Annotated in this window: 26 protein-coding genes and 5 pseudogenes (2 of these 31 cut by a window edge); 23 read left to right on the top strand and 8 right to left on the bottom strand. The window is 74.2% G+C overall.

The window, feature by feature from the left end:
- The 6 genes from UK82_RS20260 to UK82_RS20285 form a co-directional block, all read left to right on the top strand.
- Nucleotides 1-85: the end of a polysaccharide deacetylase family protein gene (locus UK82_RS20260; protein WP_236706194.1), read on the top strand. 794 nt of this gene lie to the left of the window's left edge; only the last 85 of its 879 coding nucleotides appear in the window; its start codon lies beyond the left edge, outside the window; it ends in the stop codon at nt 83-85.
- A 141-nt stretch (nt 86-226) separates the two neighbouring features.
- The gene (locus tag UK82_RS20265) at nt 227-1,069 is read left to right on the top strand and encodes a polysaccharide deacetylase family protein (protein WP_044886530.1); all 843 of its coding nucleotides are present in this window, start codon (nt 227-229) and stop codon (nt 1,067-1,069) included.
- A gap of 235 nt (nt 1,070-1,304) precedes the next feature.
- Nucleotides 1,305-2,456 carry an esterase family protein gene (locus UK82_RS20270; protein WP_044886531.1) on the top strand — a complete coding sequence of 384 codons (1,152 nt, stop codon included), beginning with the start codon at nt 1,305-1,307 and terminating at the stop codon, nt 2,454-2,456.
- A gap of 27 nt (nt 2,457-2,483) precedes the next feature.
- Entirely contained in the window at nt 2,484-3,194 is a 711-nt protein-coding gene (locus UK82_RS20275; RefSeq protein ID WP_055408739.1) for a cytochrome c oxidase assembly protein, read from the top strand.
- Nucleotides 3,195-3,573: 379 nt separating this feature from the next.
- A complete protein-coding gene (locus UK82_RS20280; RefSeq protein ID WP_044886533.1) occupies nt 3,574-5,247 on the top strand; it encodes an alkaline phosphatase family protein in 1,674 nt (557 codons plus the stop codon).
- Between the two features lie 203 nt (nt 5,248-5,450).
- Nucleotides 5,451-6,779 (top strand): wax ester/triacylglycerol synthase domain-containing protein, encoded by a 1,329-nt coding sequence (locus tag UK82_RS20285; RefSeq protein ID WP_236706196.1) that lies wholly within the window; start codon nt 5,451-5,453, stop codon nt 6,777-6,779.
- Between the two features lie 139 nt (nt 6,780-6,918).
- Here the strand turns inward: UK82_RS20285 and UK82_RS42995 are convergent.
- Nucleotides 6,919-7,370: pseudogene (locus UK82_RS42995) on the bottom strand (3-beta hydroxysteroid dehydrogenase); the annotation flags it as partial.
- 1 nt (nt 7,371) lies between these two features.
- Nucleotides 7,372-7,830, bottom strand: a pseudogene (locus UK82_RS38970) (NAD-dependent epimerase/dehydratase family protein); the annotation flags it as partial.
- 85 nt (nt 7,831-7,915) lie between these two features.
- Here UK82_RS38970 and UK82_RS20295 point away from each other — a divergent pair.
- Together UK82_RS20295 and rox are read left to right on the top strand one after the other, a co-directional pair.
- Nucleotides 7,916-8,482 carry a TetR family transcriptional regulator gene (locus tag UK82_RS20295; protein WP_044887075.1) on the top strand — a complete coding sequence of 189 codons (567 nt, stop codon included), beginning with the start codon at nt 7,916-7,918 and terminating at the stop codon, nt 8,480-8,482.
- 227 nt (nt 8,483-8,709) lie between these two features.
- Nucleotides 8,710-10,173: a rifampin monooxygenase gene (gene rox, locus UK82_RS20300; protein WP_055408770.1), complete on the top strand. Its 1,464-nt coding sequence runs from the start codon at nt 8,710-8,712 to the stop codon at nt 10,171-10,173.
- A gap of 31 nt (nt 10,174-10,204) precedes the next feature.
- Here rox and UK82_RS20305 read toward each other — a convergent pair whose 3' ends face one another.
- Nucleotides 10,205-10,558 (bottom strand): VOC family protein, encoded by a 354-nt coding sequence (locus tag UK82_RS20305; RefSeq protein ID WP_044887077.1) that lies wholly within the window; start codon nt 10,556-10,558, stop codon nt 10,205-10,207.
- A gap of 148 nt (nt 10,559-10,706) precedes the next feature.
- Between UK82_RS20305 and UK82_RS20310 the strand changes: the two are divergent.
- Together UK82_RS20310 and UK82_RS20315 are read left to right on the top strand one after the other, a co-directional pair.
- Nucleotides 10,707-10,979 (top strand): annotated as a pseudogene (locus UK82_RS20310) (dihydrofolate reductase family protein); the annotation flags it as partial.
- 195 nt (nt 10,980-11,174) lie between these two features.
- A complete protein-coding gene (locus UK82_RS20315; RefSeq protein WP_396230601.1) occupies nt 11,175-12,890 on the top strand; it encodes an amino acid adenylation domain-containing protein in 1,716 nt (571 codons plus the stop codon).
- Here UK82_RS20315 and UK82_RS20320 read toward each other — a convergent pair.
- Both UK82_RS20320 and UK82_RS20325 read right to left on the bottom strand, forming a co-directional pair.
- The gene (locus tag UK82_RS20320) at nt 12,860-14,665 is read right to left on the bottom strand and encodes an ABC transporter ATP-binding protein (protein WP_055408744.1); all 1,806 of its coding nucleotides are present in this window, start codon (nt 14,663-14,665) and stop codon (nt 12,860-12,862) included. The genes UK82_RS20315 and UK82_RS20320 overlap by 31 nt on opposite strands.
- The gene (locus tag UK82_RS20325) at nt 14,662-16,413 is read right to left on the bottom strand and encodes an ABC transporter ATP-binding protein (RefSeq protein WP_236706198.1); all 1,752 of its coding nucleotides are present in this window, start codon (nt 16,411-16,413) and stop codon (nt 14,662-14,664) included. Before UK82_RS20325 ends, UK82_RS20320 begins: the two co-directional genes overlap by 4 nt.
- 325 nt (nt 16,414-16,738) lie before the next feature.
- On the opposite strand from UK82_RS20325, the gene UK82_RS20330 reads away from it, so the two are divergent.
- Complete coding sequence (locus tag UK82_RS20330; protein ID WP_236706199.1) at nt 16,739-17,752, top strand: iron-siderophore ABC transporter substrate-binding protein; 1,014 nt, start codon at nt 16,739-16,741, stop codon at nt 17,750-17,752.
- 88 nt (nt 17,753-17,840) lie between these two features.
- Here UK82_RS20330 and UK82_RS38975 read toward each other — a convergent pair.
- Together UK82_RS38975 and UK82_RS38980 are read right to left on the bottom strand one after the other, a co-directional pair.
- A partial coding sequence (locus tag UK82_RS38975) for a SidA/IucD/PvdA family monooxygenase (protein ID WP_236706200.1) occupies nt 17,841-18,714 on the bottom strand: 874 nt, incomplete at its 5' end.
- Nucleotide 18,715: 1 nt separating this feature from the next.
- A pseudogene (locus UK82_RS38980) lies at nt 18,716-19,214 on the bottom strand (SidA/IucD/PvdA family monooxygenase); the annotation flags it as partial.
- Nucleotides 19,215-19,560: 346 nt separating this feature from the next.
- On the opposite strand from UK82_RS38980, the gene UK82_RS20340 reads away from it, so the two are divergent.
- The 12 genes and pseudogenes from UK82_RS20340 to UK82_RS32955 all read left to right on the top strand — a co-directional run bounded on the left by UK82_RS20340 (nt 19,561) and on the right by UK82_RS32955 (nt 56,992).
- Complete coding sequence (locus UK82_RS20340; RefSeq protein ID WP_083507280.1) at nt 19,561-20,655, top strand: iron ABC transporter permease; 1,095 nt, start codon at nt 19,561-19,563, stop codon at nt 20,653-20,655.
- Nucleotides 20,652-21,734, top strand: coding sequence for an iron chelate uptake ABC transporter family permease subunit (locus tag UK82_RS20345; protein WP_055408750.1), 1,083 nt, complete (start codon nt 20,652-20,654; stop codon nt 21,732-21,734). Before UK82_RS20340 ends, UK82_RS20345 begins: the two co-directional genes overlap by 4 nt.
- Nucleotides 21,735-21,988: 254 nt before the next feature.
- Nucleotides 21,989-23,731: an ABC transporter ATP-binding protein gene (locus UK82_RS20350; protein ID WP_083507283.1), complete on the top strand. Its 1,743-nt coding sequence runs from the start codon at nt 21,989-21,991 to the stop codon at nt 23,729-23,731.
- The gene (locus tag UK82_RS20355) at nt 23,724-25,412 is read left to right on the top strand and encodes an ABC transporter ATP-binding protein (RefSeq protein WP_044887084.1); all 1,689 of its coding nucleotides are present in this window, start codon (nt 23,724-23,726) and stop codon (nt 25,410-25,412) included. The genes UK82_RS20350 and UK82_RS20355 overlap by 8 nt, the downstream gene beginning before the upstream one ends.
- 129 nt (nt 25,413-25,541) lie before the next feature.
- Nucleotides 25,542-25,838 (top strand): MbtH family protein, encoded by a 297-nt coding sequence (locus UK82_RS20360; RefSeq protein ID WP_044887085.1) that lies wholly within the window; start codon nt 25,542-25,544, stop codon nt 25,836-25,838.
- A complete protein-coding gene (locus UK82_RS20365) occupies nt 25,835-30,970 on the top strand; it encodes a salicylate synthase (protein ID WP_083507281.1) in 5,136 nt (1,711 codons plus the stop codon). The genes UK82_RS20360 and UK82_RS20365 overlap by 4 nt, the downstream gene beginning before the upstream one ends.
- On the top strand, nt 30,967-32,640 hold the full coding sequence (locus UK82_RS20370) for a (2,3-dihydroxybenzoyl)adenylate synthase (protein WP_044887086.1): 1,674 nt from the start codon (nt 30,967-30,969) through the stop codon (nt 32,638-32,640). The genes UK82_RS20365 and UK82_RS20370 overlap by 4 nt, the downstream gene beginning before the upstream one ends.
- A gap of 92 nt (nt 32,641-32,732) precedes the next feature.
- Nucleotides 32,733-43,704: amino acid adenylation domain-containing protein (locus tag UK82_RS38985; protein ID WP_396230602.1), on the top strand; the 10,972-nt coding region annotated here is incomplete at its 3' end.
- Nucleotide 43,705: 1 nt separating this feature from the next.
- Nucleotides 43,706-52,451: pseudogene (locus UK82_RS38990) on the top strand (amino acid adenylation domain-containing protein); the annotation flags it as partial.
- 59 nt (nt 52,452-52,510) lie between these two features.
- On the top strand, nt 52,511-53,662 hold the full coding sequence (locus tag UK82_RS20380) for a YqcI/YcgG family protein (protein ID WP_055408754.1): 1,152 nt from the start codon (nt 52,511-52,513) through the stop codon (nt 53,660-53,662).
- A gap of 16 nt (nt 53,663-53,678) precedes the next feature.
- Nucleotides 53,679-55,511, top strand: a complete 1,833-nt coding sequence (locus UK82_RS20385; RefSeq protein WP_055408756.1) for an amino acid adenylation domain-containing protein — start codon at nt 53,679-53,681, stop codon at nt 55,509-55,511.
- Nucleotides 55,508-56,992 (top strand): hypothetical protein, encoded by a 1,485-nt coding sequence (locus UK82_RS32955; RefSeq protein WP_055408758.1) that lies wholly within the window; start codon nt 55,508-55,510, stop codon nt 56,990-56,992. Before UK82_RS20385 ends, UK82_RS32955 begins: the two co-directional genes overlap by 4 nt.
- 42 nt (nt 56,993-57,034) lie before the next feature.
- On the opposite strand, the gene UK82_RS20395 is transcribed toward UK82_RS32955, so the two are convergent.
- The coding region annotated (locus UK82_RS20395) for an MDR family MFS transporter (protein ID WP_236706201.1) crosses the window boundary (this coding region is incomplete at its 5' end): on the bottom strand, nt 57,035-57,671 show 637 of its 1,380 nt. 743 nt of the annotated region lie beyond the right edge of the window.

A 57,671-nucleotide genomic window follows, 5' to 3' on the forward strand; every position in this document is an offset into this window, starting at 1 on the left:
CCAGATCGAGCAGTTGATCGAGCAGCGTCAGCTCGAGCCGGTCACCCTGGACACCATGTTCGGCACGTCCCGGGCCGTCGGCTGACCGCACACCGCACACCGCACACCGCCCCCGGCCGGCGGACTCCCGGCCGGCGAGCTCCGGCCGCCAGCCCCCGGCCCCGTCCTCGTCCTCATGCGGATGGAGCGTTGCCAGCCGTCATGCCGTGCCGGGTAGCCTGCGCTCATGCCCGAGTCGGTCTTCCCTGATTCCTCGCGCCGTCGCTTCCTCGCCGGGGCCGGCGCGGTGGTCGCGGCCACGGGGTTGGCGGCCTGCGCCGCCGACGGATCCACCCCCGCCGGGCCGTCGCCGTCGCCATCCGTCACGGCCGCCGGCGGCACGTCGGCCGCGACCGCGTCGGCCGCGACCGCGGCGGCTGCGGATCCCAGCGGCCCGGGGCTGGTCCCGGGGGGCAGCGCGGTGGCGGTGACGAACGGACCGCGGGATCGACCCCGGGTCGCCCTCACCTTCCACCTCGGCCCGCACCAGACCGGCCAGGACCTCTCCCTGGCCCATCAGCTCCTCGCCGACGCCACCCGACTCGCCGTGCCGATCACGGTGTTCGCCGTCGGACGATGGCTGGACGAGCACCAGGATCTCGTCCCGGCCATCCTGGGGGGCGGCAACGAACTGGCCAATCACACCTACACCCACCCGACACTGACCGCGCTCCCGGCCGACCAGGTCGCCGCCGAGATCACGGGCTGCCGGGACGTACTGGCTCGCCTCGCGCCGACCCAGGGCCGCTACTTCCGACCCTCCGGCACGAGCACCGCCACCCCGTTGATCCTCACCGAGGCCGGCGCCGCCGGGTACCGCACGGTCGTCGACTTCGACGTCGACCCGCTGGACTACACCTCCCCGGGAACCGACGCCGTCGTCGCACGGGTACGGGCCGGCACCCGACCGGGCTCCATCGTGAGCATGCATTTCGGCTACCCGGGCACCGTCGCCGCGTTTCCCCGTATCGTCGCGAACCTCCACACGGCCGGCCTTACCCCGGTGGCAGTCCACGACCTGCTCACCTGACGGGTCTCCCGCCGCCGTCCTCTGTTCCGGCGGGCCATCATGATCGTCTTTTTGGGGTCGTGCGCGTCAGGTCGGGGGTCGGACACCCGATACCGTGATCCGGATCAAACGGCCCCTCCGTGGACGTTTTACAGCAGAATCTGCTCTTGGCGGGACTGTCCGGGGAACGGGCGCAGACACAGCACCTGCCGAGGAGTCCATGCACGAGTGTCTCCTTGCCGGGTAGGGGTGGACGTTGGGATCGCTGGTCGTCATCGGGAAGTGGTTCATCCTGTCGTTGGCCGCGCTTGCGCTGCTGTCCTGGGCGGGCTGCGTGCTGCTGGCCCGGCGGGGCCGGCTGGTGACGGCGGCGATGGCGGGGTTGTCGGTGGTGCTGACGCTGGCGACGGTGGCGGATCTGGTCAACGCCCATTACAGCTACCTGCCCCGGGTCGACGACGTCATCGGCATTCGGTCGTGGCCGACGGCGTCGGTGCGCGAGGCCGCGACGCCGGCACCGCCGCGGCCGCACCCGAACGGGTCGGTCATCGATCTGCCGGTCACCGGGGTCCGTAGCGGTTTCGGTGTCCGGGAGGCGATGGTCTACCTGCCTCCGCAGTACTTCACCGAGCCGCAGGCCCGCTTCCCGGTGGTCTACCTGATGCACGGTTCGCCGGGCGCCCCGGTCGACTGGTACCGGGCGAACCGGGCGGCGGAGATCGGCGCGCTGCTCGCCGGTGAGGGCCGGCCCGCGATCTTCGTCGCCCCCCGGCTGAGCCACGGCTGGCTCGATGACAGCGAGTGCGTCGACCGGCCCAGTGAGCACATCGAGACCTATCTGGTCGACGACGTCATCCCCACGGTCGACGCCCGCCTGCGCGCGATCCCGGACCGGGCCGACCGGATCTTCGCCGGGATGTCCGCGGGCGGCTACTGTGCGCTGAACCTCGGGCTGCGCCACCGTGATCTCGTCGCGACGATCGTGGACATGTCCGGGATGGACAAGCCCACGCACGACGGAGGGATGGCCGGCCTGTTCGGGAACCGGCCCGATCTTGCGCTCGTCGCCGCGTCCAACACCCCGGCGCTCTACGCGCCGACCCTGCCGCCGTACCCGCCGATGCGGGTCTGGATGGACAGCGGGCGCAGTGATCGCGAGGCGCTGTCGGACACTCGGAACATGGCGGCGACGCTGTCGCGGCGCCCGGGTTTCGACGTCGTCCTGCGGCTGCGGCCGGGGAGTCACGACTTCAGCGTGTGGCGACCGGCCCTCCGCGACAGTCTGCAGTGGGCGGTACCACTGAGCGGTACCACCCCCGCCCTCGCGACGTCCACTGCCAGCGGCCCGCGGCCTTTCCCGCACGCGCTCGTTCGCCGGAATCATCCCCGCGCCGGCAGAACCACGTAGCGGGGCGGCCGGGGCAGACGGGCAGCCGTGCCGCGCCCCACCGCTGCCCACGCCTTGTTCTCGGCGTACATCGTCCAGGTGCTCGGCCTTTTCATGATCACACCCGTGCTCCTGGCGTGTGGTCGGCCCGTCGAACTGGTCCGGTCTGTCGCGTCGGATCGATTGCGCCGGATCGGGGGCCGACTCACCCGGGTGCGACTGCTACGCGGCGCGGTCAGCCCGATTGTCGGCGCTCTGCTGGTGCCGGTCGTCACCCCCCTCGTCGTGTTCACCGGGATCTCCGGAGCGAGCTTGCGAAGCGAGCCGATCTATCACGCTCTGCAGGTCGCACTGCTGGCGCTGGGTTTTCTCGTCGCGGTGCCGCTGATCGAAGGATCGGCACAGGTGACCGGGATCGCCGCGGCAGCCGCGCTTTTCATCGGTTTCCTGGCGCTGTTGCTGGACAGCCTTCCGGGCGGAGTGCTGACGTTTCGCACCCACCTCCTGGCGCCTGTCCGCTACCTTGCTCTGCATCGTTCCTGGGGGCCGTCGCCGCTGACCGATCAGCACACGGCTGGTGCGATCCTGTGGAGTGTCGGCGAGGTGGCGGACCTGCCTTTCGTCGCCGTGCTGATGGTGCGCTGGATGCGGGTGGACGAGCGGGAGGCCCGCGAGGCGGACCGGTTGCTGGACGAGGCCGAAGGGGGCGCGACGCGCATGCGGCCATGGTGGGAGACGGATCCCCGCCCGCCCCGGTGAGCGATCGGGCCGCACCTTTCCGTGTCGTCGCGACCCCCGGCCCGCCCCGCCGATCGTGGACGAGAGCTCGGCCCGACCCCTGGCGACCTCATGACCTGGCTGGCGGATGCGCGGGTCTGCTTCGTCCGCCGGGCGCCGACCGCTGTACAGGACGCCTGATGTGAGGACCATGTGAAGAACCCCGGACAGCCAGTTCTTGGGCGACGGATGAGGGTCGGAGGGAAATTCCGCGTATTGCACGGGATTTCTTACCCGGGGATTTTCTCGGGCGTTGACGATCGGCCATCCGGGCGGGCTAGCAATACGGAGCGCGCCGGTATGGTCCGGTGCGTTCGAGGAGGAATTCGTGTTCCGTTCTCCCACCCGACGGGCAGTCGGGATGGCGGCGTCCGGGCCGGCCCTGTCCGCACTGGCCCTGTCCGCACTGGCCCTGTCCGGAGTGGTGGCGGTCTCGGCCGCCACGCCCGCGGTGGCCGGGTCACCCGAGCACACCCGGTCCCCGGCCCGGCACGTCCTGCTGCTGTCCGTGGACGGACTTCACCAGGCGGATCTCAGTGCGTACGTCCGTACGCATCCGGGTTCGGCGCTGGCCGGGCTGGTCGGCGCCGGTGTCTCGTACACCCACGCGTCGACCCCGGTGCCGTCCGACTCGTTCCCCGGGCTGATCGCCCAGGTGACGGGCGGCAGTCCGGCGACCACGGGCATCTACTACGACGACACCTTCAACCACAGCCTGCTGCCCGCCGGCACGACGTCCTGCGCCGGGGTGAAGCCGGGCGCCGAGGTCGCGTTCACCGAGGCCGCCGACCGCGACCAGAGCTCCCTCGACGCGGGGCAGGGTCTCGCCGGGCTGCCCGGCAGCATCCTGTCCCTGACCGGGTCGCCCCAGTCGCTGCTTGACCCGAAGACGCTGCCGGTCGACCCGAAGACCTGCAAGCCGGTCTACCCGCACTCCTACCTCACGGCGAACACCGTCTTCGAGGTGGCACGCGCCCACGGGCTGGGCACCGCCTGGTCGGACAAGCACCCCGCCTACGAGATCCTCAACGGCCCGTCGGGCACCGGCGTCCAGGACCTGTTCACCCCTGAGATCAACAGCACCGCCCTCGGCTACCCCGGCGGCGACTGGACGAAGGACAACGCGGCCACCCAGCAGTACGACGCGTACAAGGTGACCGCGGTCCGCAACGAGATCGACGGATACGACCACGGCCGCACCCACCGGGTCCCGACCCCGGCGATCTTCGGACTGAACTTCCAGTCGGTCTCCACCGCGCAGAAGCTGCCCAGCTCGGACGGGCTGACCGGCGGCTACCTGCCGGGCGGCACCGAGCCGGGGCCGCTGCTGGCCCGCGCACTCGACTTCGTCGACCACCAGGTCGGCGCCCTGGTCGCCGAACTGAGGCAGACCGGTCAGGCGGACAGCACCGCGATCATCCTGTCGGCCAAGCACGGCCAGTCGCCGACGGACCCGAACGCGCTGACCCGCATCGACGACGGCGCCGTCAGCAAGGCGCTGAACGCGGCCTGGGCGACGGCGCACCCCGGCGCGGCCGACCTGGTCGCCTTCTCCACGGACGACGACATCCTGCAGCTGTGGCTGAGCGACCGGTCGCAGGCCGCCGCCGACTTCGCCCGGGCCTTCCTGCTCTCCCACGACGCCACCGGCAACACGATCAGCGGCGCCAGCCGCACGCTGCCCGCCTCCGGGCTCACCACGGCGTACGCCGGCGCCGGCGCCGCCCGCTTCTTCGGTGTCCCGGCGAGTGACGCCCGCCATCCCGATGTCGTCGGCATCGTCGCGCACGGCGTGGTCTACACCGGCGGCACGAGCAAGATCGCCGAGCACGGCGGCGCCGACCCGCAGGACCGCAACGTCCCGCTCGTCGTCTCCGGTGCCGGCGCCCACGCGGGTCGGATCGACCCGGCTCCGGTCGAGACCACCTCGATCGCCCCGACCATTCTCACGCTGCTCGGGCTCAACCCGAACGAGCTGAGCGCCGTCCGCACCGAGCACACCCGAACCCTGAACGTCGCGCCGGCCACCCACTAGCCTCGCGCGGGCACCGCGGACACCAGACAAGCCGCCCTGTCCCCGTCCCCGCGCGGGGACGGGGACAGGGCGGCGGCTTCGGATCCTCGCCGGACCGTCCGATCGATGCTGGCGCAGGGAAGATACGGACGCCGCCACGGCGCGGGAACTCGGGCTGCTGCGATGATTCCCAGGCATACCCGACCGTGGAAGGGGAGGGCACCGTGCACGATCGGTCTCTGACGATGGGCGATCACGCCTTCCTGGCCTTCACCCGCCGTTTCCCCGGCGAGTTCCTCGACATCGGTGTGCTGTTGTACGTCGGCGGGCCGCCGCTGGACCTCGCCGGTCTGCGGGCGCACGTCGCGGACCGGCTTCGTGCGGCGCCACGTCTCACCGAACGACTCCAGTCCGTCGCGTCGCCTGCTCAGGACAGCCACGGCCGCGGGGCGAAGGCCGAGCAGGCCTCGCCCCGGTGGGCCTCGCGTGGCGACGTCAACGTGGACGATCATGTGGTCGTCACCGCTGTCCCGGAGGGGTCGGGCGACGAGGGCCTGCGTCGCACGATCGATCGGCTCGCCACCCGGCCCGTCGACCTCGGTCGACCGCCGTGGATGCTTCACCTCCTGCGCGGGCACTCCGTCCCCGGCACCCTGGTGCTCTATCGGGCGAGTCATGTGCACCAGGACGGCGGGGCCCTCTACCGGGCGTTACACCTGCTGTTCGGTGAGGGGGACGAGACGGCCCTGGCCCTGCCGCCGGCGTTTCCCGTCCCCCGGACGGGGGACTACCTGCGCCTCGCCGGTCGCAACCTGCGGGGGCTGGCACCCACCCGGGCCCTGGCGGCCTGGGGTGGGCCGGCCCGCGGACCGGCCCGCCACACCTGGGTGACGACGGAACTCGACGCGCTGCGGCGGATCGCCCGACGGCATGCGGTCACAATCAACGACGTCTATCTCGCGGCCCTCGCCGGCGCGCTGCGGCAGTGGTCGCTGCCGGAATGGCGCCGGCCGCATCGGCCCATCCACGCGCTGATGCCCATCAGCATCCGGACCAGCGCCGAACAGGAGCTGATGTCCAACTTCACCACCGGGGTCCGCCTCGCCCTGCCCTGCGGCGAACCGGATCCCGGCCGGCGGCTCGTCCGCGTCGCCGCGCTCACGCGCCGGTTGAAGCGGGGCGGTGGCCTGGGCGTGGTCGAGCGCCGGCATCTCGCCCTCGCCGAGCTGTCGCCCGGTGCCTCGCAGCGTTTCCTCGCCCACGTCGCAAGCTCGGGCGCGCGCACCCGCGAGGTCGCTCTCGTCGCCTCCAACCCGGGGAGCCTGCGCTGCCGGTTGGCCGTCGCGGGGCGGCCGGTGACCGGACTGGTTGGGCTGCCTCCGCTCTTCGTCGGCCGCCAGCACCTCTCCGTGGGCCTGTTCGGCTACGGCGAGCATGCCCGTGTCACGTTCACGGCGAGCGCGAGCGTGCCCCGCCAGGAGACGCTGGCGGACCTGTGGCTGGCCGAACTGGGGGAGCTCGCGGAGCTGGCGGCCCGCGGCTCGCGCCGGTGACGCTGATCCTCCGGCCGGCGCCCCGGGCGCTACGTCGGTTCGGCCTTCCCGGTCAAGATCGATCCCGCTCGGCTGTGGCGAGCGCCGCACAGCGAAGAGCGAGCGCCGCACAGCGAACCTGCACCCGCGACGGATCCGCTCAGCCCTGCCCGAAGTAGTGGCCCTGCTCCAGGTCCTCGATGAGTCCCGGATGCGCCGGCTCCCACCCGAGCACCTTTCGTGTCACCTCGCTGGAGGTCGGGTTGTCCACCCCCACGAACGCGCCGAGGAAGGAGAAGCGCTCGCCGGCGTCCGAGGCGGAGACGCTGGTCACGGGCAGGCCGGTCCCGCGGCCGATGGCGGCCGCGATGTCACGGAAGGGGATGCCCTCGTCGGCGACCGCGTGGAGCCGGCTCCCGGCCGGGGCGCCCTCCAGCGCCAGCAGGTACACCCGCGCCGCGTCGAGCGTGTGCACCGAAGGCCACCGGTTGGCCCCGTCCCCCACGTACGCCGACACGCCGGCCTGCCGGGCGACGCCGATCAGGATGTGCGCGAAGCCGTGGTGATCGAGCGAGCTGTGCACGATCGGAGGTAGCCGGACGATCGACGACCNCACGCCGCGTTCGGCCAGCCCGATCACGAAGTTCTCGGCGTCGACCCGCGGACCGCCGGGAGCGAAATCGGCCTCGGTGCCCGGCCGTCCGGTGATGCCCGCGAGGGTGAGCATGAGCGTGCCGGAGGAGGTGACGAGCGGCTTGCCCGTCCCTTCGAGGGCCGAGGCGAGCGCCTTGATGGCGGCGAAGTCGGCGGCGATCGCGGCGGGGAAGTCGCCGGACCCCATCAGGTCGTGCTTGAAGGCGAGGTGGATGACGCCGTCGGCCGCCCCGGCGGCCTCGCGCAGCCCGTCGAGATCGTCCAGGTCGCCGCGCCGGACCTCGGCGCCTGCGGCCGCGAGCGCCTCGGCCGAGCTGTCCGAACGCGCCAGCCCCACGACCTGATGGCCTGCCTGCAGCAGCTCGGGCACGACCGCCGAGCCGATGTGTCCGGACGCGCCAGTCACGAAAACACGCATGGGAACCCTCCCGGAACGCTGATGTCACCTGGTGCCATCACCCTAACATGGCCATGACACCAGGTGTCATCGCTAGTCTGGTCGCATGGGCAGATGGCAGCCGGATGCGCAGGTGCGGCTGCAGGAGGCGGCCCTGGCCCTCTACGGCGAGCGCGGGTACGAGGAGACGACCGTCGCGGAGATCGCGGAACGCGCGGGGCTGACGAAGCGAACGTTCTTCCGGTACTTCACGGACAAGCGTGAGGTGCTGTTTCGGGGCTCGGAGCTACTGGAGCAGCAGATGGTGGCCGCCATCGAGGCCGCCCCCGCGTCCGCCTCGGCTCTCGGCCTGATCGGCGCGGCGCTGGACGCCGCCGCCATCCGGTTCGAAGAGGTCCGTGAGTTCGCCGGCCCGCGGCACCGGATCATCGCCTCCAGTCACGAGCTGCAGGAACGCGAGCTGATCAAGGCCGCGTCACTGGCCGCCGCCATGGCGGGGGCGCTGCGCGCCCGGGGGCTCGGCGACACCACCGCCGCCCTCGCCGCCCGCACGGGGACGACCATCATGCACGTCGCCTTCGAGCAATGGGTCGAGGACCCGGACCAGACGCCGTTCCAGCGGATCGCCAGGGATGTTCTGGCGCAGCTCCGGGAGATCGCCTCGACCGGATAGTGCAAAGCCTCGCCTCCACAGGAAGAATGGCGACTTCCTGTCACTCTCAATGTATAGCACACTGGGGGGCTTGCGGCAAGACCCGGGTCGTGCCGCAGAATCGCCGGCGAAGCCAGAACCTGTGGAATTCAGGGATTCGCGACGTGCGTGTGTTCGCGTGTGTGCGCGACCGGACCGGACCGTGCGGAGCCGCTGGCCGAAATGCAATCTCAATGAATGGGCGGTTCATGATTGACGTGATCATTGTCGGCGGCGGACCGACCGGTTTGATGCTGGCCGGCGAGTTGCGGCTGCACGGCGTGCACGCGCTCGTGGTGGACAGCGAGGCGGCGCCGACCGGGCACGCCCGCGCGCTGGGTCTGCACGTGCGCAGCATCGAGGTGCTGGACCAGCGCGGTCTGCTGGAGCGGTTCCTCGCGCTCGGCAAGCAGTACGCGGTCGGCGGTTTCTTCGCCGGCATCACCAGGCCGTGGCCGGACCGGCTGGACACCGCACATTCGTACATCCTCGGCATCCCGCAGAACAGCACCGAGCGTCTGCTGACCGAGCGCGCCACCGAGCTCGGCGCCGAGATCCGGCGCGGCACCGCACTGGTCGGACTGAGCCAGGACGAACACGAGGTGACCGCCGCGCTGGCCGACGGCACTCGGCTGCGCTCGCGCTACCTCGTCGGCTGCGACGGTGGACGCAGCACGGTGCGCAAGCTGCTCGGCGTCGGCTTCCCCGGCGAGCCGACCAGGGTCGAGACGCTGCTGGGCGAGGTGGAGGTGACCGTGCCGCCGGAGACGCTGGCCGCCGTGGTGGCCGACGTCCGCAGGACCCATGTGCGGTTCGGTGCCATTCCCATCGGCGACGGGGTGTACCGCATCATCGTGCCCGCCGAGGGGGTGGCCGAGAACCGCTCGGTCCCGCCGACCCTCGAGGAGTTCAGGCAGCGGGTGCGGGTGTTCGCCGGCACCGACTTCGGCGCGCACGCACCGCGCTGGCTCTCCCGCTTCGGCGATGCCACCCGGCAGGCCGAGAGCTATCGAACCGGCCGGGTGCTGCTGGCCGGCGACGCGGCGCACATCCACCCGCCGATGGGCGGCCAGGGCCTCAACCTCGGGATCCAGGACGCCTTCAACCTCGGCTGGAAACTGGCCGCCGAGATCGGCGGCTGGGCCCCGGAGGGGCTGCTGGACAGCTACCACACCGAACGGCACCCGGTCGCCGCCGACGTGCTGGACAACACCCGCGCACAGGCCGTGCTGCTGTCCCCCGAGCCGGGTCCGGCATCAGTGCGCCGGCTGGTGTCGGAACTGATGGATTTCGACGAGGTGAATCGATATCTGATCGAAAAGATCACTGCGATCGGGATCCGCTACGACTTCGGCGACGAGCATCCGCTCGTCGGCCGCCGGCTGCGGGATGTCGGGCTGAAGCGGGGTCGCCTCTACGGGCTGATGCACGGCGGCCGCGGACTGCTGCTCGACCAGACCGGCCGGCTTTCGGCGGCGGGGTGGGCAGATCGGGTCGACCACGTCGTCGACGTCAGCGGGGAACTGGACGTGCCCGCGGCGCTGCTGCGGCCGGACGGCCATGTGGCGTGGGTCGGTGACGATCAGCAGGATCTGCTCGACCAGCTCCCTCGGTGGTTCGGCGCCGCCGTGCCGCGGGACGCGTGGGTTGAGCCGCCCCCCGCTGGCCGGTGACCGGCCAGCGGGGGAGCGGTTCGAAGGTGCGTCAGCGCGGAAGCGACTTGTAGAAGACCAGGCCGTTGCCCTTGTTGTCGTACACCACGGCGCGGCGCTCGTGAGCGTCGTCGTAGGGGCCCTTCACGATGGCGCCGCCGTTCTCCTCGATCGCCTTGGCTGCGCCGTCGACGTCGTCGGTCTTGATGCCCACGACGACCTGGCCGGGTATGGGATGATCGACCGCGGTGGCCAGGGCGATGGTCACGGAGCCGCCGTCGAGAGCCGCGTAGTGGGCACCGTCGCGGAACTTCAGCGGGAAGCCGAGGGTCTCGGTGTAGAACTTGATCGATTCCTCGAGATCGTCCGTCGACAGGACGATCATCCGTACCTGCTGGTCGCTCATGGGTGCCTCCTAGGACCGGATCGGTTCGGCGACCCGCACCGGCGTGGCGCAGAACCGGTGGGTTCGCGGGTTCCGCGAGAGTCGGTACATCAACAACCTAGACCCTGACGGCCGTCGTGGAGCCGGAGTCGCGGGGCGCGTCCAGCACCCCGAGGGTGGCCCGATCATCGTCCCTGGCAGCGCCTCGCTGAACCACGGACTCTTCGACGCGGGCCTGATCGACCGCTATCACCCGCTCGTCTTCCCGCTGTTGCTCGGCGCGGGCAAGCGGCTGTTCAGCACCACGGACCAGGACACCCGGAAGCTGACGCTGGTCGAACACGGCGTCTACGCCAACGGCCTGCGGAAGAACGGCTTCGCCATGCCGCGGCGGGGTCTCGGCGCCGGCCGCGGGGCTGGTCGGCGAGGGGCGTTCCCTTGACAGGAGGCGCGACTGACTACAAGCTGGCAAAGTCTTAGCTAAACCTAACCTTATCTACGCGTGTGCCTACCTTATCGGCGCGGGCCGCCGGTGATCGGTGACTGCACGGGTTCCGCCCCGGGGACACACCCGACCCGTGGCTCCGCGCGGCATCGGACCGCCGCCCCGGTGCACCGAGCACAGATGGGAATGGTTGTGAGCCTGCGCTCTGAGGAACCTGTGCCGCCGGCCGGCTCGACCGAGCCGCCGACGACGCTCGAAGGCTGCAACGACGGCACCCTGCCCGCGCTGACCACGACCGTCGCCGATCTGTTCACCGCCCAGGTGCGACGCTCGCCGGACGCGGCCGCTCTCGTCGCCCCCGGAGTGCGGTTGACCTACGCCGAGCTCGGCGCCCGGGTGTTCCAGCTCGCCCGGGCGTTGCGGGCCCGCGGTCTCGGGCCGGAGGACGTTGTCGGCATCCGGCTGATCCGATCCGCGGAGATGGTCGTCGCGGTGCTGGCGGCCATGGTCGCGGGCGGGGCGTTCGTTCCGGTCGAGCCGGCCTGGCCCGAGCAGCGTCGCCGGCGGGTGTTGGCCGACGCGCGGGCCCGGCTGATCGTGACCGGCCCGGAGGCGCCGGCGCCGGCCGGCGGGCTGGTGGACGGGGTGTCGGCCGTGCCGGTCGAGCTGGGCGCCTGGGCCTGGGGCGCCGAATCGTCCGAGCCGCTCGACCTGCCGATCCTGCCCGCGGGGCTGGCATATGTGATCTTCACGTCCGGCTCGACCGGGACCCCCAAGGGGGCGATGATCCGGCACGACGCGATAGCCGAACGGCTGCGCTGGCAGGTGAGGGATCTGTTCGCCTTCGGCGCGGACGATGCGTCCCTGTTCAAGGCGCCGTTGTCGTTCGACATCTCGATCAACGAGATTCTGCTGCCGCTCGTCTGCGGCGGCCGGGTGGTCGTCGCGGAACCGGACGGTGAGCTGGATCCGGGATACCTGCTCAAGCTCATCGAGGGGGAGCGGGTCACCTTCGTCTACCTGGTGTCGTCGATGCTGGACATTCTGCTGGAGGCGGCGGAGGGGACGCCCGCGCTCAGCTCGCTGCGGCATGTGTGGTGCGGTGGCGAGGTGCTGACCCCCGCGCTTTTCGCGCGTTTCCGCGCTCAGGTCGACACCGCGCTCTACCACGGGTATGGCCCGGCCGAGACGACGATCGGTGTCTCGCACGTCATCTATCGGGACAGCGCCGAGCGTCTCGCCGCCTCGATCGGCCGACCCAATCCGCACACCCAGCTCCACGTCCTCGACGACGCGCTGACCCCCGTGCCCTCCGGCGCGGTCGGCGAGCTGTACGTGGCCGGTTTTCTGCTCGGCCGCGGTTACGTGCACAACGGGGCGCTGACCGCGTCGCGTTTCGTCGCCAACCCGTTTGCCGGTGACGGCGCGCGGATGTACCGGACCGGTGACCTCGCCCGCTGGAACAGCGCCGGCTGGCTGGAGTTCGTGGGCCGCGCCGACAACCAGGTGAAGATCCGCGGCATGCGGCTGGAGCTGGAGGAGGTCGAGGCGGCGCTGGCCGAGCACCCCCGGGTACGGCGGGCGGCGGTCGTGCTGTCCCGGGACGTCGCCGCGCCCCGCCTGCTCGCCTTCGTCGTGCCCGCCGTCGCCGTCGCCGAGGCCGTGGTCGCCGAGGCCGTGGTCGCCGAGGCCGAGCGGGCCGGGGGCGGGACGTTCGCCGACGAGGTGCTGGCCTGGTGCGCCGAGCTGCTGCCCCGGTACATGGTGCCGAGTGCCGTGACCGTGGTCGACACGCTCCCCGTCACCGCCGGCGGGAAGGTGGACCGCCGGGCACTGACGGTGTCGCCACCCTCGACCACCGACCGACTCCCAGCGCCTCACGGACTTACCGGCGCGGCGGGCTCCTGATCGTCGCGGCGCAACCGCCAGCCGCGCGCGCGTTCGCGTTCACGCCAGAACGCGGCGTACCGGCCGTCCCGGGCCAGCAGCTCGTCGTGCCGGCCGCACTCGACGACCCGGCCGCCGTCGAGGACGGCGATCTGGTCGGCTCGGACGATCGTGTCCAGCCGGTGCGCGATGATCAGGACAGTGCGGTCGGCGGCGAGCTCGGCCAGGGCGGCGTGTACGGCGGTCTCGTTCTCGGTGTCGAGGGAGGCCGTGGCTTCGTCGAGGAGCACGATCGGCGCGTCCTTGCACAGGGCCCGGGCGATGGCGACGCGTTGGCGTTCGCCGCCGGACAGCAGTCGGCCGCCCTCGCCGACGCGGCTGGCCCAGCCGTCCGGCAGCCGGGCGACGATCGCGTCAACCCGCGCGCGGCACGCCGCGTCGCGGACCTGCTCCGGGGTCGCGTCGGGGTTGCCGAAGCGGATGTTGTCCTCGACGGTGCCGTCGAGCAGGTAGACGTCCTGGAACACGAGCGCGATGTGGTTGAGCAGGTCGCGGCTGGTGAGGTCGCGGACGTCCACCCCGCCGATGCGCACCGAGCCGGAGCCGACGTCGTGGAAGCGGGCGATCAGCTTGGTGACGGTCGTCTTCCCCCCGCCGGAGGGGCCGACGAGCGCGGTGGTGCGCCCGGCCGGGATCGTCAGCGTCAGGCCGCTCAGCACCTCGGGACTCGTCCCCTCCTCGGGATCCGTCGCCTCGAGGCTCGGGCCGTGGGGGCTGCCGGGATAGGCGAAGTGGACGTCGGTGAGCTCGATCCCGCCCTGGTCGATCCGGCGGCCGGTCACGGGTTCCGGGAGCGGTTCGACCGCCAGGAGTTCGTCGATCCGCTGGGCGGAGGCCTGCGCGGAACGCACCGCGGCGCTGAGGCCGACCAGGGCGTCAAGCGGGCGGAGCAGGCTGATGCCCAGCACGACGAGGACGATCATCCGGGTCGGGCTGAGGTGATGGTGCGTGACCAGCGCGAGGCCGGCGAGGAACAGGGCCGTGAAGGCGAGCTGGATACCGAGCGCGCCGAGATACTCGCCCGGCAGGGAGCCGACGATCTCGCGCCGGGCGGCGCGGTGCTGGGCGGCCAGCGCCTCGTCCAGCGCGGCCCGGCCGGCGGCGGTGCTGCCGGTGGCCCGCAGCGTCGGCTGGGCGCCGGCGAACTCGACCAGCCGGCTGCCGGCCTCGACGGTCGCGGCGTGGTTGGCCGCCTCGGTGCGTTCGGTGAGGCGGCTGCCGATCGAGACGGCGACGAGCACGATCGGGACGGCGAGCAGCGCGGCGAGCCCCAGCCGCCAGTCGAAGCCGAGCATGAACACCCCGATCGTGACCGGGGTCAGGACCGCGCCGATCAGGGCCTCGGCGAGGAAGACGGTGGTGGCGACCCGTGCGACGTCCCCGATGATCAGCTGTGGGACCTGGCTGGCCGACGGACCGTCGAACCAGCCCAACGGCAAGGTCAGAAGCTTGTCACCGAGTCGTGCGTAGAGCGCGCGCCGCCAGGCCGAGGACAGCCGCAACGCCCGCGATCCCAGGTAGTAGTGCGCGCACCAGCCGGCCGCCGCCGCGGCGGTGAGCGGGATGAGCCACCAGGCCGCAGTGGCCGGGTGGCCGTCGATCAGGGCGGTCAGCAGCGGGACGAGCACTCCGAAGGCGACGCCCTCGCTGACGGCGTAGCCGGTCACGGCCGCCAGGTACCGGCCCAGCGGCCGGTGCTGGTCGGCCGGGACGAGGCCGCGCAGGTGCGCGGTCACGCCCGACCGCCCTGCTGGGCCCGCCAGAGCCGGGCGTAGCGTCCGTCGGTGGCGAGCAGCTCGTCATGGCGGCCGTGCTCGACCAGCCGGCCGTCGTCGAGGACCAGGATCTGGTCGGCCTCGGTGACCGTGTACAGGCGATGTGCGATCACGAGCAGGGTCCGGCCCGCGGCCAGCTCGGCCAGCGCGTCCTGGATCGCGGCCTCCGAGTCGGGGTCGGCGAACGCGGTGGCCTCGTCGAGGAGCACGATCGGCGTCCCGGCCAGCAGGGTGCGGGCGATCGCGACCCGCTGCGCCTCCCCGCCGGAGAGGTGCGCGTCCTCGCCGACCACCGAGTCGTAGCCGCGCGGCAGTGCGAGGATGCGGTCGTCGACGGCCGCCGCGCGGGCGGCGGCGCGCACCGCCTCGTCGGACGCCTCGGGAACGGCCAGGGCGATGTTGTCGCGGATCGAGCGGCGCAGCAGGACGACGTCCTGCAGCAGGAACGCGACATTGCGGTACAGCTCGTCCCGGTCGATGTCGCGCAGGTCGACCCCGCCCAGCCGGATGGCGCCACCGGTGACGTCGGCGAAGCGGGCCAGCAGCATCGCCAGCGTCGACTTCCCGGCCCCGGACGGGCCGACCAGTGCCGTCACCGTGCCCGGCCGGAGCGTCGCGCTGACGCCGCGCAGGACACCGGGGCCGTCCGGGTAGCGGAAGTGGACGTCGTCGAGTTCCACCGTCAGTGGGGTGCCCACCGGGCGGGCGCGGGCGGGCTCGAGAACGGGCTGGCGGGGTTCGCGCAGCAGGTCGCCGATGCGGACCGCCGCGTCCCGGGAGCGTTCCCGCAGGTCCTGGGCCAGGTAGATCGGGGTGATCTGGTCGAACAGCCCGACCCCGAGGAGGGCGAAGGCCACGAGGTCCACCGGATCGCTCCACCCGGCGGCAACCAGCCCGGTGCCGACGGCAGCGACCGCGAACAGGATGGTCGCCGGGGCCACCGTCGCCCGGGCCACCCCGCGGGGCCGCAGGAAGATGCGCTGGGCCTGCTCGTCGGCATCGACATACTCGGCCGCGGCGGCGGTGAACCGGGGCGCGCCCCGGCCGCGGGCGAACGCCTTGACGACGCTGATGCCCCGGACTGTCTCGAGCACGGCCGCGGTCAGCTCGTTGTTGGCCGCGGCGATCCGGCTGACCTGATCGGTCGCCCGGACCGCGAGCCGCATGCGGATCGCCTGGGCCGCGGCGACGAGCGCCACCGTGACCAGTGCCAAGGGCCAGTCGACCCAGAGGAGGTAGCCGACCACCACCGCCGGGCCGGCCACCGCCGAAGCCAGGTCGCCGCGAGCGTGGGCCACCGCGTGATGCAGCGTCGCCACGTCGTCCTGCACCGTCGCGCGCATCCGGGCCGAGACCCCGCCGGCGAACCAGCTCAGCGGCAGCGCGCTCACCTGCTCGGTCAGGCGCCGACGCAGCAGGTAGGCGAGGTCCGCGTCGGCGAGATGACTGAGCAGGCCCGCCGCGGCGTAGAGCGCGAAGCGCGCCACGAGCAGGCCGACCGCGAGCCAGGCCAGCGGCCACACCGACTGCCCCGGCCCGCTCAGCAGCCGGCGCGCGATCTCCACCAGCGCGACTGCCGGGGCGATCGCCAGCACCGTGGCCAGAGCCTGCAGTGCGGCCGCCAGCGTGATGCGACCGCCGACGGGACGTCGCAACTCGGCCAGGTCGAGCGCGGCGCTGCCGGTCGCCATCAGGTGGAGTGGGCCCACGGCGCGGCCGGAGCCCCCCTCGACGAGTGGGACGTGGCGGGTCGCGGCACTAGATCACTCCTCCCAACCGACCTCGAGGCACTAGGTAGGAAAGGTTAACCTAATCCACCGGATGCGGGAAGGCGGATGGGTACCTGGCGGACCCGGTGGTCCTGCCGTCGGGGCCCGCCTACGGAGCCTGGTCGCCCTGTCCATGGGTTGACGAGTTCGGTCAACTTAGGTTAGCTATACCTAACATTCTGGACAAGCAATCTGCCTGCTGTTTCCGACCATGCGGGCACGCCGCGGCACGCGGATGATCGCCACAATCGAGAAAGTTGTGCTGGTGCGAAAAAGACTGAAGCTGTTGGCTGCGGTGTTCATGGCCGTCGCGGCGCTGGTCGTTGCGGCCGGCTGCGGCAGCGGCGGCGGTGGCGACGACGGCGGTGGCGACGACGGCGGGACGGCCGCGTCGGCGAGCGCGGCAACGAGTGTCTTTCCGGTGACGCTGAAGAACAAGTTCGGCACCACGGTCATCAAGTCCCAGCCGAAGCGGGTCATTGCACTCAGCTACGAAGAGGACACTCTGGCGACGCTTGGCCTCACACCGATCGCGTACGGGAAGAACGAGTACAAGCCTGACGGCGTCTTTCCCTGGCTTGCGGGGAAGATCGACCTGTCGAAGAGCGCCGCCCTCGACACCAGCGGCGACCTCAACCTCGAGCAGATCGCCGCGCTGCGCCCCGACCTGATCCTGGCCACGAACTTCTACAGCCTGGCCGACTACTACGACCGGCTCTCCAAGATCGCGCCGACCGTCGGCTATACCGACGACGCCGGCATCGCGACCTGGCAGGAGAACAGCACCATCGTCGGCAAGGCCGTCGGCCGGGACGCCGACGTCCAGAAGGCGATCGCCGCAACCACAAAGATCATCCAGGGGGTCAAGGGCGACCTGCCCGGCCTGGTCGGCAGGACGTTCAGCTACTCCTTCTACTACGAGCCCGGCGGTCTGGCGGTCATCGACGACCCGAAGACGGTGTCGGTGCAGCTCTACGGCGAGCTCGGCATGAAGCTCGCGCCCGGTGTGACGACCAGCGTGGTCGACCGCTCGCTGAGCATGGAGAAGCTCGGCGCCCTGGACGCCGACTTCATGCTGATCGGGTACGCCACCCCGGCACTGAAGACCGAGATGAACGCCAACAAGCTGTTCACCGAGATTCCGGCGGTCAAGGCGGGCCGGGTCCTGCAGGTGGATGCCTTCACCGCCGGCGCGGTCAACAACCCGACCATCCTCAACATCCCGTGGCAGCTCGACCAGCTCAAGCCGACCCTCACCAAGGTCACCGCGACCGGCTGATCCGCCCTCGTCCCGACCCGGGCTCGTGCGGCACGCGCTCGTCACCGCGCGCCGCACGAGCCCGCTTCGACCCGCGAGACTTTTCCGATCAGCGCGACGCCAGCTCGCCGAGCTCGCCGCTGCGCCCGGCTCCGGCTCCGGTCCTGGCCGCCTGCGCCTCGGCGCTGCGCGCGGCCACCGACTGCACCAGTTCGCCGGCCCGGATCGCGATGTTGGACAGCAGCGTCGAGGAGATTCCGTGCGAATGCTCGGTGGCGCCGAGCACATACAGGTCGGCGCCGGAGTCGGGCCCGGTCATCAGGCGGTAGTCGCGGCCGATGAGCAGCCGGCCGGCGGCGTCGTCGAGGCAGTGCTCGGCCATCGTGCCGAGAATGCGCCGCGTGTCCCGGGATCGGTATCCGGTGGCGAAGACGATGACGTCGGCCTCGATGGTCTCGCGCTGTCCGGTCGGCATGAACTCGACGTCGACGGCGACGCCGTCGTCGAGCCGGCGCAGGTCCGCCAGCCGGGAGGCACGCATGATGCGCAACCGCTCCCGGCCGTGCACCTTCTCCTGGTAGACGCGGCGGTACAACTCGTCGATGAGGCCGATGTCGACCACCGAGTAGTTCGTGCTTCGGTGATAGGCGTTGAGCATCTCCTTCACCGGGGTCGGGGACTCGTAGAAGTCATCGACGGCGGCCGGGTCGAAGATCTGGTTCGCGAACGCGCTGTTGTCCGCCGGGCTGTATCCGTAGCGGGCGAAGACGGCCATCACCTCCGCCTGCGGATATCGGGTGTGCAGGAACTCGGTGACCTCGGCCGCGCTCTGTCCCGCGCCCACGACGACGAACCGCTGGCGCACCGCAGCGGGCATGTCGGCCACCCGGTTCAGCAGGTCGTAATTGTGCCAGACTCGCTCGCCCAGCTCGATGCCGGGCGGCAGGCTCGGTTCGAGCCCGACGGCGACGACGACGTTGCGGNCCCGACGGACGATCGTCTCGCCGGTGTCGCCGCGCACGCTGACGACGTCGATCAGCGCGATCTCACCGCCCACCAGCACGGGCCGTAGGTCGACCACCCGGGTGTCGTATTCGACCATGTCGTCCACCCGGTGGGCGGCCCATTCCAGGTAGTCGTGGAATTCCTGGCGCAGCGGGAACATGGTCTTGTGGTTGATGAAGTCGACCAGTCGGTTCCGTTCGTGCAGGAAGGAAAGATAGCCGAAGTCGCTGACCGGATTGCGCAGCGTCACCAGGTCTTTGAGATAGCAGACCTGCATGGTGGCTCCTTCGAGGAGCATGCCGCGGTGCCAACCGAAGCGGGGTTGTTGCTCCAGAAACGACACCCGTAGTGCTGCCGCGGGGGACACGGTCGCGTTGTGTTCCCTGGCGGCGATCGCCAGAGCCAGGTTCGAAGGACCAAAACCGACTCCGACGATGTCCCAAATGCCGAGGTCTGCGGACGCCGGACGTCTTGCCACAGCCGATCCTCCGGTCTCCGGGCGCACCGACTAACCGTCGGTAGCAAAATTGGCGCGCTCAGTAATTTTAAGTAAACCTAACTTATCTTCCGAGGGTCGCCGTGACGTGTCAAGCGGTCTGCCGGCGCCGACGCGGCGATGCCCTGGCGGTCGGGGCCGCCGAATCGACGACCTTTCGATGATGTTGATCGGTGATCGCCGCCCGGCGCGGATGGCGGGCGGGCGGGGCTCTGGACGCGACGGGCGTTGCCGGGCTAGCGTCCGGCTCAATAAAGTTAGCCTAGCCAAAGTTAGGCTGACTTAACCATCGACAGATTGCGAGGCGAGAAGTGCGGATAGTGGCGAAGTGCAGATAGTGGCGGAGGGCGGGCCGCTCGCGCTAACCCCGGCCGCCGTGACGGCGTCCACGGCGCCGCCGGCCCGGATCGGCCCACGTGGCCGGCACTCGGGGCGCGTCCGCCTGGCGGGCCTGGCGGCGGCGGTGCTCGCGCTGGCCGGGATGTGCCTGCTCAGCCTGTGGGTAGGCGCAAACCATCTGCCGTTCGCCGTGGTCTGGCGGGTGCTGTGGCACGACGACGGCTCGTCGGCCGCCACCATCGTGCACGATCTGCGGATCCCTCGCACCCTGCTCGGCCTGGCGGTCGGCGCCGCGCTGGGGGTGGCCGGCGCGCTCACCCAGGCGCTGACCCGCAACGACCTGGCCGAACCGGGGCTGCTCGGCGTCAACATGGGGGCCTCCGCCGCTGTCGTCGTGGGGATCTCGGTGTTCGGTGTGACGAGCCCGGCCGGCTACGTGTGGTTCGCCTTCGTCGGTGCCGGGGTCACCTCGGTAGCCGTCTTCGCGATCGGTTCGGCCGGTCGCGGTGCCGCGACACCGGCCACCCTGGTGGTGGCGGGCGCGGCGGCGACCGCCCTGCTCGGCGCGTTCGTCAACGCCGTCCAACTGCTCGACGTCACGACGTTCGACCAGATGCGGTTCTGGGACGTCGGCTCCCTGTCCGCGCCGGGCGCCCCCGCCCTCGCGGCCACCTGGCCGTTCATCGTGGTCGGCATCCTGCTGGCGGTCGGCCTCGCCCGCCCGTTGAACGCACTCGCCCTCGGTGACCAGTCCGCCCACGCGCTGGGCGCCCACCCACACCGGGCCCGGGCGAGAGGAGCGCTCGCCATGGTCCTGCTGTGTGGGGCGGCGACCGCCGCCGCTGGTCCGATCACCTTCGTCGGCTTGGCCGTCCCGCACGCGGCGCGGGCGATCGCCGGGCCGGACCACCGGTGGGTCCTGCCGTACTCCGGCGTACTCGCCGCGATCCTGCTGATCGGGGCGGACCTGGTCGGGCGGGTGATCATCGCCCCGGGGGAACTGCGGGTCGGGGTCGTCGCCGCCTTCGTCGGCGCGCCGGTCTTCATCGCGTTGTGCCGCCGAGCCCGCCTGGCCCAACCGTGACGGGCCCCGCGCTCGGCGGCTTCGCGCCGGCCGGCGAGCCGCGCTGGCCGTCGGGCCGCCAGCGGGTCCGGCGGTTCGGCGGCGATGCCGTGTCCGTGCGGATCTCGCCGCGGGCCGTCGCGGTCAGCGTCGGGCTCGGCGTGGTGATCGTGGCCGCCGGGCTGGTGGCGTTGACCACGGGCGACTACCCGATCCCGGTCGGGGATGTGGTCCGCGCCCTGCTCGGGCACGCCGACGGCGGGACGGACTTCGTCGTCAACTCCCTGCGGCTGCCCCGCCTGGTGACCGGCTTGCTGGTGGGCGCCGCGCTGGCGCTGAGCGGATCGATCTTCCAGAGCGTGTCGAACAACCTGCTCGGCAGCCCGGACATCCTCGGATTCACCACCGGCTCGGCCACCGGGGCGCTCGTCGTCCTGCTGGTGCTGCGCGGAAACGCGGCGGAGGCGTCGCTCGGCGCGGTGGCCGGCGGCCTGCTCACCGGCGCGCTGGTCTACGCGCTGTCCCGCCGCCACGGGCTGGCCGGACCGCGCCTGATCCTGATCGGGATCGCGGTCGGCGCGCTGCTCATCTCGGTCAACTCCTACCTGATCACCCGGGCGACACTGGCCGCCGCGGTGGCCGCCCAGGTGTGGCTGATCGGCAGCCTGAACAGTCGGGGGTGGGACCAGGCCTGGCCGCTGGCCCTCGCCCTGGTGATCCTGATGCCCGTCGCCCTGTTCCACGGCCGGCGGCTGGCCTACCTGGAGATGGGCCGGGAGACCGCCCAGACGCTCGGCGTGGACGTCGAGCGCAGCCGGCTCCTGCTGCTCGCGGTGGGAGCGGCGCTGGCCGCCACGGCGACGGCCGCCGCCGGGCCGGTCGGGTTCGTCGCGCTCACCGCGCCGCCGCTGGCTCGCCGGCTCACCGCCGCGCCGGCGCCGCCGCTGGTATCGACCGCGCTCGCGGGAGCCGCGCTGGTCGCGGTCGGCGACCTCGCGGCCCAACGCCTGTTCGCCCCCGTCCAGCTGCCGGTCGGCGTGGCCACCGGTGCCGTCGGTGGGGTGTATCTCGCCGCCCTGCTGCTTCGGCGGCGGGCGTGACGGGCGTGACGGGCGTGACGGGCGTGACGGGCGCGGTCGGCGCGTCGGTCCGGCTGGACGGGACGCCCGCGAAGAGGTTGACGTTGCGCAGGTACTTAGGTTAGCTATACCTAATATGTCGGGTGGACGGTCACCGCCCGCCGTCGCCGATCACACGGGCTGCGGGCCTTCAGCCCGTCGCCCCGACCCGTGGCCCACCAGCCCGGGCGGTGTGGTCGGACGACGCGGGCCTGATCCAGTCAAGGGCGGTGCGCGTGAACGGCTCGACCGGCAGCCGGCTGCTGTGGACGCGGCTGCGCGGGCTACGGGGCGAGCTGATCCTCGGCGCGTTGGCCACGGTGGTCCAGCAGGCGGCGATGCTCGCCCTGCCCTGGTGCGTCCAGCGCGCACTCGACCGCGGCATCACCGCGCGCTCGATGCACGGCACGGTCACCTGGGTCGTCCCCACGCTGCTGGTCGCCGTGGCGTTCATGCTGGGTGGCATCGGCGGCCTGTGGTGGTCGGGCCGGGCCGCCGCCCGCGTCGCCCACGGGCTGCGCGCGTCGATCGTCGCGCGGGTGGCGGCCTTCGACCGGCCCGCCCTCGCCCGCTACGGCCACGGTGATCTGGCGATGCGGGCCACCCGCGACGTCGACCTGGTTCGGCTGTGGGTGCAGAGCCTGGCCATCTGGGTCCGGATCGTGGTCACGGTCGTCGTCGTGCTGCCCGCGTTCGCCCTGCTCGACCCGTTGCTGCTGGTCATCGGGGTCGTGACGATCCCGCTGGTGGCGCTGGCGAACGCGTACTTCCCCGGCCGGTTCGACGCGGCCAACACGGGCCTGTCGGAGGCGTTCGGCGCCCGGGCCGACGCGGTGGACGACCTGCTGTCGGCCAGCGCGGCGGTGCGTGGCCTGGGCGGCGAGTCGGCGCTGGTGCGCCGCCATCACGACCGCAGCGCCGCCCTCACCGACCACACGATGGCCACCGCGCGCGTCTCCGCGTCCTGGACCGCCGTCCCGCCGGCCGTCCCCCGCCTCGCGATCGCGGCGGGCCTGGCCAGCGGGGGGACGGCCGCCCTGCACGGCGACCTCACCGTCGGCGGCCTGGTCGCCTTCACCTCGTGGATGACCACCCTGACGCTGGCCGTCACGATCGCGGTGGATCTGCTCTCCTCGCGTGGCCAGGCCCGTGTCGCGGCCGCCCGGATCGCCGAGATCCTCGACACGCCGGTCAGCGACGACGACCCGGTGGACGCCGAGACCCCACCGGCGGGCGGTGCGTTGGTGGCCCGGGGCGTGACGGCCGTCCGCGCCGGGCGCCGGGTGCTCGGTCCGGTCGACCTGCACGTCGCTCCCGGCGAGTTCGTCGCGGTGACCGGCCCGACCGGCAGCGGCAAGACCACCCTCGCCCGCGTGCTGTGCCGGCTGGAGGACCCGGCCACGGGCGTGGTCAGCCTCGGCGGGGTCGACCTGCGGCGGGTCACCCGGGTCGAGCTGGCCGGCCGGATCGGCCTGGTGCCGCAGCGGCCGCTGATCCTGGCCGGGACGGTCGCGGACAACCTTCGCGTCGGTCGGGCGGTCGAGTTCTCGGCGCTGCGCGCGGCCTGCGAGGTCGCCGCGGTCGACGAGTTCGTGGCCAGCCTGCCCGACGGGTTCGACACGGCGCTGGGGGAGCGCGGCGCGACGGTGTCCGGCGGTCAGGGCCAGCGCCTCGCCCTGGCCCGTGGCCTGATCGGCCGGCCGGGCGTGCTGATCCTCGACGATGTCACCGCGGCGGTGGATGCCGCGACCGAGGCCACCATCCTCGCCCGGCTGCGGGCGTGGGCGCCCGAGGTCGCGCTCGTGGTGATCTCGCACCGCCCGTCCGTGCTCGCCGTCGCCGACCGGGTGATCCGGCTCGGGACGGACGGCACGCCGACCGCCCAGGACGGGGCCGCCGGGCCTGCCGGCGCGGCCGCGGACCCGGCCGAGGGCACCGGAGATGATCACATCGTCGGGGTGGGAGGCGTCAGTGGCTGAGGTCCGGATGCTGGCCGAGGAACCGTCGACGGCGGGGGTGTTCCGGCGCTTCTGGCCCTACCTGCGCCCGCATCGTGTGATCATGACCGTCGCGTTGCTGGCCAGCGTCGCCAGCACGGCCGCGGTGGTGGCCGTCGCCGCGGCCATCGGGTGGGGCGTCGACGCGGTGACCGCCGGCGACCGATCCCGGCTGTGGTGGGCTGTCGCCCTGCTGACCGCGGTGGTCCTGGCCCGCCTGGTCATGCTGCGCTGGTCGGAGATCCTGCTCTCCGACGCCGGCGAACGGACGATCCGCGGTCTGCGTGACCTCGTCGTCGAACGCCTCGCCCGCGCCCCGCTGCGCTTCATCGAGGCCCACCGCACCGGCGACCTGCTACGCCGCTCGACCGGCGAGATCGCGGACCTGACGCTGTTCCTGCGCGACCAGCTCCCCAACCTGCTCGGCGTCACCCTCACCATCGGACTGACGACGGTGATGCTGCTGGTGTACTCGTGGCTGCTGTCACTGCTGCTCATCGCCCTGTTCCTGCCGATCGCGATCGCCGTGCTGGCCTGGTTCAACCGGGCCTCCCCGGAGACGTTCGGCCGGCAGGCGGCGGCGGACGCGGCGATGACCGCGACCTTCACCGAGTCGCTCACCGCCCAGGAGGCGCTGGTCGCGCCGGGGCGGCCGGACGAGTGGGTCCGGCGGTTCCGGGCCGACAACGACGAACTGCTGGCGGCGAACGACCGGGCCGTCGCCGTCCAGAGCCGGTTGGAGCTGTTCGGGCTGCTCGAAGGGCTGGCCACGGCGGCGCTGCTGCTGCTCAGCGTCTGGCTGGTGCGGGCGGGGCAGCTCAGCGTCGGCACCGTCGTCGTGTTCGTGCTCGCCACGCGCAACCTGTTCGAGAGCATGCTCACCCTGTCGGGGCTCGCCGGCCAGGCCCAGCTCGCCCGGGTCGGCCTCGCCCGGCTGGTCGACCTGCTGGACGCGCTGCCGCCGGCCGACCCGCCGCCGGCTTCGTCGCCGGCTCCCGACCTGCCGCCGCGGGGCGACCTGGTCGCCGAGCGCCTCCGCTACGCCTACGCGCCGGGGGCGGACGTGGTGCGCGACGTCTCGGTCGCCTTCCCGGCCGGCGACCGGGCGAGCCTGGTAGGCGTCACCGGATCCGGCAAGACCACGCTGGCCAAGCTCCTCACCGGGCTCTACGAGCCGGATACGGGCTCGGTGAGCTACGGCGGGATCGATCTGCGGACCGCGTCGCCGGAGCAGGTCCGGGCGCGCATCGTCCTCATCCCGCAGCAGGTGCACATCATCACCGGCACGCTGGCCGAGAACCTGGCGCTCGCCCCGGGAACGCCGGACCGGGCGGCGATGGCGCGGGCGGTCGAGCTGCTCGGCCTGACCGAGTGGGTCGCCCGGCTGCCCGGCGGGCTCGACGCCGACCTGGGGACGCGCGGCGAGCGACTGTCCGCCGGCGAACGGCAGATCGTCGGGCTACTGCGGGCCGCGCTGGTCGACCCGCCGGTGCTGCTGCTCGACGAGGCCACCGCCGACCTCGACCCGGAGGTGGCCGGCCGGCTGGAGACCGCCGTCGATCGGCTCCGGTCGGGCCGGACGCTGGTCGTGATCGCGCACCGCCCGGCCACCATCGCCCGGTTGCCGCGGACCGTCCGCGTCGAGGCCGGCCGCCTGAGGTAACCCCCCGCGGGTCGTTTGCACGTACGAGCTGGGGTTTTTGCCTGATAAGGCTGGACGCGCCCCAGTAATTTAGGTAAACCTAACCTTAGACACCATCTCAGGCCGCAGACCCGAGGAGACGGGAACCGCATGTCGACGAACCCGTTCGATGACGAAAACGGCAGCTTCTACGTCCTGGTCAACGCCGAGGGCCAGCACTCGCTCTGGCCGACCTTCGCGCCGGTTCCGGCGGGCTGGCGGACGGTGCACGACGCCGCCAGCCGGACGGCCTGCCTGGAGTACGTCGAGGCCACCTGGACCGACCTGCGCCCGGCCAGCCTGGTCGCCCGGATGGCGGCCGACCAGCCCGCCGACCGAGGGTCCGACCAGTCCGCCGAGGCCGGGCGGGAACACCGCGACGGAGCCGAATCCGGCGTGTCCCGGTGACAGCGCCGCTGGTCTACCACGAGCGGACGGTGCGCCTCACCGGCGACCCGCTCGCGGCGGCGGCCCGCCTCGGGCGCGGCGCCGAGGCGCCGTACACCGTCTACGAGCGCGACGGCGAGTGGTGCTTCGGCTCGGGTGTCCTGGCCGAGATCGTTCTGTCGTGGGACGAGATCCGCTACCGGTTCGGCGGCGGCTGGCGCGTCGAGCCGGTCGGCGCCGCGCCGCTGCGGGCCCTGGCCGGCGTGCTGGCGAGCGTCCCGGTGGTGGACTGGCGGGCGTGCGGCTGGGCCGGTTTCGAGCTCGGTTCCCGGATCGCGGGCCTGCCCGGCCCGCAGTCGGCCGAGTCGCTGGTCCACCTGATCATTCCGGCCCGGGAGGTGCGGCTGACGGCGGCGGGGGCGACCCTGCGCGCCGCCGACCCGGCCGACCTGGACCTCCTGGCCGAGGCGCTGGCCACCGCGCCTGCCCTCACCGGCACCGGCGCCCTCACCGGCACCGGCGCCCTCACCGGCACCGGCGCCGCCGCCAGCACGGGTGCCGCCGCCGACGAGGCGGCGCGGCTGAGCCCGCTGGCCGACCTCGAGCACGGCGCCGACGACTACCGGCAGGGCGTCGCCCGCGCCGTCGAGGACATCCGGGCCGGCCGGCTGCGCAAGGTGATCCTCTCCCGGGTCATCCCGGTCGACGGCGAGATCGACCTCATCGCGACGTACGAGCGGGGTCGGCGGGGCAACACCCCCGCCCGGTCCTTCCTGCTCGACCTCGGCGGCGTGCGCGCGGCCGGGTTCAGCCCGGAGACCGTCGTCGAGGTCGCAGCGAGCGGCCAGGTCTCCACCCAGCCGCTGGCCGGCACCGCGGCCTTCGACGGCGGGCGGGTCGACGGCGGCGAGGCCGACCGGGCCCGCCGGGAGGCGCTGCGCACCGACCCCAAGGAGATCTACGAGCACGCGGTGTCGGTGCAGGTGGCCCAGGAGGAGCTGCGGCGGGTGTGCCAGCCGGGGACGCTGGTCGTCGACGAGTTCATGGCCGTGCTCGAACGGGGCAGCGTCCAGCACCTGGCCTCGCGCGTCAGCGGCCGGCTGGCGCCCGGCCGCGACGGCTGGGACGCGTTGGCCGCCGTCTTCCCGTCCATCACGGCCACCGGCGTCCCGAAGGCAGCCGCCCTCGCCGTGATCAGGCGGGCCGAGCCGCAGCCGCGCGGCCTCTACAGCGGCGCCGTGATCAGTGTCGCCGCGGACGGCTCGCTCGACGCCGCCCTTGTCCTGCGCACGGCCTTCCAGCGCGACGGGCGGACCTGGCTGCGCGCGGGGGCGGGCGTCGTCGGCGCGTCGCGCCCCGAGCGGGAGCTGGAGGAGACCCGCGAGAAACTGCGCAGCGTCAGCCGTTTTCTGGTGGCGGCGCCGGCGGCCGGACCGGACCGGGAGGCGCTGCGGCGCACGGTCGCCGGTCTGCTGGAGGAGGACCCGGCCGACGTCGGCGACGAGGACAACCTGTTCGAACGCGGACTGGAGTCGATCGCGCTGATCCAGGCGGTCGGCGCCTGGCGGCGGGCCGGCCTGGAGGTCAACTTCGCCGAGCTCGCCGAGAACCCGACCCTCGACGCGTGGTTCAAGCTGCTGGCCGGCCGGCTCTCGGCCGCCGCGCCGGCCGCCGAGGGCGGCGCCGCCGGTGACGGGCCGCCGCAGCCGGCCGCGGCGAGGCCGGATCCGCCCGCGGCGGACGGCGGGGAGTTCCCGTTGGCGCTCATGCAGCACGCCTACTGGGTTGGCCGCGATCCAGGGCAGCCGCTCGGCGGCGTCGCCGCCCACCTCTACAGCGAGTTCGACGGGCGGGGCGTCGAGCCGGACCGGCTGGCCGCCGCGATCGAACGGCTCATCTCCCGGCACGAGGCGTTGCGGACCCGGATCACCGACAACGGCGGCCAGGTCGTCGAGGAGCGGTCGGGCTGGCGCGGGCTGACCGTGCACGACCTGCGCGACCTCGACGAGGACGTCGCCGCGGCCCGGCTTGCGGCCGTGCGCGACACGCTGTCCCACGAGATGCTCGACATCGAACGCGGGGAGGTCTTCGCGACCGCGCTCAGCCTGCGCCCGGGCGGCGCGACCCGGTTCCACCTCGACGTCGACATGGTCGCCGCGGACGCCGTCAGCTACCGCGTCCTGCTGGCCGACCTGGCGAACCTCTACGGCCGCCCGGACGAGGTGGCGTCCGCGCCGGCATACACCTACCGGCGGTACCGGGCCGAGCACACCGCGGGCCGGCAGGCGCAGGCCGAACGGTCCCGGCGCGCCTGGCGTGACCGCCTGCCCAGCCTGCCCGGGCCGCCCGAACTCGCGCTCGCGTCGCCGCTGGCCGCCGTCGGCGCCACGGCCGAGCCGCGGGTGTCCCGGCGGCACTTCCGGCTGCCCGAGCAGGCCCGCGTCGCGCTGGGGCAGGCGGCCCACCGCCGCGGCCTCACCCCGGCGATGGCCGTGGCGACCGCGTTCGCCGAGGTGCTCGGCGGCTGGAGCACCCAGCCCCGGTTCCTGCTGAACGTCCCGTTGTTCGACCGCGAGCAGGTGCACCCCGACGTCGACCGGGTGGTGGGCGACTTCACCAGCTCGGTGCTGCTGGAGATCGACCTCACCGACCGGGTCCCGTTCGTCGAGCGGGCCCGCCGGGTCCAGACCCGGCTGCACGCCGACGCCGCCCACGCCGGCTTCTCCGGCGTCGAGATCCTGCGCGAGGCGGGCCGGGCGCGCGGCGAGCGGGTGCTGGCCCCGGTCGTGTTCACCAGCGCCCTGGGCCTCGGTGAACTGTTCGACCCCGCCGTGCGCCGCGAGTTCGGCGACCCGGCGTGGATCATCTCGCAGGGGCCGCAGGTCCTGCTCGACGCCCAGATCACCGAGCTCGACGGGGGCCTGCTGGTCAACTGGGACGTCCGCGAGGACATCTTCGCGCCCGGTGTGGTCGACGCGATGTTCGCCGCCTTCGAACGACTGGTGCATGACCTGGCCACCCCCAGGCCGCTCGAGGCCGGCACGAGGTCGGCCGGCACCAGTTCGGCCGGCATCAGGTCGGCCGGCATCAGGTCGGCCGGCGAGGCGGGGGACGGCTCGGTCTGGGACCGGCCCGTCGACGGGCTGCTCGACGAGTCGGTGCGCGCGGTGCGCGACCGCGTCGGCGCCGTCGCGGGGCCGGCGTCCACCCGCCTGCTCCACGAGGGGTTCTTCGCGCTGGCCGAGCGCAGGCCCGGCGCGCCGGCGCTGGTGTGGGGGGCGACGGGCGAGCCGGCCGGCTCGCTGTCCTACGGCGAGCTCGCCGCGCGGGCCCGGGCGGTCGCGGGCAGGCTCGCCGCCCGCGGCGTGCGGCCCGGCGACCTGGTCGCCGTCAGCCTGCCCAAGGGGCCGGCGCAGGTCGTCGCCGTCCTGGGCGTGCTGGCGGCGGGCGCCGCCTACGTACCGGTCGGGGTGGAACAGCCGCCCGCGCGGGTCGCTCGGATCGCGGCGACCGCCGGCTTCAGCATCGTGATCACTTCGCCGGCCCGCACGCGGTGGCCCGACGGGGTGACCCCGCTCGGCCTGGACGGCACTCCCGGCGAGCCCGCCGAGACGGCGTCCGACCGCCTCGTCCTCGCCGCGGCGGACGACCCGGCCCGGCTGGGCGAACCCGCCTACGTGCTGTTCACCTCCGGTTCCACCGGCCAGCCGAAGGGCGTCGAGGTCGGTCACCGGGCGGCGATGAACACCCTCGACGACCTGACCGAGCGGCTCGGACTCGGCCCGGACGACCGGACGCTGGCCGTCTCTGCCCTCGACTTCGACCTGTCGGTCTTCGACCTGTTCGCGCCGCTGTCCGTCGGCGGCGCCGTGGTGCTGGTCGACGAGGACTCCCGGCGCGAGGCCGCCCGCTGGGCCGAACTCGTCGCCGAGCACCGGGTCACGATCCTCAACTGCGTCCCGGCCGTGCTCGACCTGATCCTCACCGTGGCCGGCGGGGCGGGCGAGCTCGGGGACAGCCTGCGGGCGGTGCTGCTCGGCGGGGACCGGGTCGGCGTCGACCTGCCGGCCCGGCTCGCCGCGGCCGTCCCCGGCTGCCGGTTCCTGGGCCTCGGCGGCACGACCGAGACCGCGATCCATTCCACCGTGTGCGAGATCGTCGGGGGCGGTCCGGTGCCGGCGCAGTGGCGTTCGGTGCCCTACGGCACGCCGCTGCGCAACGTCGCGCTGCGGGTCGTCGACGCTCTCGGCCGGGACTGCCCCGATCACGTCGCCGGCGAGCTGTGGATCGGCGGCGCCGGGGTCGCCCGCGGCTACCTCGGCGACCCCGAGCGCACGGCCGACCGGTTCGTCACCCACGCGGGCGCCCGCTGGTACCGCACCGGGGACCTGGCCCGCTACCTGCCCGACGGCACCGTCGAGTTCCTGGGCCGTCGCGACCAGCAAGTCAAGATCCGCGGCTTCCGGGTCGAGCTGGGCGAGGTCGAGGCCGCGCTGCTGGCCCTGCCGGGCGTGCGGGCCGGCGTGGTCGCGCTGATCGGCGGCGGGGCCGGCCGGCCGGCCCCGCTCGGGGCGCTCGTCGTCGGCGATCCGGGAGCCGATCCGGCGGACGGTCCGGCGGCGGTCCGCGCGGGCCTGCGCGGCCTGCTGCCGCCGCACATGGTGCCCGACCGTGTCGTCGCGGTGCCGGAACTCCCGCTCAGCGCCAACGGGAAGGTCGACCGTAGGGCGGCCGCCGAGCTGCTGGAGCGGGAGGACTGCGGCCCCCGGCCGCAGTCCTCCCCGCCGCGTTCCGACCTGGAAAAGATGATCATGATGGTCTGGCGGGAGGTGCTGGGCGGCGACGCGTTCGGGGTGACCGACGAGTTCTTCGCGCTCGGCGGCGACTCGGTGCTGGCCACCCGCGTCGTCACCCGCCTGCGCGACGAGCTTGACACCGGTGAGGTGTCGGTCCGCATGCTGTTCGGCGCGCCGACGGTGGCCTCGTTGGCGCAGCGCATGCGCGCCGCCGAGATCGCACCCGGGCGTCTCGACCGCGTCGCGTCGATCGCCTGGGAGATCGCTGGTCTGTCCGACGACGAGATCGCGGTGCGGCTGGGCGCCGGCGCCGGCCTCGTGGGCGACGGCGCCGGCACCATCGGGGCCGAGCGATGATCCGCCGGTCGCTGACCGGCCCGGCCTCGCCGACCGCGGTGGACGGCTGGGTGCCCTGGCCGGCCGAGTTCGGGCGCCGGTACGCCGCCGAGGGCTACTGGCAGGGCGAGCCGCTCGGCGAACGGCCGCGGGACTGGGCCCGGCGGTTCGGTCCGGCGACCGCCCTCGTCGCCGGGCCGCCCACCCAGCCAGTCCGGCTCTCCTACGCCGAGCTCGATCGGGCCGTCGACGATCTGGCGGCCGGGCTCGCCGGGCTCGGCCTCGCCGCCGGCGACCGCGTCCTGATCCACCTGCCGAACCGGATCGAGTTCGTGACGTTGCTGTTCGCGCTGCTGCGGCTGGGGGCGATCCCAGTGCTGGCGCTGCCCGCCCACCGCCGCGTCGAGATCGAGCATCTCGCCCGACTGTCCGGCGCGGTGGCCTACGCGATCCCCGACAAGCACGAGGGTTTCGACCACCGCGCGCTCGCTCGGGAGATCGTGGCGGCGGTCCCGGCGGTGCGCCATGTGCTGGTGGCCGGCGACGCCGGTCCGTTCCCCGGGATCGACGCGCTCGCGGCCGCGGGCGCCGCCGCCCGCGCGGGCCGACCCGTGGGGCCGGCGGCGCCCCCCGACCCGGCCGGCGTCGCGCTGTTGCTCATCTCGGGCGGCACGACCGGAAAGCCCAAGCTGATCCCGCGTACCCACTGGGACTACGCCTACAACGCCTCGGCCAGCGCCGGGCTGTGTGGGCTGACCGGCGAGGACGTCTACCTGGTTGCGCTGCCGGCCGCCCACAACTTCCCGCTGGCGTGCCCGGGCGTCCTCGGGGCGCTCGGCGTCGGCGCGACGGTGGTCCTGGCGCCCTCGCCCAGCCCGGAGACCGTCTTCGAGCTCATCGCCCGCGAGCGGGTGACGGTCACCGCGCTGGTGCCGGCGCTCGCCCGCCTCTGGGTGACCGCTGCCGCGTGGGAGCGGCCCGACACCGTGAGCCTGCGCCTGCTCCAGGTCGGCGGCGCCCGGCTGGACGCCGAGCTGGCCCGGCGCATCCGGCCGACCCTCGGCGCCACCGTCCAGCAGGTGTTCGGCATGGCCGAGGGCCTGCTGAACTTCACCCGCCTCGACGACGGCGACGAGATCGCCTGCACCACCCAGGGCCGGCCGCTCGCGGCGGCGGACGAGATCCGCATCGTCGACCGTGACGGGGCGGACGTCGCCGCGGGAACCGTCGGCGAGCTGTGGACCCGCGGCCCTTACACGGTGCGGGGCTACTACCGGGCCGCCGAGCACAACGCGACCGCGTTCAGCCCGGACGGCTTCTACCGCACCGGTGACCTGGTTCGGCTCACAGCGAGTGGCAACCTCGTCGTCGAGGGGCGGATCAAGGACGTGATCAACCGGGGCGGGGAGAACGTCTCCGCCACCGAGCTCGAGGAGCACCTGCTCACCCACCCCGCGGTCGCCCAGGCCGCCGTCGTCGCGGCGGCGGACGAGCAGGTCGGCGAGAGCGTCCGCGCGGTGATCGTCACAGCGCCCGGCGCGGCGGTGACGTTGCGCGCCCTCAAGGCGCACCTGCGCGAGCGGGGCCTCGCCCGGTTCATGCTTCCCGACCTGCTCACGGTCGTCGACGAGCTCCCCCTCACCCCCGTCGGCAAGATCGACAAGCGCGAGCTGCGCCGCCGCCTCGGCTAGCGCCCCCTCGCGCGTGCCTCCGCGGTCCTGCGGATCCAGACGCCGTCTCGAAGCCGCACCACCGAAGCCGCACCACCGGAAGGACGTGCACCGTGGCCAGTCCCGACTCCGCGCAGCGCAAGCGTGAGCTGCTCCGCCGCCGGTTGGCGGCGGAGCGCCTGACGCGCGAGCCGACGGCCGGCGGCGTCCGACGCCTGGCGCGGACCCCCGGTGTGGGCTACCCGGTCACCCCGGGCCAGCGGCGGATGTGGTTCCTGCAACGGCTGCGACCCGACAGCGCCGCCTACACGATCTCGGCGGCGTTCGAGCTGACCGGACCGCTGGACGTCAGCGCGCTGCGCGGCGCGCTGCTCGCCGTCGCCCGCCGCCACGAGGTCCTGCGCACCACCTACCGGGTCACCGCGGACGGCGGGCTCGAACAGGTCGTCCGCGACGACGTCACGCCGGCCTGGCTCAGCGTGGACCTGTCTGCCGAACCTGACGAGGACCGCGAGCCGCGCGCCCGCCAGATCGCGGTGCGCGCCGCGCGCCGGCCTTTCGACCTCACCGCTGAATCGCCGCTGCGGGTGACGGTGCTGAGCCACGGCCCGGACCGGCACACGCTCGCGCTCGCCGCCCACCACATCGCCTGGGACGACGCCTGCTGGGACGTCTTCTTCGGCGACCTGCTCGCCACCTACGACCGTCGGGACAGCGGCGCCGACGACCAGCCCGGCGCCGGCATCGGCGTGCAGTTCCTCGACGCCGTCGCGCCGGACGCGGCCGGTCCCACCCCGGACGAGCTGGCCTACTGGCGACAGCGGCTGACCCCGCTGCCCGAACCGGTGCGCCTGCCCGCTCCCGCCGCCGACGGCACCTCGAACGTCGACGGCACCTCGAACGGCGACGGCGACAGGTCCGGTGACGGCGGCGAGCCCGACGCCGGCCGGCAGACCGTCCACCAGGCATCCGCCGAGCTGGCCGGCCAGGTCCGGGCGTTCGCCGCGCGGCACGGCGCGACGCCGTTCATGGTGCTGCTCGCCGCCTACGGTGCCCTGCTGCACCGGATCACTGGCGCGACCGACATCACCATCGGCTCGCCGGTGGTCAACCGCGACCGCGCCGAGACCGCCGGCGTGCTCGGCTACTTCGGCAACACCGTCTGCCTGCGGCTCGCGGTCGGACCGGCCGACACGTTCACCGACCTGCTCGACCGCGCCCGCGAGGTGTGTCGGGGCGCGTTCGCCCACGCCGACGTCGACCTGGCCGACGTCGTCCGCGACCTCAACCCGGACCGCGCCGACGGTGTCTCCAGCCTGTTCACGACGATGTTCGCCGTCCGCACCCCGGCCGCCGCCGCGCTGCGCGGCCGGGACCTGCGCGGCGAACGGCGTCCGGCGCACAACGGCACCGCGCAGTTCCCGCTGACGGTCGTCGCCGAGCTCGGTGACGGCGGCGGCCGCGACACGCTCGAACTGGAGACGACCTACCAGGACGGCGTGGTCTCACCGTCGTTCGCGCGGACCGTCGGCCCGCGCCTGGAACGGCTGCTGGCCGCGGGGCTGGTCCGCCCCGACACCCCGATCGGCGCCGTCGACCTGCTCACCGGCACGGAACGCGAGCGCGTCCTGACCGCCTGGAACGACACCGCCGGGCCCAGCCCGGCCGAGTCGTGGACGGCGCTGTTCGCCGCCCAGGCCGAGCGTGTCCCGGACCGTACGGCGCTGGTGACTGCGGCGGGGATGGTGACCTACGGTGATCTCGCCGCGCGGGCCGACGCCTTCGCGCGGGTGCTGGCCGGCCGTGGCGTCGGGCGGGGGGCTGTCGTCGCCGTCGCGCTGCCCCACTCGGCCGACCTGGTCGTGGCACTGGCCGGCACCGGTCGTGCCGGCGCCGCCTACCTGCCCCTCGACCCCGACTATCCGGCCGACCGGATCGGTTTCATGATCGAGGACGCGTCCCCGGCGGTCGTGGTGACCACGCGCGCGCTCGCCGCGCGGCTCCCGCTCGCGCCCGGCACCGGCCTGCTGCTGATCGACGAACGCGAACGCGAACGCGAACCCGGATCCGAGCCCCGATCCGAGCCCCGATCCGGGCCCCGATCCGGGCCGGCGGCTTCGGCCGAAGCCTGGCCGCCGGCCGTCGATCCGGACAACCCGGTGTACGTGATCTACACGTCGGGTTCGACCGGGCGGCCCAAGGGCGTCGTCGTCGGCCACCGAGCGCTGACGAACTTCCTGGCGTCGATCGTCGAGACCGTCGGCATCACCCCGGCGGACCGGCTGCTCGCCGCGACGACGCTGGCCTTCGACCCGAGCACCGTCGAGCTGCTCGCGCCGCTGACCGTCGGCGCCTCGATCCACCTTGCCGAGGGCGACCAGGGCCGCGATCCGTCGGTGCTGGCCGGGTTGCTGCGCGGGGGAGCGGTCACGCTGGCGCAGGCGACCCCGTCGCGCTGGCGTTCCATCCTCAACGCGGACCCGGGGCCCTACCCTGCGGTGCGCGCCCTGTGCGGCGGCGAGCCGCTACCGCCCGACCTCGCCCGGGAGCTGCTCACCCGCGCGGAGAGCCTCACCAACCTGTACGGGCCGACGGAGACGACGGTCTGGGTGACGACGAGCCCGGTGCGCGCCGCCGCGACCGCCGGGGAACGGCTGGCGGTCGGCCGGCCGCTGCGCAACACCCGCGCCTACGTGCTGGACGGCGCGCTCATGCCGGTGCCGCCCGGGGTCGCCGGCGAGCTTTACCTCGCCGGCGACTGCGTCGCCCACGGTTACCTGCACCGGCCGGCGCTGACCGCGTCCCGGTACGTCGCCAGCCCCTTCGACGCCGGCGAGCGGATATACCGCACCGGCGACCTGGCGCGCTGGACCGCCACCGGCGAGCTGGTCGTCGCCGGCCGTTCCGACGACCAGGTCAAGGTCCGCGGCGTCCGGATCGAACCCGGTGAGATCGAGGCGGTGCTCGAGGGTCACCCGGGCGTCGGGCGCTGTGCCGTCGTCGTCCGCGCGGACGGGCCGGCCGGGCCGGCGCTGGTCGCCTACATCGTTCCGGCAGCCGCCGGATCCGCCGGCCCGGGGGATCCGGCGGGCCCGGCCGGCGACCGGACGCTCGCGGGTGAGCTGCGGGCGCACGCGGCGGGCGTCCTGCCCGGGGCCATGGTGCCGGCGGCCTTCGTGACGCTGCCCGCCCTGCCCACCACTCCCGCCGGCAAGCTCGACCGCCGGGCGCTGCCCGCCCCGGACTTCGCCGCCGCCGCCCGGCCCGGCCGGGCCCCGGCGACCCGGGCCGAGACGATCCTGCGTGACGTGTTCGCCGAGGTGCTCGGGCAGCCGGGCATCGGCGTCGACGACTCGTTCTTCCACCTCGGCGGCGACAGCATCCTGGCCTTCGCCGTGGTCACCCGGGCGGCCGCCGCCGGCGTGACGATCGCGCTGGCCGACGTGTTCGACAGCCCGACCGTCGCCGGCCTCGCCGCCGCGGCGGCCGCCTCGACGCCGGTGGATCCGGCGGCGGTACGTGCGGCCGCAGTGGATGCGGCCGCAGTGGATGCGGCCGCGGTGGATGCGGCCGCGGTGGATCTGGCGTCGGTCGACGCGGCGGACCTGGCGCGCTGGCGGGAGCGGCTGCCCGGGCTGACCGAGGTCTGGCCGCTGTCCCCGTCGCAGGCGGGGCTGCTGTTCCACCGCCTCGTCGACGGCGATGACACGCCGGACGTCTACGTCATCCAGTTCGTCCTGGACCTCGCGGGGGAGGGACTCGACCCCGAGCGCCTGCGCGCGGCGTCGCGGGAGCTCGTCGCCCGGCACGCCGTCCTGCGCGCCGCCGTCCTGGCCGACGGCGCCGTGCCGGCCCAGGCCATCCTGGACCGGGCCGAACCGGAATGGACAATCGTCGACCTCTCCGCCTGGCCGGCCGCCGAGCGGGCGGCCGAGGCCGAGCGGATGGTCGCGGCCGACCGCACCGCGCGTTTCGACCTCACCGCGCCGCCGCTGATCCGGTTCCTGTGGGTCCGCACGGGCCCGGACAGCGCCCGGCTCGCGGTCTGCGCCCACCACGTCGTCCTGGACGGCTGGTCGCTGCCACTGGCGCTGCGAGAGCTGTTCGCGCTGGCCGCCGAGCCCAGCGCCGAGCCCAGCGCCGAGTCCGTCACCGAGGCCGTCACCGAGGCTGGCTCCCAGGCTGGCTCCGAGGCCGTCGCCGATCCCGGCGCTGTGGCCGACCCGGTCACGGCGGCGCGGCTGCCCGTCGCCCGCCCGTACTCGGACTACCTGCGCTGGCTGCGGGCCCAGGACTCCGACGCCGCCCGCGCGGCCTGGCGGGCCGAGCTGGCCGGCCTGGAGGGGCCGACCCTGATGGCCGCCGGCGGCGGCCATCGAGCCGCGTCGGCGAGCGGGACGGTGCCGATCCCGGCCGCCGTCGACCGTGCGGTCAGCCCCGAGACGGCCGCCCACCTGGCCGCGCTCGGGCGCGAGCGGGGGCTCACCCTGAATTCCATCCTGCGGGCGGCCCACGCGATCCTGCTCGCCCGGGCGGTCGGCCGCGAGGACGTCGTCCTCGGCGCGGTGACCGCCGGCCGGCCGCCGGCGCTGCCCGGGGTCGAGTCCATGATCGGACTGTTCGTGACCACCGTGCCGGTCCGGGCCAGGGTGAGCGCCCAGGGGACGTTCGCCGCGCTCATCGCCGAGCTCCAGGCGGCGCAGGGCCGCATGTTCGCCCACCAGCACCTCGGCCTGGCCGACATCCAGGCGGTGGCCGGGCACGGGGACCTGTTCGACACGGTGGGTGTGCTCGAGTCCTACCCGTTCGAGCCGGCCACCCTGATCCCGCCGGACGGCCCGCGCCTGGCGGCGGTCGACGGGCACGACGCCACCCACTACGCGCTCACCATCCGGGTGATCCCCGGCGACGGGTTGCGCCTCACCTTCGGCTACCTACGCGGCGTCCTCGACGACGCGACGGTCGCGGGCCTCGCCGACCGGATGCTCGCGCTGCTCGAGGAGATCGCCGCCGACCCCGACCGGCCGATCGGCGCCGTCGCCGCCCTGCCGGCGGCTGAGCGGAACCGGGCCGCCCTCCTCCCAGCGCCGCCGACGCCCGGATGGGGCGCCGACGCCACCCTGCCCGAGCTGTTCGAGGCCCAGGCCGCCCGGACCCCGGACGCGGTCGCGCTGCGCTGGCGCGACGCCGAGCTCACCTACGCCGAGCTGGACGCCCGGTCCAACCGACTCGCTCGGCTGCTCGCGGAGCGGGGCGTCGGGCCGGAGTCGATCGTGGCGGTGGCGCTGCCCCGCTCGACCGACCTGGTCGTGACCCTGCTGGCCGTCCTCAAGGCCGGCGGCGCGTACCTGCCGGTGGATCCGGCCTACCCGGCCGACCGGATCGCGTTCATGCTGCGCGACGCCGCGCCGGCCTGCGCGGTGACCACCGTCGAGACCCGCGCGGCGCTGCCGGCTCGGGCCGGCGTGCCCCTGATCGCACTGGACGACCCGCTGGTCGTGGCGGCGCTGGCCGCGGCGCCGACCACCCCGCCGGACGGGGCCGGGCGGGCCCGCCCGGACAACCTCGCCTATGTCATCTACACCTCCGGCTCGACCGGCCGGCCGAAGGGCGCGCTGATCCCGCACCGCAACGTGGTGCGGCTGTTCGCCGACACCCGGGAGCTGTTCCACTTCGGCGAGACCGACGTCTGGACGATGTTCCACTCGGTGTCGTTCGACTTCTCGGTGTGGGAGCTGTGGGGGCCGCTGCTGCACGGCGGCCGGCTCGTCGTCGTCGACCACGACGTCACCCGTTCCCCCGGGCAGTTCCTCGACCTGCTCCGGCGGGAGTCGGTGACCGTCCTCAACCAGACGCCGGCGGCGTTCGCGGCGCTGGTGGAGGCCGACCAGGCCGCCGGCCGGCACGACCTCGGCCTGCGTTTCGTCATCTTCGGCGGTGAGGCGCTCGAGCCTGGCCGGCTGGCCGGCTGGTACGAGCGGCACCCGGACGACGCGCCGACCCTGGTCAACATGTACGGGATCACCGAGACCACGGTGCACGTCACGTACCTGCCGCTGGACCGGGCCGCCGCGGCCGCTGCCGCCGCGGGGCGCCGAGGCGTGATCGGCGAGCCGCTGGCCGGCCTGCGCGCGCGGCTGCTCGACCGCCACCTCACGCCGGTGCCGCCCGGCGTGCCGGGGGAGATCTACGTCAGTGGCGCCCAGCTCGCCCGAGGCTACCTGGGCCGCACCGGCCTGAGCGCCACCCGGTTCGTGGCCGACCCGTACGGCGAGCCCGGCGACCGGATGTACCGCACGGGCGACCTGGCCCGGCTGGGCCCGGACGGCTCGCTGGAGTACCTGGGCCGCGCCGACGACCAGGTCAAGATCCGCGGCTTCCGGATCGAACCGGGCGAGATCTCCGCGGTCCTGGCCGCCGACCCGGCGGTGGAGCAGGTCGTCGTCGTCGCCCGGGAGGACGACGCCGGCCGGCGCCGGCTGATCGCCTACGCCGTACCGCGTGCGGGCCGGCGCGTCGACGGGCCGGCGCTGCGGGGCCGCGCCGCGGCGGCGTTGCCCGATTTCATGGTCCCGGCGGCGGTCGTCGCGTTGGACGCGTTGCCGCTGACCGGCAACGGCAAGCTCGACCGGGCCGCGCTGCCGGCTCCCGACCTGACCGCCGCGACCTCGGCCCGGTCGGGCGGCACGGACACCGAGCGCACGCTGTGCACAGTGTTCGCCGCCGTGCTCGGCGTCGACCGGGTCGGCGTCGATGACGACTTCCTCGCCCTCGGCGGCGACAGCATCATCGCGATCCAGCTGGTCAACCGGGCCCGCCGCGAGGGCGTCGAGGTCACCCCGCGCGAGGTCTTCGTCCAGCGGACGCCGGCCGCGCTGGCGGCGCTCGTCGCCAGCCGGACCGCGACCGAAACCGCCGCGCCCGCCGCGCCTGCCGAAACCGCCGCGCCCGCCGCGCCTGCCGAAGCCGCCGCGCCTGCCGAAGCCGCCGAGGCCGCCGCGACTCCGGTCACCGGGTCCGCGGGAACCCCGGCCGGCCCGCCGTCGCCGCTCGCCACCTCCACCGGACCGGACCCGGCGGCGACCGGGGTGCTGACCCCGCCGCCGATCGTCGCCCGGCTCGCCGACTGGGGCGGGGAGATCCGGCGGTTCAACCAGGCCTTCCTCGTCCGGACCCCGGCCGGCGCCACCGAGGCGGACCTGCGGGCCGCGCTCGGCGCGCTGGTCGCGCACCACGACGCCCTGCGGGCCCGGCTGCTGCGGCCCGCGCCCGGGGTGTGGCTGCTCCAGATCGATCCGCCCGGCGACGGCCAGGCCGGCCCCGACCCCGACCTGCTGACCCGCATCGACGCCGCCGGGCTCGACCCGACCGCCCTGCGCGCGGTGGTCGCCGCCGCCTCCGGCTCCGCCGCCGGGCGCCTCGACCCCGACGCCGGGGCGGTGCTGCGCGCGGTCTGGCTCGATGCCGGCCCGACGGCGCCGGGCCGGCTGGTGCTGGTGGCCCACCACCTCGTCGTGGACGGCGTGTCCTGGCGGATCCTGCTGGCCGACCTCGAGGCGGCCCACGCGGCGGTCCGCGCCGGCCGCCGGCCGGTCCTCGAACCGGTCGGCACCTCGCTGCGCGCCTTCAGCCAGGTGATCACCGAGCTCGCGGCCGCCCCGGCCCGCCTCGGCGAGCTGACCCACTGGCTGCAGGCGCTCGCCCCGGGGGCGCGGCCGTTCACCGAGCCGCTCGGCCCGGCCGCGCCGGCCGCCGAACCCGCGCTCGGCCCGGCGGCTGTGGGCATCGTGGCCGACACCGGACGGCTGGTCGTCGAGCTGCCGCCGACGGCCACGGCCGCCCTGTTCACCGACGTCCCCGCGGCAACCGGCGCCGAGGTCACCGACATCCTGCTGGCCGGCCTGCGCATGGCGATCCGCCCCCGCCCGGCGGCCGGCGACGGCGACGGCGACCTGCTGGTCGATCTCGAACGCCACGGTCGCGAGGAGATCACCCCCGGGCTGGACCTCGCCCGCACCGTCGGCTGGTTCACCAGCATCGCGCCGGTCCGGCTCGCCCCGGCGCGGACCGCGACCGCCGGGACCCAGGCTGTCGAGACCCTGGCTGTCGAGACCCTGGCTGTCGAGACCCTGGCTGCCGGGACCCTGGCTGTCGAGACCCTGGCCGCTGAGACCCTGGCCGACGTGACGGCCCGCCTGCGGGCCACGCCCGAGCGCGGCATCGGCTTCGGCCTGCTCCGCTACGCCAACCCGCTGGCCGGCCCGACGCTGGCCCGGGCCGGGCGGGCCCAGGTGCTGTTCAACTACCTCGGTCGCTTCCGCGCCGACCGCCACGCTGACTGGGGACTGGCCGAGGAGTTCGACGCCCTCGCGGCCGAGCCCGACCCCGGTCTCGGCGTCGGCTATCCGCTGACCGTCGACCTGGTCAGCGTCGAGACGGACGACGGGCCGGTGCTGCGCGCGACCCTCACCTACCTGACGACCGTGCTGACGGCGGACGAGGCCGCCCGCATCGCCGACGGCTACCTCGACGCGCTGCGGGAGCTGGCCTCGCTCGGGCGGGCCGCCGGTCCCACGGCGGCCGGCGAGCCGGCCGAGCTCATCGCGCTCCCACCGGCCGAGGTGGACCGGATCGCGCGCACCTTCCCGGCGCCGATCGAGGACGTCTGGCCGCTCTCGCCGTTGCAGGAGGGCCTGTACTTCCACTCGGCGCTCGACGCGACCAGCGACGCCTACACCGCCCAGTTCTCGCTGGACTTCGACCACCGGCTCGACGCCGACCGGCTGCGCGTGGCCTGCGCGACCCTCATGGCCCGCACCCCGACCCTGCGCGCCGGCTTCCTCGGCGACGGGCTGTCCCGCCCGGCGCAGGTCATCGCGCGCGAGCTGCCCGCCCCGGTCGAGGAGATCGACCTGTCCGGACTGGCCGAGCCCGAACGGTCGGAGACGGCCGAGCGGATCGCCGCCGAGGACCGGGCCCGCCCGTTCGACGTCGCCCGCCCGCCGCTGTTCCGGCTGATCCTCGTCCACCTGGCCGAGACGCGGTCCCGGCTGGTGATCAATCGCCAGGTGCTGCTGTGGGACGGCTGGTCGGGTGCGCTCGTCGTCGAGGGGCTGCTCGGGCTGTACGCCGCCGGCGGCGAGGACGTGGCCCCGGCGGCGGCCGGGTCCTTCCGGGACTACCTGCGCTGGCTGCGCACGTGGGACACCGCCGCCGCGCAGCGGGCCTGGCGGTCGGCGCTGGCCGGCCTCGAGGGCCCGACGATGGTGGTGCCGGCCGCGCGGGGTCTGCCGCCGGTCGCCCCCGCGCGGATCACCGCCGAGCTGCCCGAGGCCACGGCCAGCGCGCTGCGGGCGGCCTCCCGCGCCCACGGCGTCACCCTGAACACGATCTTCAACGCCGCGCTGGCGCTGGTGCTGGCGGCCACGACCGGCTCGGACGACGTCGTGTTCGGCACGACCGTCGCCGGCCGCCCGACCGAGCTCGACGGCATGGACGAGGTCGTCGGCCTGTTCCTGAACACCGTCCCGGTCCGGGTCCGGCTCGACCCGCGGGAGACGGTCGGGGAGCTGCTGCGGCGCGTCGCCGCCGACCGCCTCGACCTGCTCGACCACGAGTACCTCGGGCTCGGCGAGATCCAGCGGGCCAGCGGGCACCCGGTGCTGTTCGACACGCTCTACGTCCTGCAGAACTTCATCGACGAGGTGGCGAACGACCAGACCAGCGCCCGCCACGGGATCGTCGCCGGCAGCAGCCTCGACCACACCCACTATCCGCTGACGTTCGTGCTGTTCCCCGGCGCGCGGATCACCGTCCGCCTGGAGCACCGCCCGGACGTCGTCGCGCCGGGCCTGGCCGAGGGGCTGTTCGCCCGCCTGCTGGCCATGGTCGACGCGCTGGTCGCGCACCTCGACGCGCCGGTGGGCTCCCTCGACCCGCTGCTACCGGCCGAGCGGGCCCGGCTGGACCAGGTGGTGTCCCCGCCGCTGCCGATCGGCACGGACACCGTCGCCGACCTGCTCGCCGCGCGGGCCGCGCGGATCGGCGAGTCGGTCGCGCTGGTCCTCGGCGAGCAGCGGCTGACCTACCGCGACCTCGACGACCGGGTGAACCGCCTGGCGCGGCTGCTGATCGCGCATGGCGCCGGCCCGGAGACGGTGGTGGCACTCGGGCTCGGGCGGACGGTCGACATGGTCGTCGCGCTGTTCGCCGTGCTGCGCACCGGCGCCGCGTACCTGCCGCTCGAACTGGACCATCCGCCGGCGCGCCTGCTGGAGATGGTGGCCGACGGCGGGGCCGCGCTGCTGGTCACGAGCCAGGCGACCGGCCGCTACCTGGCCGGCGGCGCGCAGGTGCCCGGCGCGGCGGACGCCCACGATGGCCCGACCTGGCTCGCGCTGGACACCGACACCATCGCCGCCGAGCTGGCCGCCACCCCGGCCGGTCCGCTGGCAGACGCCGAGCTCGGCGCCTTCGCCCGCGACCGCGCCGACCGGCTCGACCACCCGGCCTACATCATCTACACGTCGGGCTCGACCGGACGGCCCAAGGGCGTCGTCACGCCCTACCGCGGGCTGACGAACATGTGGCTCAACCACCGGGACGAGATCTTCACCCCGACGGTGGCGGCGACCGGGAGCCGGCGCCTGCGCGTCGCGCACACCGTCTCGTTCGCGTTCGACATGTCGTGGGAGGAGCTGCTCTGGCTCGTCGAGGGCCACCAGGTGCACATCTGCGACGAGAACCTGCGCCGCGACGCCGAGGGGCTCGTCGCCTACTGCGACCGCCACCGGATCGACGTCGTCAACGTCACCCCGACCTACGCGGCCCATTTGTTCGAGGCCGGGCTGCTGGAGCGGACCGAGTCGGCCGCCGATCCCGACGGCGATCCCGACGGCGACCCTGATGGCGGCACCGACGGCGACCCGGGGGATGGTCACCGGCACCGGCCGGCCCTGGTCATGCTGGGCGGCGAGGCCGTGCCCGACTCCCTCTGGACCCGGCTGCGGACCACCGACGGGACGGCCGGCTACAACCTGTACGGGCCGACCGAATACACGATCAACACCCTCGGCGCCGCGACGGNCGACAGCCCGACCCCGACCGTCGGGCGGCCGATCCGCAACACCGCGGTCCACGTGCTCGACCGCTGGCTGCGCCCGGTCCCGGACGGCGTGGCCGGCGAGCTGTACATCTCCGGCGACGGCCTCGCCCGCGGCTACCTCGACCAGCCCGGCCTGACCGCGACCCGCTTCGTGGCCGACCCGGCCCGGCCGGGCGGGCGGATGTACCGCACCGGGGACCTGGTGACCCGCCGGCCCGACGACGGCAACCTCGACTTCCTCGGCCGCACCGACGACCAGGTCAAGATCCGCGGCCACCGGATCGAGCTCGGCGAGGTCACCGCCGCCCTCGACGGGCACGAGGCGGTCAGCCAGTCCGCCGTCATCGCGGCGGCGGACCCGGTGACGCCGGGCGCGAAGCGGCTCGTCGCCTACGTCGTGCCGGCGGGACCCTCGGCCGCCGAGGTGGCGGCCATCGAGGACGAGCAGGTCGGCGAGTGGCGACAGCTCTACAGCGACGAGTACGAGCGGATCCCCACCGCCGTGACCGTCGAGGACTTCGCCGGGTGGGACTCCAGCTACGACGGGCAGCCGATCCCGCTGGCGGACATGCGCGAGTGGCGGGCGGCCACCGTCGACCGGATCCGGGCGCTCGCGCCCCGGCGGGTGCTGGAGATCGGCCTCGGCACCGGCCTGCTGCTCGGCCCGCTCGCGCCGGAGTGCGAGGCGTACTGGGGAACGGACTTCGCCGCCCCCGTCATCGCGAAGCTGCGCGCGGAGATCGCCGCCGACCCCGCCCGTTTCGGCCGGGTCGAACTGCGCCAGCAGCCGGCCCACCGCACTGACGGGCTGCCCACCGGCTACTTCGACACGATCATCATCAACTCGGTCATCCAGTACTTCCCGAGCGCCGACTACCTGCGCACGGTGCTGCTCGGCGCGCTCGACCTGCTGGCCCCGGGTGGATCGCTGCTCGTCGGCGACGTCCGTGACCTGGGCCGGCTGCGCGCGTTCCACGCCGCGCTCGAGCTCGCCCGCTCCGGCGCCGGCGCGGATCCGGCCCGGCTCGCGGCGGCCGTCGACCGGCGCCTGCTGCTGGAGAAGGAGCTCGTCGTCGCGCCCGCGTTCTTCCACGCGCTGGCCGCCGACGCCGGCGCCGAGGCGTGCGTGCGGGTCAAGCGTGGCCGCCACCGCAACGAACTCACCCGGCACCGCTACGACGTCGTGCTGCGCCGCGCGGCGGCGGACCGCCCGACCCCGACCGGCGCCGGCGCCGACCTCCGCCTGAGCTGGGGGGCAGATGTAGGCGGCCTCGACGGGCTCGCCGCGATCATCGGCGCCCGCCGGCCGGCCCGGGTGACCCTGACCGCCGTCCCCGACGCCCGCATCGCCGCCGAACTCGCCGCGAGCAGAGCCGTCGACCTGGCCGCGAGCTCAGCCGTCGAACTCGCCGCGGTCGCGGCCAGCGGCTCGGCCGGCGAGGCCGAGGCGGGGGGCGGCATCGTCGAGCCCGAGGACGTCTACGCGCTGGCCGACACCCTCGGCTACGAAGCGGCGCTCGCGGCGCGGCCAGACGACCCCGGGCTGCTCGACGCCGTGCTCGTGCGCGGCTCGGGGGCCGCGGCCCTGCCCGTCGGCGTCCCCGGCACCCGTGACGTCCGCCCGGACGACCGGGCGGCGCCCACGAACGACCCGACGGCCGCCCGGGCCGCCGGGGCGCTGGTCGCACGCCTGCGCACCGATCTTGCGGCGGTGCTGCCCGACTACCTGGTGCCGGCGGCGTTCGTGCCGCTGCCGGCGATCCCCCGCAACGCCAACGGCAAGCTTGACGTGGCCGCCCTGCCGCCGGCCGAGCCGGTGGCGGCGAGCTCCGGCCGGGCACCGGCCACGGAGCTCGAGCGCACCCTGGCCGAGCTGTTCGCCGACGTTCTCGGTCTGCCCGAGGTCGGGGCGGAGGACGACTTCTTCGCCCTGGGCGGCCATTCCCTGCTCGCGACCCGCGTGGTCAGCCGGGCCCGGGGGGCGCTCGAGGTCGACCTGGCCATCCGCGACCTGTTCGAGGCACCGACGGTGGAGGCGCTGGCGGCCCGACTGGCCGACCGCGTCGCCGCCGCGTCCACCGCCGCGCCGACCGCGGGGCGCCCGGCGCTGGTCGCGGGCCAGCGACCCGAACGGATCCCGCTCTCCCCGGCGCAGCGTCGGCTGTGGCTCGTCGAGGCGTTGTCCGGCGGGAACGACGCCTACAACTACCCGATCGTTCTGCGCGTCGGCGCCCGCCTCGACGTCGACGCGCTGCGCGCCGCCGTCACCGACCTGCTCGGGCGGCACGAGGCCCTGCGGACGGTCGTCGTCGCCGCCGTCGACGGCCAGCCCTACCAGCGGATCCTCGACCCCGCGGCCGCGACCCCCGCCGTCGACGTCGTCGAGTGTGCCCCGGGCGAGGTGACCGGCCGGATCACCCGGCTGGCCGCCCACCCGTTCGACCTGGCCGCCGAGGCGCCGCTGCGGCTGACCGTGCTGCGCGGCCCCGACGACGACGTTCTGGTCGTCGTCCTGCACCACATCGCGACCGACGAGTGGTCGGACCGGCCGTTCCTGCTCGACCTGGACGCGGCCTACGCCGCCCGACGGGCCGGGCGCGCGCCCGCGTGGGCGCCGTTGCCGGTGCAGTACGCCGACTACACGCTCTGGCAGCGGGCCCTGCTCGGCGACCCGGCCGACGAGGGCGGCATGGCCGCCCGCCAGCGCGCCTTCTGGCTGGACGCCCTGCGGGGACTGCCGGAGGAGATCGCGCTGCCGCTGGACCGGCCGCGCCCGGCCGTCCGCGACGGCGCCTCGGGGCGGGCGGTCCGGGTCCTGCCCGAAGCGGTCGCGACCGGGCTGCGGGCGCTGTGCGCGGCGACCGGGACTTCCATGTCGATGCTCGCCCACGCGGCCCTCGCGGCCCTGCTGCACCGGCTGGGCTCCGGCGACGACATCCCGATCGGCGTGCCGATCTCCGGGCGGACCGACGCCGCGCTGGAGGGGCTGGTCGGCTTCCTGGTCAACACGCTGGTGATCCGGTCCGACCTGGGCGGCGACCCGAGCTTCCGGGAGCTGCTGGGCCGGACCCGCGGGACGGACCTGGCCGCCTTCGACCACCAGGACCTCCCCTTCGAGGACGTGGTCGCGGCGATCAATCCACGCCGGACGCCGGGCGTCAACCCGCTGTTCCAGGTGATGGCCGGCTACCACCACCTGGCCGGCGACGACCGGGAGCTGTTCGGCGGCCCGGTGACCTGGATCGACCCCGAGGTCGGGGCGGCCAAGTTCGACCTGGACGTGACGTTCGTCGACCGGGCCGCGCGGGGCGAGATCACCGTGCTGGTCGACTTCGCCACCGACGTCATCGAGCCGGCCGGCGGTGCCCGGCTGGCCGACCGGCTGCTCCGCCTGCTGGCCGGGATCGTCCGCGACCCCGACGGACCGGTGAGCCGGCTGGAGATCTCCGACGCCGAGGAGCGGGCGGCCGCCCTGCGCGCGGCCGCCGGCCCGCGGCGAGCGCTGTCGGCGCCGGGGACGACCGTGCCCGACCTGCTCGCCCGGGCCGTGGCCGCGCATCCCGACCGGACCGCGCTGGTCACCGCCGGCGGCCGGACGACCTTCGCCGAGCTCGCGGGGGAGGTGGACCGGATCGCGGGCCGCCTGTCCCGGCTGGGCGGCGACCCGGAGGCGGTGGTGGCGCTCGCCCTGCCCCGGGCGCTGATGGTGCCGGCGATCTTCGGTGTGCTGGCGGCGGGCGCGAGCTACCTGCCGATCGACGTCGAGCAGCCGGTCGACCGGCTCGCGTTCCTGCTGGCCGACGCGGCCCCGACCGCCGTCCTCACCACCCGGGCCTTCGCCGGCCGGCTGCCGGCCGTCCCCGCCCCCGTCCTGCCCCTCGGCGATCCGGCGTTCGGCGATCCGGCGTTCGGCGATCCGGCGTTCGGTGACCCGGACCTGGGCGGTCGGGCCGAGCGGGCCGCCGCGCGGCCCGACCCGGCCGGTGCGGCCAGCGTGATCTACACCTCGGGGTCGACCGGCGTTCCGAAGGCGGTCGTCGGCACCCACCGGGGCCTGGTCAACCTGTTCGCCTCGCACGCGGTCGACCTCATCGCGCCGGCCGAGCGCGCCGCCGGCCCCGACCGGGATCCGCAGCGGGTCCTGCACGCGGCCTCGTTCAGCTTCGACGGATCGTGGGAGCCGTTGCTGTGGCTGCTGGCCGGACACGAGGTCCACGTCGTCGACGAGCGGATCGCCCGGGACGCGGCCGCGCTCGTCGAGTACGTCGAGCGGGCCCGCATCGACGTGCTCGACCTGACTCCGACCTACCTCCAGGAGCTGCTGAGCCAGGGGTTCCTGCGCCCCGACGGCCACCGGCCGGGCGTGCTGCTGGTCGGTGGCGAGGCCACCCCGGCGCCGCTGTGGGAGCGGCTGCGCGCGATCCCCGGGATGGTGGCGCACGACCTGTACGGGCCCACCGAGTACTCGGTCGACGCCTACGGCTGGCACAGCACCGGGACCGGCACCGACCCGTCGGCCGCCGCCGCGAGCGCGGACCCGGGCTGGGCCGCGCCGATCGCCAACACCCGGGCCTACCTGCTGGACGCCGCGCTGGCGCCGGTCCCGGACGGGGTGGCCGGCGAGCTGTACCTGTCCGGTCCCGGGCTGGCCCGGGGCTACCTCGGCCGCCTCGGCCTGACCGCCGGCCGGTTCGTGGCCGACCCGTTCGGGGCGCCGGGGGAGCGGATGTACCGCACCGGCGACCTCGCCCGCCGCCGGTCCGACGGCGCACTCACCTTCCTCGGGCGCGCGGACGACCAGATCAAGCTGCGCGGCTTCCGGGTCGAGCTCGGCGAGATCGAACGGGCCCTGGCGGCGGCACCCGGCGTCGGCACGGCCGCGGTCGTCTTCCGCCCGGACGCCCCGCCCGCGCTCCAGCTCGTCGCCTACCTGGTGCCCGATCCGGCAGCCGGGGCCGGGGTCGGGAGCGGAGCCGGGGCTGGGGTCGGGCCGGAGCCGGTCGAGTCGGCCCGGGCCCACGTGGCCCGGGTGCTGCCGGCGTACATGGTCCCGCAGGCGTTCGTCGCGCTGGACGGGCTGCCCCGCACGGTGAACGGCAAGCTGGACCGGGCGGCGCTGCCCGAGCCGGCCGCCCCGGCGCCGGTTGCCGGCCGGCGCCCCCGCGACGCCCGGGAGGAGCTGCTCGGCGAGCGGTTCGCGGCCGTGCTCGGCCTCGACCGGGTCGGCCTCGACGACGACTTCTTCGCCCTCGGCGGCCATTCCCTGCTCGTCATGCGGCTGTGCGCGGCCATCCGGTCGGCGTTCGGCGTGGAGATCACGCCGCGGACGGTCTTCGAGGATCCGACGGTGGCCCGGCTCGCCCGGCGGATGGACTCCGCCGGCACGGCCCGCGCGGCGGTCCGCCGTCGGCGGCGTCCGCAGCACCCGCCGCTGTCGTACGCGCAGCGGCGCCTGTGGGTGGTCGGGCAGGTGGAGGGACCCAGCCCGACCTACAACATTCCCATCACCTGGCGCCTGGTCGGGCCGCTGGACGTGGCCGCCCTGCGCGCCGCGGTGCACGACGTGGTGGTCCGGCACGAGGCGCTGCGGACCATGTTCCCGACCGTCGACGGCGAGCCGGTGCAGCGCATCCTCGACCCGACCGAGGTGACGATTCCGTTCGAGGTGGTCGAGTGGGCGTCCGCGGCCGGCGGTGCCCGGCCCGAACCGCAACCGCAACCGCAACCGCAACCGGAACCGGAACCGGGCGGGCAGGAGCTGGCGGACCTGCTGGTCGAGGCGGCGGCCTACCCGTTCGACCTCGAACGCGAGCCACCGATGCGGGTGCGCGTCGTCCGGTGCTCGCCGCAGCTGCACCTCGCGCAGTTCCTGATCCACCACATCGCGGCCGACGAGGGGTCCGACGCTCCGCTGGCCCGCGACCTGTCGGTCGCCTACCGGGCGCGCCTCGCCGGCGGTGCACCGCAGTGGGCGCCGCTGCCCGTCCAGTACGTCGACTACACGCTGTGGCAGCGGGAGCTGCTCGGCGACGAGTCCGACCCGTCCTCGCCGGCCGCCAGATCGCGGGAGTTCTGGCGGCGGGCGTTGGCCGGCCTGCCCGCCGAACTGGCGTTGCCGACCGACCGGCCGCGGCCGGTCGAGCCGAGCCACACCGGCGGGATCGTCGAGACGTCGATCGATGCCGGGGCGCTCGCCGCGCTGCGCGCCGTCGGGCGGGCGCACAACGTCAGCATGTTCATGGTGCTGCGGGCCGCCGTCGCGACGCTGCTGCACCGACTGGGCGCCGGGGAGGATGTTCCCCTCGGCAGCCCGGTCGCCGGCCGGGTCGACGAGACCGTCGACGACCTCGTCGGCTTCTTCCTCAACACGCTGGTCCTGCGGACCGACCTGTCGGGTGACCCGTCGTTCGGCGAGCTGCTGGGGCGGGTCCGCGACAGCGACCTCGCCGCCTTCGACCATCAGGACCTGCCGTTCGACCGGGTGGTGGACGCGGTCAACCCGCCGCGGCTGCTGGCCCGCCATCCGCTGTTCCAGGTCATGGTCGTGTACCTGACGGCGTCCGACGCCGTCGACGAGCTGGACCTCGACGCGGTCAGTGGCCGTCTCGAACCGGTGCGACGGACCAGCGCCAAGTTCGACCTGTCCTTCGACTTCATCGAACGGGCCGGGGCCGACGGCGGCCTGACCATCGGCGTCGCCTACAGCGACGACCTGTTCGACCGTTCCAGCGCCAGCCGGCTCGCCGAGCGGCTGCGGGACGTGCTCGCCGCGGTCACCGCCGACCCGTCGGCACCGCTGCGCGCGTTGGCGCTGAGCTGGCCGGCCACCTTCGCGGCCCCGGCGGGTGCCGACCGCGTGCCGCCGGCCCCGGCGTTGCCCGCCGGCGACGAGGAAGGGGCCCCGGCCGGGCGCGATCCCGCGAACGACATCGAGGCGGCCCTGGTCGCCGCGTTCGCGACGGTGCTCGGGGTCGAGGCGGTCGGCGTCGACGACGACTTCTTCGCCCTCGGCGGCGACAGCATCGTCGCCATGCGGCTGGTCACCCGGATCCGGGCCGCCGGCCTCACCGTGACCCCGCGGCTGCTGTTCGGCCACCGCACGCCCGAGACGCTCGCCACCGTCGTCACGCGCCAAGCACCCGCTCCGGCTCCGGCGCCGTCCGCCGCCACCGCCGTCGCGGGGACGGCGCACACGTCCGACAGCGCCGTGGCCGAGGCGGGCACCGGGCCGGCCGCTGTGCTCCTCGTCCCGCCGACCCCGGCCCTGCAGGCGGCGCGCGGCCGCGGAGCGTCGTTCGCCTCCTTCTCCTCGCCGGTGCTGCTGCGCACCCCGGCCGGGCTGGACCTGTCCACGCTGCGCGCGGCGATCACGGCGGTCGTGGACCAGCACGACGTGCTGCGGGCTCGGCTCGTCCGCTCGGACGCCGCCGGCCCTGTCCCGCCCGGTGCGGCGACGGTGGGCGCGGACGGCGGACCTGCCTGGTCGCTGGCGATCGCGCCGCGCGGCAGTGTCGACGTCGGTCCCTGGCTCCGCCGGATCGACGCCGTCGACCTCGCCGCGGTCGACGGCTTCGACAGCGGGCGCGGGCTGGGGCTGATCTCGGGTCTCGCGGCGGCGGCCAACGCTGAACTCGATCCGGACAACGGGCAGGCCATCCGCTGCGTCTGGCTGGACGCGGGCGACGCACGACCGGGCCGGCTACTGCTGATCATTCACCACGCGCTGATCGACGGCGTCTCCTGGCCGATCGTGCTGGCGGATCTCCGCGCCGCGGCGGCCGCGCTCGGGGCGGGTGGGCGGCCCCAGCTCGCCCCTGTTCCGGTGTCCTACGCGCAGTGGGCGCGTCGTCTCGACCAGGCGGCGCGCACGGCCGAGGCGGAGGCCCGGCTGCCGTTCTGGGTGGACCTGCACGACCGGGCCACGCCCGTGGCCTGGACAGCGGCTTCGGCCGGGTCGGGCCAGGTCGGCCAGCCGCAGGCGATCACCGTGAGTCTGCCGCCGGAACGGGCGGCCGCCCTGCTGTCGACGGTCCCCGCCGCGTTCGGTATCGGCGTGGGCGAGCTTCTGCTCGCGGCGCTGTCCCTGGCCGTGGCCGACCAGACCCGACCCGGCGAGGGCGGCGCGGCGGGGATGGTCGTCGCCGTGCAGGCCCACGGCCGGCAGGAGCAGATCGTCGACCAGCAGGACCTGTCCCGGACGGTCGGCTGGATGGCCGAGATCTTCCCGTTCCTGCTCGAGCGGACCGCCGACGACGGCGCCGCCTTCGGTGAGTTCGCCGTGGACGCCGCCGTGGCACGGGTGCGCGCGCTCCTGGCCCAGCTCCCCGACGGCGGAACCGACTACAGCATGCTGCGCTTCCTCAACCCGCGGACCGCGCCGCACCTGTCGGCCGCTCCCACACCGACGATCTACCTGAACTACGTGGGTCGGCTGAGCCGAGGCGAGGTGGCGGACTGGTCCGTCGCCGCCGAGGACGAGGCGCTCTTCGCCGACTGGAACGCCGACTCACCCGATCCGTTCCCGTTGAGCCTGATCGTGCGAGCCGTCGACGGCCCGGACGGCCCCGAGTTGAGCGCGCGCTGGAGCAGCGGCCCGGATGGGCCGGGCGCGGTAGTGGTGGGCAACCTCGCGGCCGCGTGGCTGCGGGCGCTCGCCGCGCTCGCCGCCCGCGCCGCACACCCGGGGGCAGCGAAACACCCGGCAGTCGCTTCGGCCGGCCGCACCTGAGTCCACCCCACGACCGCGGGTCGGGATCGGCCCGCGGCTGAGCAAAGAGAGAAACGACAGTGCGAGACACGCCGAAACCCAGTGGGCGCAGTGCGACCGGCGCGACCGGCGCGACCGGCGCGGTCCGCGAGGAGATCCTGGACCTGGCCATCGGCCCGATGCCGGGCTGGGGCGCCGCCTGCGCGCGGGACATCATGGCGACGCTGAGGTCCGACACCGAGCCCTTTCCCTGCGTCTTCGCGGTGGGCGCGGCCCACAAGGGCGGGCTGCGGTTCGGTTTCGTCGAGGACCTGCGCGACGCGCGGACCTGGTCCGTCCTGCCGGACATCCTGGCCACGTATCTGTCGGTCTACCAGTCGATATCGCGCGACACCTCGCTGGTCGTGTTCTTCGGATCCGGCGGCGGGACGGCGGGGCAGGAGACCGACGACGTCCTGTCCTACGAACAGCGGTTCTGGTCGATCCTGAGCTACCTGCACGACAGCGACGGCGAACCCTGGCCGTCGGACATCCCGACCGACACCGACGATCCCGGCTGGGAGTTCAGCTTCCGCGGCACCCCCATCTTCGTCGTCTGCAACACGCCGGCGCACCGGCGACTGCGCAGCCGCAGCAACCCGGTCTTCACCATCACCTTCCAGCCTCGTTGGGTCTTCGCCGGGCTGGAGCCGACCAGTCCGCGGGGCGCGGCCGCACGGAAGGTCATTCGCGAGCGCCTCGCCCGGATGGACGAGGTGGATTCGACGCCGTTGCTGGGCTCCTACGGCGACCCGGCCAACCGGGAATGGAAGCAGTATTTCCTGCGCGACGACGCCTCGGTCGCCGAGTCCTGCCCGTTCCACGCCGGGGCCGGCCGCCAACCGGCCGGAACACCCGCCGGGCAGGCGGGGCCGTCGCTGACCGAGTCGGGCGCGACGGGTCCGTTCAAGGTGGTCATCAACCAGGAACAGCAGTTCTCGGTGTGGCCGCACGGGCGGCCCAACGCGCTCGGCTGGTTCGACACCTCCGTCACGGGAACCCGGCAGCACTGCCTGGACAGCATCGAGCTGACCTGGACCGATATGCGGCCACGCAGCCTGCGACGGCGGATGTCGGGACGCGGCGGCGACTCGTCCGGCGGTGCCGCGCGGGTGCGCACCGGCCGGTACGGCACCGTCGGCGGCCCGAATCCGGCGCCGGGCCGCGGGCCGGTCGCCACGAGTTCCGTCTGATCGGAGGGGACGAACCATGGTCACGAGCCGGCCTTCCAGCCCCCCGTCGGTTCCATCGGGCGACGTCGTCGGGGGCCGGACCGACCTCGCCCAGCGGGGAACGGATGCGGACGCCTTCGCCAGCGGGCGGGTGGACCCGCTCGTCGGGCGCTCGCTCACCGCCCTGGTGGCGGACGCGACCCGCCGGACGCCGGACGCGACCGCCGTCGTCGACCTGGCCGACCGGGCGGCGCAGGGAGCCGTCACCCTCACCTACCTCGACCTCGAACGACGGGCCGAGGCCCTCGCCGCGTCGCTGCGCGCGGTCGGCGTCGGCCCGGAGGTGACCGTCGGCGTGTGCCTGCCACGCTCGGCCGCCCAGGTGGTGGCCCTGCTCGGGGTGCTGCGGGCCGGCGGCGCGTTCGTGCCGCTGGACGTCTCCTGGCCGGCGCGGCGCATCAGCGCGGTGGCCGACGAGGCCCGGATCTCCGCGGTGGTGGCCGGGACGGCCGGCGCCCCGCCGGAGCTGTCGGCCGGCGCCGGCTTCGTGCCGCTGCTCCGGCTGGACCCCGCCGGCCGGCTCGCCACCGCCGGCACGTCCGCCAGGCCCGTCCCGGGCGACGCCCCGAGCTCCCTCGCGGACCCGAGCTCCGCCGGGGACCCGCACGCGGCCGGGGATTCGTACTCGACCGTGGACATGGAGAACCTCGCCTATGTCATCTACACCTCCGGCTCGACCGGGACGCCCAAGGGCGTGATGATCCGCCATCAGGCGATCTGCAACCGGCTGCACTGGCAGGTCGACCTGCTGGGCCTCACCGGCGACGACACCGTCCTGCACAAGGCGCCGCTGAGCATCGACATCTCGATCAACGAGGTCTTCCTGCCGCTGGTCGCCGGCGCACGCATCGTGATCGCGCCGCCGGGGGCCGAGACGGATCCGGGCACGTTGCTCGCGATCGTGCACGCGCATGCGGTGACGTTCTGCTACGTCGGACCGGCCACGCTCGGGGCGATGCTCGAACGTCCGGACGCCGAGGAGGCGGGACGGTCGCTGCGGCACGTCTGGTGCGGGGGCGAGGTCCTGCGCGACGAGGCCTACCGGCGCTTCCGGGAGCGGTGGCGGGCCCGGCTCTACCACGGCTACGGCCCGGCCGAGGCGACGATCGGCGTGTCCTGCCGGGTGTTCGACCCGGATCAGGCCACCGCCCGCGTGTCGATCGGCCGGCCGAACCCGAACACCCAGATCCGGGTTCTGGACGCCGACTACAACCCGGTGCCCCTCGGCGCGGCCGGCGAGCTGTTCATCAGCGGGTTGCCGCTGGCCCGGGGCTACCTCAACGACCCGCGGCGCACCGCCGACCAGTTCGTGCCCGACCCGTTCAGCTCGGTCCCGGGCAGCCGGATGTACGCCACCGGGGACCTGGGCCGGTTCCGGACCGACGGGGAGATCGAGTTCCTCGGCCGGGCCGACAACCAGGTGAAGTTCCGCGGCTTCCGGGTGGAGCTGGAGGAGATCGAGAACGTCCTGTGCGGCCAGCCCGGCATCCGCCACGCCGCCGTCGTCGTCGTCCCCGGCGAGGCGGGCGACGGCGAGGCGGGCGACGACGAGCTGCGGGCGTACTGCGTGCGCGCGGGGACGGGCGGCCCGCCGAACCTGCGCGCCGTCCTGGCCGGGCAGCTTCCCGCGCACATGGTCCCGGACACCTTCGTCGACGTCGCCGAGCTGCCGCTGACCGCGGCCGGCAAGATCGACCGGCGCGCCCTCGCCGCGCCCGCCCCGCCGCCGCAGCCACCGCAGGAACAGCAGCCACCGCAGGAACAGCAGCCGCAGCCCACGACGATTCCCGCTGGAGGAGGAACCCGATGACTTCTGACCAGGCCACGACGCTGGCCGGGTTCGACGAACTGGCCCGCCGGGTGGAGGCCGCCCAGGATGGTCCGGACGCGCACGCGCTGGTGCGCGCGTTCGCGGCGAACCCCGCCTTCCGCCCGGCCGAGTGGGAGGAGCTGACCACCGAGGACGACCCGTACCGCCGCCCGGTCCGGCCCGCCGACCTGGCCTGGCTGAACTACGGCACCGCCCTGGGACCGGACGACACGCTCGGGCTCTCGGGCCTGCTCGGGCACCGGATGCTGCGCAACATCTACGACGCGGACCTGCTGTACCTGCCGCCGAACCGGAACGCGGCGGCCGATCGTGACGGCGCGGACTTCTACGGCGCGGCGAACCGGCTACGCGCCGCGCTCGCCCAGCCGGTCCTCGAACGTCACCTGTTCTCGTTCCTGGCACCCCAACGCCCGTCCCTGTCGGGCGGTCCGTCGGTCGACGGGGTGCTGGGCGAGCTGCGCGGCTACTGGGAGGAGCGCCGGGACCATCCGGGGGACGCGTTCGCGGTGCTGCGCGGCACCCGCGACCGCCGCGAGGCGACGACGTTCGCGCTGTTGCAGCTCTCGGCGTTCCTGCCCGCGGCACGCACGGCGACCGCCCGCGCGTCGCTCGGCGAGTACGACCCGGCCCACGCGGTCGCCCGGGAACTGCTGGTCGAGGACTACCGGCGCTGGGTGGCGGACTCGTCCGCGTGGACGGCGCTGCTCGCCGCGGCCGAGCTCACCCCGACGGTCGGGGCGTACTGGCAGCTGTACCTGAACACCTCGTTGGCCCGCGGCAACCATCTGCACCTGCTGTCCCGCTCGCCGTACCGGCACGCCGAACTGCTCGGCGCGTTCGTGCACCAGTGCATCGACGACGCGGTCGTCGCCACCGCCTGGGCGGACGCGATCGAGGACGGCCTCGGCGAGCGGCCGGCCCTGTTCACCGCGCGACCGTCGGCGGCCACCCCGGCCACCCCGGCCACCCCGGACGGCCTGGACGGCCTGGACGGCCTGGACGGGCTGGTCGACACGCTGCTCACCCCGCTGCTCGCGCTGTCCGGGGACGCGGCCCTGATCGCCTTCCACGCCGGCTTCACCGACGCCGCCGAGCTCGCCCGCCGGTGGGACCGCGACCTCGCGGACCAGTTGGCCTGGGCGGACGCGATCGAGGAGTACAAGGCGAAGGCGCGGGCCATCGACGCCTACCTCACGACCGAGGGGATCGAGGTCGACCTGGACACGTTCGTCGAGTCGTGCGACGAGACGTCGACGACGCACGTCCACGACGAGCACCGACTGGTCATGATCGAGTCGGGTGACATGCACTTCTGGAACAATGTCACTCACAAGATCGCACTGAGTGACGGCGACAAGATTCTCATTCCCAAGTCGCGGCTCCACGGATCCACGGTGCTGTCCGGTTCGTGCACCTACCACCAGCCGATCATCCCGGACGACATGTACCTGACGTTCTGATCGCGCGCCAGTCGGGCGCTCGGGGCGCTACCCGCCGGTGGGCTACTCCACCCCGGCTGGTTCGGGCCGCGGGATCTGCGGCTGGCGGTTGGCGGGGCCGTCCGCCGCGGGGTCAGCGGGGCGGCCGGGGAGGAAGAGGCTGGCGACGAAGCCGACGGCGGTCAGCGCGATGATCCACCAGTACGTCGTGCCGAACGCCTCGGCGACCTTGTCGGCGACCGAGCCGGGAAGCTGCACCCCCGCCGATTCGGCGAGGGCGCCTTCGCCACCACCGACGCCCGGCAGCCGGCTGGCGATGGCGTGCTGCAGCTCGACGGCGACCAGCGCGGTGGCCAGCGACCCGCCGACCCGCTGCAGGATGTTCAGGGTCGTGGTCGCGCGCGGCACCGCCGCCGGCTCGAGCGTCGCGTAGGCGGCGGTCATCGCGGGCATCATCGCCGCTCCGAAGCCCAGCCCGCGGACGAACAGCGACAGGGCCAGCAGCGCCTCGTTGGTGTGCGCGTCGACCTGGGTGAACGGGAGCGTGCCGAGCAGGGCGAGCGCCATGCCCAGCGGGACGACCGACCGGGCGCCGCGGCGGTCGACGACCCGTCCCGCGATCGTCATGGCGATCATGGCGCCCAGTCCCTGCGGTGCCATGAGCAGTCCGGCGTCGCTGGCGCTCTGTCCGCGCGCGATC

Origin of the sequence: Frankia sp. ACN1ag, assembly GCF_001414035.1 — a bacterium.
Taxonomy (GTDB): Bacteria; Actinomycetota; Actinomycetes; order Frankiales; family Frankiaceae; genus Frankia; species Frankia torreyi.

Excerpts from the sequence above, each read along its gene's own strand:
- rox (WP_055408770.1), top strand. The coding sequence starts at position 8,710 with ATGATTGACGTGATCATTGTCGGCGGCGGACCGACCGGTTTGATGCTG.
- UK82_RS20280 (WP_044886533.1), top strand. The coding sequence starts at position 3,574 with ATGGCGGCGTCCGGGCCGGCCCTGTCCGCACTGGCCCTGTCCGCACTG.
- UK82_RS20295 (WP_044887075.1), top strand. The coding sequence starts at position 7,916 with ATGGGCAGATGGCAGCCGGATGCGCAGGTGCGGCTGCAGGAGGCGGCC.
- UK82_RS20305 (WP_044887077.1), bottom strand. The coding sequence starts at position 10,558 with ATGAGCGACCAGCAGGTACGGATGATCGTCCTGTCGACGGACGATCTC.
- UK82_RS20265 (WP_044886530.1), top strand. The coding sequence starts at position 227 with ATGCCCGAGTCGGTCTTCCCTGATTCCTCGCGCCGTCGCTTCCTCGCC.
- UK82_RS20360 (WP_044887085.1), top strand. The coding sequence starts at position 25,542 with ATGTCGACGAACCCGTTCGATGACGAAAACGGCAGCTTCTACGTCCTG.
- UK82_RS32955 (WP_055408758.1), top strand. The coding sequence starts at position 55,508 with ATGACTTCTGACCAGGCCACGACGCTGGCCGGGTTCGACGAACTGGCC.
- UK82_RS20385 (WP_055408756.1), top strand. The coding sequence starts at position 53,679 with ATGGTCACGAGCCGGCCTTCCAGCCCCCCGTCGGTTCCATCGGGCGAC.
- UK82_RS20370 (WP_044887086.1), top strand. The coding sequence starts at position 30,967 with ATGATCCGCCGGTCGCTGACCGGCCCGGCCTCGCCGACCGCGGTGGAC.